Annotated in this window: 51 protein-coding genes, 1 tRNA gene and 1 riboswitch (2 of these 53 running past the window's edge); of the genes, 36 read left to right on the top strand and 16 right to left on the bottom strand. The window is 68.4% G+C overall.

Translation table 11 applies throughout. The annotated features are described in order from the left end of the window. Window positions 1–76 carry the final stretch of a cysteine--1-D-myo-inosityl 2-amino-2-deoxy-alpha-D-glucopyranoside ligase gene (gene mshC / locus EV648_RS27675; protein ID WP_132297923.1) on the top strand. The gene continues 1,145 nt to the left of window position 1, outside the view, so the window shows 76 of its 1,221 coding nt (coding positions 1,146–1,221); its start codon lies off the left edge, out of view; the stop codon is at window positions 74–76. A 1,281-nt stretch (window positions 77–1,357) separates the two neighbouring features. Here the strand turns inward: mshC and EV648_RS27680 are convergent. Continuing rightward, window positions 1,358–2,203 (bottom strand): PAC2 family protein, encoded by an 846-nt coding sequence (locus tag EV648_RS27680; protein WP_132297925.1) that lies wholly within the window; start codon window positions 2,201–2,203, stop codon window positions 1,358–1,360. 248 nt (window positions 2,204–2,451) lie between these two features. On the opposite strand from EV648_RS27680, the gene metH reads away from it, so the two are divergent. From metH to EV648_RS27720, 8 genes are all read left to right on the top strand, one after another. Then, window positions 2,452–5,955 (top strand): methionine synthase, encoded by a 3,504-nt coding sequence (metH, locus tag EV648_RS27685; RefSeq protein WP_255512877.1) that lies wholly within the window; start codon window positions 2,452–2,454, stop codon window positions 5,953–5,955. After that, window positions 5,952–6,602, top strand: coding sequence for an HAD family phosphatase (locus EV648_RS27690; RefSeq protein WP_132297927.1), 651 nt, complete (start codon window positions 5,952–5,954; stop codon window positions 6,600–6,602). Before metH ends, EV648_RS27690 begins: the two co-directional genes overlap by 4 nt. Before the next feature lie 50 nt (window positions 6,603–6,652). Beyond that, window positions 6,653–8,221 (top strand): ABC transporter substrate-binding protein, encoded by a 1,569-nt coding sequence (locus tag EV648_RS27695; RefSeq protein WP_132297929.1) that lies wholly within the window; start codon window positions 6,653–6,655, stop codon window positions 8,219–8,221. 247 nt (window positions 8,222–8,468) lie between these two features. Further along, window positions 8,469–9,461, top strand: a complete 993-nt coding sequence (locus tag EV648_RS27700) for an ABC transporter permease (protein WP_132297931.1) — start codon at window positions 8,469–8,471, stop codon at window positions 9,459–9,461. Window positions 9,462–9,516: 55 nt separating this feature from the next. Next, window positions 9,517–11,298: an ABC transporter substrate-binding protein gene (locus EV648_RS27705; RefSeq protein ID WP_132297933.1), complete on the top strand. Its 1,782-nt coding sequence runs from the start codon at window positions 9,517–9,519 to the stop codon at window positions 11,296–11,298. Between the two features lie 96 nt (window positions 11,299–11,394). Then, a complete protein-coding gene (locus tag EV648_RS27710) occupies window positions 11,395–12,408 on the top strand; it encodes an ABC transporter permease (RefSeq protein WP_132297935.1) in 1,014 nt (337 codons plus the stop codon). Window positions 12,409–12,452: 44 nt separating this feature from the next. After that, a complete protein-coding gene (locus EV648_RS27715; protein WP_132298289.1) occupies window positions 12,453–13,481 on the top strand; it encodes an ABC transporter ATP-binding protein in 1,029 nt (342 codons plus the stop codon). A 26-nt stretch (window positions 13,482–13,507) separates the two neighbouring features. Continuing rightward, window positions 13,508–14,566: an ABC transporter ATP-binding protein gene (locus tag EV648_RS27720; protein WP_132297937.1), complete on the top strand. Its 1,059-nt coding sequence runs from the start codon at window positions 13,508–13,510 to the stop codon at window positions 14,564–14,566. 55 nt (window positions 14,567–14,621) lie between these two features. Here the strand turns inward: EV648_RS27720 and EV648_RS27725 are convergent, their stop codons facing one another. Next, window positions 14,622–14,900: a hypothetical protein gene (locus EV648_RS27725; RefSeq protein ID WP_132297939.1), complete on the bottom strand. Its 279-nt coding sequence runs from the start codon at window positions 14,898–14,900 to the stop codon at window positions 14,622–14,624. After that, on the bottom strand, window positions 14,840–15,355 hold the full coding sequence (locus tag EV648_RS27730; RefSeq protein ID WP_132297941.1) for a sigma factor: 516 nt from the start codon (window positions 15,353–15,355) through the stop codon (window positions 14,840–14,842). Before EV648_RS27730 ends, EV648_RS27725 begins: the two co-directional genes overlap by 61 nt. A gap of 229 nt (window positions 15,356–15,584) precedes the next feature. On the opposite strand from EV648_RS27730, the gene EV648_RS27735 reads away from it, so the two are divergent. The 5 genes from EV648_RS27735 (at window position 15,585) to EV648_RS27755 (ending at window position 22,815) form a co-directional block, all read left to right on the top strand. Further along, window positions 15,585–16,424: an MIP/aquaporin family protein gene (locus EV648_RS27735; protein ID WP_132297943.1), complete on the top strand. Its 840-nt coding sequence runs from the start codon at window positions 15,585–15,587 to the stop codon at window positions 16,422–16,424. 39 nt (window positions 16,425–16,463) lie between these two features. After that, entirely contained in the window at window positions 16,464–17,981 is a 1,518-nt protein-coding gene (gene glpK / locus EV648_RS27740; RefSeq protein WP_132297945.1) for a glycerol kinase GlpK, read from the top strand. A gap of 74 nt (window positions 17,982–18,055) precedes the next feature. Further along, window positions 18,056–19,768, top strand: coding sequence for a glycerol-3-phosphate dehydrogenase/oxidase (locus EV648_RS27745; protein ID WP_241995643.1), 1,713 nt, complete (start codon window positions 18,056–18,058; stop codon window positions 19,766–19,768). 1,124 nt (window positions 19,769–20,892) lie between these two features. Further along, window positions 20,893–21,705 (top strand): GNAT family N-acetyltransferase, encoded by an 813-nt coding sequence (locus EV648_RS27750; RefSeq protein WP_132297947.1) that lies wholly within the window; start codon window positions 20,893–20,895, stop codon window positions 21,703–21,705. Window positions 21,706–21,999: 294 nt separating this feature from the next. After that, entirely contained in the window at window positions 22,000–22,815 is an 816-nt protein-coding gene (locus EV648_RS27755; RefSeq protein ID WP_132297949.1) for a GNAT family N-acetyltransferase, read from the top strand. A gap of 6 nt (window positions 22,816–22,821) precedes the next feature. Here the strand turns inward: EV648_RS27755 and glpK (EV648_RS27760) are convergent, their stop codons facing one another. The 6 genes from glpK (EV648_RS27760) to EV648_RS27785 form a co-directional block, all read right to left on the bottom strand. After that, entirely contained in the window at window positions 22,822–24,345 is a 1,524-nt protein-coding gene (gene glpK, locus EV648_RS27760; RefSeq protein ID WP_132297951.1) for a glycerol kinase GlpK, read from the bottom strand. A 105-nt stretch (window positions 24,346–24,450) separates the two neighbouring features. Continuing rightward, complete coding sequence (locus EV648_RS27765) at window positions 24,451–25,209, bottom strand: IclR family transcriptional regulator (RefSeq protein ID WP_132297953.1); 759 nt, start codon at window positions 25,207–25,209, stop codon at window positions 24,451–24,453. An 80-nt stretch (window positions 25,210–25,289) separates the two neighbouring features. After that, a complete protein-coding gene (locus tag EV648_RS27770) occupies window positions 25,290–27,821 on the bottom strand; it encodes an ABC transporter permease (protein WP_132297955.1) in 2,532 nt (843 codons plus the stop codon). Next, window positions 27,821–28,579 (bottom strand): ABC transporter ATP-binding protein, encoded by a 759-nt coding sequence (locus EV648_RS27775; RefSeq protein ID WP_132297957.1) that lies wholly within the window; start codon window positions 28,577–28,579, stop codon window positions 27,821–27,823. Before EV648_RS27775 ends, EV648_RS27770 begins: the two co-directional genes overlap by 1 nt. A gap of 987 nt (window positions 28,580–29,566) precedes the next feature. Beyond that, window positions 29,567–31,252, bottom strand: a complete 1,686-nt coding sequence (locus EV648_RS27780) for a ribonuclease J (RefSeq protein WP_132297959.1) — start codon at window positions 31,250–31,252, stop codon at window positions 29,567–29,569. 94 nt (window positions 31,253–31,346) lie between these two features. Continuing rightward, a complete protein-coding gene (locus EV648_RS27785) occupies window positions 31,347–32,234 on the bottom strand; it encodes a PD-(D/E)XK nuclease family protein (RefSeq protein WP_132297961.1) in 888 nt (295 codons plus the stop codon). Window positions 32,235–32,427: 193 nt separating this feature from the next. Here EV648_RS27785 and EV648_RS27790 point away from each other — a divergent pair, with 193 nt between their 5' ends. The 5 genes from EV648_RS27790 (at window position 32,428) to EV648_RS27810 (ending at window position 38,846) form a co-directional block, all read left to right on the top strand. Further along, entirely contained in the window at window positions 32,428–33,276 is an 849-nt protein-coding gene (locus EV648_RS27790; protein WP_132297963.1) for an intradiol ring-cleavage dioxygenase, read from the top strand. Between the two features lie 35 nt (window positions 33,277–33,311). Continuing rightward, window positions 33,312–34,463 (top strand): site-2 protease family protein, encoded by a 1,152-nt coding sequence (locus EV648_RS27795; protein ID WP_241995644.1) that lies wholly within the window; start codon window positions 33,312–33,314, stop codon window positions 34,461–34,463. Between the two features lie 1,090 nt (window positions 34,464–35,553). Beyond that, complete coding sequence (locus EV648_RS27800) at window positions 35,554–36,510, top strand: tRNA (adenine-N1)-methyltransferase (protein ID WP_132297965.1); 957 nt, start codon at window positions 35,554–35,556, stop codon at window positions 36,508–36,510. Between the two features lie 69 nt (window positions 36,511–36,579). After that, the gene (arc, locus tag EV648_RS27805) at window positions 36,580–38,322 is read left to right on the top strand and encodes a proteasome ATPase (RefSeq protein WP_132191298.1); all 1,743 of its coding nucleotides are present in this window, start codon (window positions 36,580–36,582) and stop codon (window positions 38,320–38,322) included. Window positions 38,323–38,501: 179 nt separating this feature from the next. Beyond that, entirely contained in the window at window positions 38,502–38,846 is a 345-nt protein-coding gene (locus EV648_RS27810) for a hypothetical protein (RefSeq protein ID WP_132297967.1), read from the top strand. Between the two features lie 25 nt (window positions 38,847–38,871). Here the strand turns inward: EV648_RS27810 and EV648_RS27815 are convergent, their stop codons facing one another. Both EV648_RS27815 and EV648_RS27820 read right to left on the bottom strand, forming a co-directional pair. Further along, on the bottom strand, window positions 38,872–39,615 hold the full coding sequence (locus EV648_RS27815; protein ID WP_132297969.1) for a phosphotransferase: 744 nt from the start codon (window positions 39,613–39,615) through the stop codon (window positions 38,872–38,874). Next, a complete protein-coding gene (locus tag EV648_RS27820; protein ID WP_132297971.1) occupies window positions 39,612–40,112 on the bottom strand; it encodes an NUDIX hydrolase in 501 nt (166 codons plus the stop codon). The genes EV648_RS27815 and EV648_RS27820 overlap by 4 nt, the downstream gene beginning before the upstream one ends. Window positions 40,113–40,185: 73 nt before the next feature. On the opposite strand from EV648_RS27820, the gene dop reads away from it, so the two are divergent. From dop to EV648_RS27890, 14 genes are all read left to right on the top strand, one after another. Then, entirely contained in the window at window positions 40,186–41,706 is a 1,521-nt protein-coding gene (dop, locus tag EV648_RS27825) for a depupylase/deamidase Dop (RefSeq protein ID WP_132297973.1), read from the top strand. Window positions 41,707–41,780: 74 nt separating this feature from the next. Continuing rightward, the gene (locus tag EV648_RS27830) at window positions 41,781–41,990 is read left to right on the top strand and encodes a ubiquitin-like protein Pup (protein WP_132191293.1); all 210 of its coding nucleotides are present in this window, start codon (window positions 41,781–41,783) and stop codon (window positions 41,988–41,990) included. An 8-nt stretch (window positions 41,991–41,998) separates the two neighbouring features. Continuing rightward, window positions 41,999–42,838, top strand: a complete 840-nt coding sequence (gene prcB, locus EV648_RS27835; RefSeq protein ID WP_132297975.1) for a proteasome subunit beta — start codon at window positions 41,999–42,001, stop codon at window positions 42,836–42,838. A 31-nt stretch (window positions 42,839–42,869) separates the two neighbouring features. Beyond that, window positions 42,870–43,739, top strand: coding sequence for a proteasome subunit alpha (gene prcA / locus EV648_RS27840; protein ID WP_132297977.1), 870 nt, complete (start codon window positions 42,870–42,872; stop codon window positions 43,737–43,739). Window positions 43,740–43,885: 146 nt separating this feature from the next. After that, window positions 43,886–44,419 (top strand): NUDIX hydrolase, encoded by a 534-nt coding sequence (locus EV648_RS27845; RefSeq protein ID WP_158294084.1) that lies wholly within the window; start codon window positions 43,886–43,888, stop codon window positions 44,417–44,419. A gap of 69 nt (window positions 44,420–44,488) precedes the next feature. After that, window positions 44,489–45,157, top strand: a complete 669-nt coding sequence (locus EV648_RS27850) for a GNAT family N-acetyltransferase (RefSeq protein WP_132297981.1) — start codon at window positions 44,489–44,491, stop codon at window positions 45,155–45,157. A 5-nt stretch (window positions 45,158–45,162) separates the two neighbouring features. After that, a riboswitch (ZMP/ZTP riboswitch) is annotated at window positions 45,163–45,257 on the top strand. 30 nt (window positions 45,258–45,287) lie between these two features. Further along, the gene (locus tag EV648_RS27855; protein ID WP_255512878.1) at window positions 45,288–46,202 is read left to right on the top strand and encodes a bifunctional 5,10-methylenetetrahydrofolate dehydrogenase/5,10-methenyltetrahydrofolate cyclohydrolase; all 915 of its coding nucleotides are present in this window, start codon (window positions 45,288–45,290) and stop codon (window positions 46,200–46,202) included. 89 nt (window positions 46,203–46,291) lie between these two features. Continuing rightward, the gene (aroH, locus tag EV648_RS27860) at window positions 46,292–46,660 is read left to right on the top strand and encodes a chorismate mutase (RefSeq protein ID WP_132297982.1); all 369 of its coding nucleotides are present in this window, start codon (window positions 46,292–46,294) and stop codon (window positions 46,658–46,660) included. Window positions 46,661–46,706: 46 nt separating this feature from the next. Beyond that, the gene (locus tag EV648_RS27865; RefSeq protein WP_132297984.1) at window positions 46,707–47,771 is read left to right on the top strand and encodes a prephenate dehydrogenase; all 1,065 of its coding nucleotides are present in this window, start codon (window positions 46,707–46,709) and stop codon (window positions 47,769–47,771) included. 10 nt (window positions 47,772–47,781) lie between these two features. Continuing rightward, the gene (gene cmk / locus EV648_RS27870; RefSeq protein ID WP_132297986.1) at window positions 47,782–48,465 is read left to right on the top strand and encodes a (d)CMP kinase; all 684 of its coding nucleotides are present in this window, start codon (window positions 47,782–47,784) and stop codon (window positions 48,463–48,465) included. Beyond that, window positions 48,462–49,190, top strand: a complete 729-nt coding sequence (locus EV648_RS27875) for a 1-acyl-sn-glycerol-3-phosphate acyltransferase (protein ID WP_132297988.1) — start codon at window positions 48,462–48,464, stop codon at window positions 49,188–49,190. Before cmk ends, EV648_RS27875 begins: the two co-directional genes overlap by 4 nt. Then, window positions 49,183–50,568 (top strand): ribosome biogenesis GTPase Der, encoded by a 1,386-nt coding sequence (der, locus tag EV648_RS27880; RefSeq protein ID WP_132297990.1) that lies wholly within the window; start codon window positions 49,183–49,185, stop codon window positions 50,566–50,568. The genes EV648_RS27875 and der overlap by 8 nt, the downstream gene beginning before the upstream one ends. Window positions 50,569–50,748: 180 nt before the next feature. Then, window positions 50,749–50,822, top strand: a tRNA-Pro gene (locus EV648_RS27885). A gap of 170 nt (window positions 50,823–50,992) precedes the next feature. Next, complete coding sequence (locus tag EV648_RS27890) at window positions 50,993–51,922, top strand: S1C family serine protease (protein ID WP_132297992.1); 930 nt, start codon at window positions 50,993–50,995, stop codon at window positions 51,920–51,922. Window positions 51,923–51,945: 23 nt separating this feature from the next. Here EV648_RS27890 and EV648_RS27895 read toward each other — a convergent pair whose 3' ends face one another. Both EV648_RS27895 and EV648_RS27900 read right to left on the bottom strand, forming a co-directional pair. Next, window positions 51,946–52,518 carry a GNAT family N-acetyltransferase gene (locus EV648_RS27895; RefSeq protein ID WP_132297994.1) on the bottom strand — a complete coding sequence of 191 codons (573 nt, stop codon included), beginning with the start codon at window positions 52,516–52,518 and terminating at the stop codon, window positions 51,946–51,948. A 172-nt stretch (window positions 52,519–52,690) separates the two neighbouring features. After that, window positions 52,691–53,836, bottom strand: a complete 1,146-nt coding sequence (locus tag EV648_RS27900; protein WP_132297996.1) for a LuxR C-terminal-related transcriptional regulator — start codon at window positions 53,834–53,836, stop codon at window positions 52,691–52,693. Between the two features lie 111 nt (window positions 53,837–53,947). On the opposite strand from EV648_RS27900, the gene EV648_RS27905 reads away from it, so the two are divergent. Further along, the gene (locus tag EV648_RS27905) at window positions 53,948–54,451 is read left to right on the top strand and encodes a cupin domain-containing protein (protein WP_199234865.1); all 504 of its coding nucleotides are present in this window, start codon (window positions 53,948–53,950) and stop codon (window positions 54,449–54,451) included. 41 nt (window positions 54,452–54,492) lie between these two features. Next, window positions 54,493–54,804 (top strand): nuclear transport factor 2 family protein, encoded by a 312-nt coding sequence (locus tag EV648_RS27910; RefSeq protein ID WP_132297998.1) that lies wholly within the window; start codon window positions 54,493–54,495, stop codon window positions 54,802–54,804. Between the two features lie 71 nt (window positions 54,805–54,875). On the opposite strand, the gene EV648_RS27915 is transcribed toward EV648_RS27910, so the two are convergent. From EV648_RS27915 to EV648_RS27925, 3 genes are all read right to left on the bottom strand, one after another. Then, the gene (locus tag EV648_RS27915) at window positions 54,876–55,475 is read right to left on the bottom strand and encodes a hypothetical protein (RefSeq protein ID WP_132298000.1); all 600 of its coding nucleotides are present in this window, start codon (window positions 55,473–55,475) and stop codon (window positions 54,876–54,878) included. A gap of 235 nt (window positions 55,476–55,710) precedes the next feature. After that, window positions 55,711–56,370: an MBL fold metallo-hydrolase gene (locus tag EV648_RS27920; RefSeq protein WP_132298002.1), complete on the bottom strand. Its 660-nt coding sequence runs from the start codon at window positions 56,368–56,370 to the stop codon at window positions 55,711–55,713. Window positions 56,371–56,390: 20 nt separating this feature from the next. Further along, on the bottom strand, window positions 56,391–57,098 hold the full coding sequence (locus EV648_RS27925; RefSeq protein ID WP_132298004.1) for a maleylpyruvate isomerase family mycothiol-dependent enzyme: 708 nt from the start codon (window positions 57,096–57,098) through the stop codon (window positions 56,391–56,393). Between the two features lie 183 nt (window positions 57,099–57,281). On the opposite strand from EV648_RS27925, the gene uvrA reads away from it, so the two are divergent. Next, a protein-coding gene (uvrA, locus tag EV648_RS27930; protein WP_132298006.1) for an excinuclease ABC subunit UvrA crosses the window boundary here: on the top strand, window positions 57,282–57,346 show its 5' portion. It continues 3,019 nt past the right edge of the window; 65 of the gene's 3,084 nt are visible here — the first part of the coding sequence; it begins with the start codon at window positions 57,282–57,284; its stop codon lies beyond the right edge, outside the window.

Here is a 57,346-nt window from a genome sequence, read left to right on the forward strand (position 1 = left end):
AACCAACGGCGACGACACCACCGCCCCGGCGCTGGTAGCCGAGGCCGTCGACGCCCTGCTGGGGATCAAGCTCTAATACAGTTCGCCGGTACGCCGGTACGCCGGTACGCCGGTACGCCGGACGGGTGGTACGCCGGACATCAGGCGCGGGTGGTTCGTCGGGCATGGGTGCGGGTGGTTCGCCCGGCAACGGATGCGGGTGGTTCGCGGGCTCCGCTGCGTGATGGTGCTAGTCGTGCTGGTGTGCGTCAAGAGCGCTCCGCGTCCCTTCGGGATCGAAACAAGTTTCGACTCTTGACCCACCCCATCCCGACCAGGGAAGGACGCAGCTACGCGGATCCCGCGCAGAGGTCTGAGCCGGTCCGGGGTGGTGCTTTCGGGGTGGGTGTACGGACCGACAGGTAGTACTGGGCCGGTCGCGGAGGTTCCAGGCGTGGGTGGCGCGTCGGGGTGGTATGTGTAGCGACTACTTCCGGTCCGTCGGTACGCCAGCGGCCCCCGGGGATGGGTTTTCGTCCCGGTGGGTGGTGGTTGTGCCCGATTCGGGGGCTGGTGCTGGCGGGTTGTTCGACCACTGGCAGGTCGTTCGACCACTGGCGGCTTGTAAGGCGCCAGTGGCCGGACAACCCGTCATCGGGAGGCCGATCGCAGGCCCGGGTCCGCCGGCGGCACAGGTGCCGTGCAGTTGTGGGGACCGCGGACACCTTTTCGGGGGTGTGACCGCCGGTGGCGGTGCGGTGGTGGGGACCTCGGACACCGTGTGGGGAGCTGGGACAGGTCATGTCGTGTCCGGGGTCGCGACTTGGTGTCTGAGCCCGCACTTTGTGCACCGGTTGAGTGTCCGGGTCGCCGGGATCTGCTCAGCTCGGGCTGGTGCACAAGGTGCCGGTTTCGGGAGTCCCGCTTCCCCTCCGCGCAAAGGAACACCCCGAACTTCCGGGCGAGGCAGCTCCCCGAGCTTCCAAGCAAGGCAACTCCCCGAGCGTCTGGCGGAGGAGCATCCCGGGCCTTGTCGCCACACCTCTGAGCGGCTCCGGGATAGCTGCGTTCCTTCCCTGGTCGGGGTGGTGTGGGTCCAGAGTCGGAACTTGTTCCGATCCCGAAGGGACGCCGAAGGCGCTCACTGGTGCACACCACCCCGACTAGCACGATCACGCAGCCCGGGGACGCAACCACCTCCGCCCATGCCGGTGGCAGCACCTCCGCCCATGCCGGTGGCAGCACCTCCGCCCATGCCGGTGGCAGCACCTCCGCCTATGCCGTTGGAACCGCCCGCGCCCTGTGCCGGTGACCCCACCTCCGCTCGTGGCAAGGCGGATCTCCCGGCAGCAGGCGGCCGAGGTACGGGGGTACAGCGTTAGTCGGGGCGGTCGGTGTTGCGGCGGCGGAGGTAGCGTTCGAATTCGGCGGCTATGGCGTCGCCGCTGGCTTCGGGGAGGTCGGTGGTGTCGCGTTGTTCCTCCAGGGAGGCTACGTACTCGGCGACCTCGGGGTCTTCCTCGCTGAGTTCGTCGGCGCCTCGTTGCCAGGCTCGGGCCAGTTCCGGGAGGTCGCCTTCGGGGATCGGGAGGTCGAGCAGGGCCTCGACCTTGCCGAGCAGGGCGAGGGAGGCCTTGGGGCACGGGGTGCCGGCGATGTAGTGGGGGATCGCGGACCAGATCGAGACCGACGGTACGCCGAGGGTGCTGCACAGGTCGGCGAAGACGCCGGTGATGCCGGTCGCGCCCTCGTACGTCGACGGCTCCAGGCTCCAGGACGCGGTCAGCTCCGGGTCGGACGAGGAAGCGCTGACCGGGATCGGCCGGGTGTGCGGGGAGTCGGCGAGCAGGGCGCCGAGGACGACGACCAGCTGTGCGTTCGACTCGTCCACCAGCTCGAGCAGCTCGCGGCAGAAGCCCCGCCAGCGCATGTTCGGCTCGATGCCGCGGATCAGCAGCACGTCGCGGTCGGTGTCCTCGGGACGGGCCAGGAAGACCCGGGTGGTCGGCCAGGTGAGCCGCCGGATGCCCTCGTCGTCGAAGTTGACCTGCGGCCGGTTCACCTGGAAGTCGTAGTAGTCCTCGGGGTCGATCGCGGTGACGAGCTCCGCATCCCACTCCTCGATCAGGTGGTCGACCGCTCCGGTGGCCGCCTCGGCCGCGTCGTTCCAACCCTCGAACGCGGCGATCACGACCGGATCTCTCAGGTTCGCGAGATCTACCACTCGCCACCCCCTGTCCTAGTCGTCTGTAAGTAGCCCTTCCGGCGCTGCCCGAAGCCGCCGGTGCCGGACTGCCAGCCTACGTGCATAACGAGTCCGGCGGCGGTGGTTTCACAGGCAGCGGAAAGTGTCGTGACACCGCATTACCATCTGAGACGGCTGATCAGATACCGGATCGCTGGGCTTGGCCTGGGACCGGGAAGTGGTCAACTGGTTCTTCCCAACGTCAGGCCCTATGTCTGGAGGCCCCGGTGGCTGCAGCAGTGTCCGAACGTCGTGATGACCGTCCCGACCTGCGGGAGGTGCTCGCGCAGCGGGTGGTGGTGGCCGACGGGGCGATGGGCACGATGCTGCAGTCCTACGACCTGTCGCTGGAGGAGTTCCAGGGCTACGAGGGCTGCAACGAGATCCTCAATGTGACCCGGCCGGACGTGGTCCGCGAGATCCACCGGGCGTACTTCGACGTCGGCGTCGACTGCGTCGAGACGAACACCTTCGGCGCGAACTTCGCGAACCTTGGGGAGTACGGCATCGGCGAGCGGATCTACGAGCTCAGCGAAGCCGGCGCCCGGCTGGCCCGCGAGGCCGCGGACGCCGCGTCGACCCCGGATCAACCACGCTTCGTGCTCGGCAGTGTCGGCCCCGGCACCAAGCTCCCGACGCTCGGGCACACCACCTTCGCCATCCTTCGGGACGCGTACGCCGAGAACGCGCGCGGCCTGATCGACGGGGGAGCGGACGCAATCCTGATCGAGACCACCCAGGACCTGCTCCAGACCAAGGCGAGCGTGATCGGCGCCAGGCAAGCGCTTGCGGCGAGTGGGTCGACCATCCCGGTGATCGTCTCGGTCACGGTGGAGACGACCGGCACGATGCTGCTCGGCAGCGAGATCGGCGCGGCTCTGACCGCGCTGGAGCCGCTGGGCATCGACCTGATCGGGCTGAACTGCGCGACCGGGCCGAAGGAGATGAGCGAGCACCTTCGCTACCTGAGCCGGCACTCGACCATCCCGCTCACCTGCATGCCGAATGCGGGCCTTCCGCAACTGACGGCCGACGGCGCCTTCTACCCGCTGACCCCCGAGGAGCTCGCGGACGCGCACGAGACCTTCGTCGACTCGTACGGGCTGTCCCTGGTCGGCGGCTGCTGCGGTACGACGCCGGAGCACCTGCGCCAGGTGGTTGAGCGGGTCGGTGGCCGTCCGGTGCAACCGCGTCAACCGCAGCCCGAGCCAGGCGTGTCGAGCCTGTACCAGCACGTCCCCTTCCGGCAGGACACGTCGTACCTGTCGATCGGGGAGCGGACCAACGCGAACGGGTCGAAAGCGTTCCGCGAGGCGATGCTGGCCGAGAACTGGGAGGGCTGCGTCGAGATCGCCCGGGCGCAGATCCGTGACGGAGCCCACCTGCTCGACCTCTGCGTGGACTACGTCGGCCGGGACGGCGTCGCCGACATGAAGGAGGTCGCGAGCCGATTGGCGACCGCCTCGACCTTGCCTATCGTGCTGGATTCCACCGAGCCCGCAGTACTGCAGGCCGGGCTCGACCTGCTCGGCGGGCGGTGCGCGCTGAACTCGGTGAACTTCGAGGACGGGGAGGCGTCAGAGTCCCGGTTCGCGCGGATCGCCTCGCTGGCTTCGGAGTACGGCGCTGCCGTGGTGGCGTTGACCATCGACGAGCAGGGGCAGGCGCGGACCGCCGAGCACAAGGTGGCGATCGCGGAGCGGTTGCTCGACACGTTGCAACAGGAGTACGGGATCGTGGGGCACGACGTACTGATCGACTGCCTGACGTTCACGCTGGCGACCGGGCAGGAGGAGTCGCGCCGGGACGGGATCGAGACGATCGAGGCGATCCGCGAACTGAAGCGGCGCCGCCCCGACGTGCAGACGGTGCTCGGCCTGTCGAACATCTCGTTCGGCCTCAACCCGGCCGCGCGGCACGTGCTGAACTCGGTGTTCCTGCACGAGTGCGTCCAGGCTGGGCTCGACTCGGCGATCGTGCACGCGAGCAGGATCATGCCGGTCGCGAAGATCCCGGACGACCAGCGCGAGGCCGCGCTCGACCTGATCTACGACCGGCGCCGCGAGGGGTACGACCCGCTGCAGCAGTTGCTCGAGCTGTTCGCCGATGTGAAGGCGTCCGACCTGAAGGCGAGCAAGCTGGAAGAGCTGCTCGCGCTACCGGTGAACGAGCGGCTCAAGCAGCGCATCATCGACGGTGAGCGCGCCGGCGTCGAGGCCGACCTCGACGAATCGCTTGCCAATGGCAAGAAGGCGCTCGACATCATCAACGAGGACCTGCTCGAGGGCATGAAGGTGGTCGGCGAGCTGTTCGGGTCCGGCCAGATGCAGCTGCCGTTCGTGCTGCAGTCGGCCGAGGTGATGAAGACCTGCGTCGCGCATCTCGAGCCGCACATCGAAAAGACTGACGATGAAGGCAAGGGCACGATCGTGCTGGCGACGGTCAAGGGCGACGTGCACGACATCGGCAAGAACCTGGTCGACATCATCCTCACCAACAACGGCTACAGCGTGGTCAACCTCGGCATCAAGCAGCCGGTGAACGCGATCCTGGAGGCCGCCGAGGAGAACAAGGCGGACGTGATCGGCATGTCCGGGCTGCTGGTGAAGTCGACCGTGGTGATGAAGGAGAACCTCGAGGAGCTCAACCAGCGCGGACTGGCGCAGCGCTGGCCCGTCCTGCTCGGTGGTGCAGCATTGACCCGCGCGTACGTCGAGCAGGACCTCGGCAATCTCTTCGAGGGCGAGGTCCGCTACGCCCGGGACGCCTTCGAGGGACTCCGGCTGATGGACGCCGCGATGGCCGTGAAGCGAGGTGTGCCGGGCGCGGCGCTGCCCGAGCGGAGGCAACGCCGGGTCAGGTCCGCCACGAGGACGCTCGACCGGCCGCTCGACGAGATCCCCGCGCGGTCCGACGTCGCGCTGGACAACCCGGTACCGAAGCCGCCGTTCTGGGGTGAGCGGATCGTCAAGGGGATCCCGCTCGCCGACTACGCGGGGTACCTGGACGAGCGAGCGACGTTCCTGGGCCAGTGGGGTCTGCGGGCCACCCGCGGCGCCGACGGTCCGTCGTACGACGAGCTGGTCGAGAGCGAGGGCCGGCCGCGGCTGCGGATGTGGATGGACCGGGTGCACACCGAGGGCATCCTCGAGGCGGCGGTGGTCTACGGGTACTGGCCCTGCTACTCCAAGGGCAACAGCCTCGTGGTGCTGGATCCCGGCTCTCACACGGAGCTGCACCGGTTCGAGTTCCCGAGGCAGCGCCGGGACCGGTTCCTCTGCCTGGCGGACTTCTTCCGGCCGAAGGATTCCGGCGAGCTCGACGTGGTCGGGTTCCACCTGGTCACGATGGGCCCGAAGGTGGCCGAGGTGACGGGGGAGCTGTTCGCGCGGAACGCCTACCGGGACTACCTGGAACTGCACGGGTTGTCCGTGCAGCTGACGGAGGCGCTCGCGGAGTACTGGCATTCCCGGGTGCGCGACGAGCTGGGGTTCGGCGGCGAGGACGGCGACCTGGACGGGATGCTGCGGGACCAGGCGTACCGCGGCTCGAGGTACTCGTTCGGGTACCCGGCGTGCCCGGATTTGGAGGACCGGGCGAAACTGGTGGGGTTGTTGAGGCCGGAACGGATCGGCGTCCACCTATCTGAGGAGCTGCAGTTGCACCCGGAACAGTCCACCGACGCCCTGGTGGTTCACCACCCCGAAGCGAAGTACTTCAACGCCTCATGACCCTTCAAGCGGTGCTCTGGGACATGGACGGCACGCTGGTGGATTCCGAACCGATCTGGGCCCGGGTGCAGATCGACCTGCTGGCCTCGCTTGGCGCGACCTGGACGATCGAGGACTGCGTCTCCCTGGTCGGCAGCGGCCTCGGTGACGCGGTGAAGGTGTGGATGTCGCGCATCCCGGCCGGGGCGATCGAGGCCGACGAGCTGGCCGGGCGGATGTACGCCGAGGTGGAACGCTCGCTGAAGGAGGAGGTCGACTTCCGCCCCGGCGCGGTCGAGCTCCTGCAGGCGCTCAAGCGCGAGGGGATCCCCTGCGCGCTGGTGTCGGCGTCGTACCGGGTGATGATCGACGCGGTGCTGTCGCACCTGCCGCCGGACCTGTTCGACGTGATCGTCGCCGGGGACGAGGTGACCAACAACAAGCCGCACCCCGAGCCCTACCTGACCGCCGCCCGCGAGCTGGACGTCGATCCGGTCGACTGTGTGGTGATCGAGGACTCACCAGGCGGTACTGCGTCCGGGACCGCGGCCGGTGCGTTCGTCGTCGTTGTGCCGCAGTGGGTGGAGATCCCGGCGGGGCCGCGACGGCAAGTGATCGAGTCGCTCGAGACCGTCACGCCGGACGCGCTGCGAGACCTGCTCCGTTGACGGGATACCTTCTTTCTGGGACCCGCGGGGGTGTTCTGGGGAAGGGTGGAATGGTGACAGTGCTGTGGCGCCGGGGCGCCTGGGTGGTCGCGGTCGGCGTGCTGGCGGGATCTCTCGCAGCCTGCGGCAAGCCCGCCCAGACCACGCACCAGGGTGGTGAGGCGCCGAAGGACATGGTCCTCAAGGTCGTCACCGCAGACACCGTCACCTCGCTCGACCCGGCCGGTCCCGCCGAGGTCGGGTCCCGCACCCTGCAGGCGAACCTCTACCAGACCCTGCTGACGATGACCCCGGACAAGCCGACCCCGGTGCCGGACGCCGCCGACTGCCAGTACGACGCGCCCACGACGTACACGTGCAGCCTGAAGAACGGGCTGACCTTCCCGAATGGGCACAAGCTGACCTCGTCGGACGTGAAGTTCAGCTTCGACCGGATGCTGCGGCTGAAGACCCCGGGCGGTCCGGCGGCGTTGTTCGGGTCGGTCGCCTCGGTGAGCACGCCGGACGAGCTGACCGCGGTGTTCACCCTGAAGAAGCCGGACGCGCGGCTGCCGTACCTGCTGACCATCACCGGCGCCTCGATCGTGGACGAGGAGTCCTACCCGGCGTCGAAGCTGGTGAACGACAAGGCGATCGGCAGCGGGCCGTACCAACTCACGTCGTACAAGCCGGGCGTGCGGGCAGTGCTCGCCAAGTTCAGGAAGTACAAGGGCGCGCGCGGGGCGCTGAACGACGGCGTCGAGGTGAGTTTCGTCTCAGACGCGACGTCGCTGACCAACGTGATGACCCAGGGCAAGGCCGACCTCGGAGTGCACGGGTTCGGGCCCGGCGCGCTGGACCGGCTGCGTACGGCGAACCAGGTGCAGGTGGTCCAGGCGCCGTCCGCGGAGATCCGTTTCTTCGCCTTCAGCATGAAGTCTCTCGTCGCCCGCAGGCCCGCCGTACGACGGGCCGTGGCGCAGCTGATCGATCGCCAGGCCATCGCGAAGAAGGCGTACGGCGATCGCGCCACCCCGCTGTACTCCGTGGTTCCGCCGGGATTCGGCGGTCAGGTGGACGCGTTCCGCTCGCAATACCAGGAGCCGAGCAAGACCGCAGCTGCCGCGATCCTGCGTGACGGGGGCATCACCACGCCAGTGACGCTCACGGTCGGCTGGACGCCCGCGCAGTACGGCGCGGGCGCCAAGGCGGAGGTGCTCGAGCTGAAGCGGCAACTGGAGGTGTCGGGGTTGTTCAAGGTGGTCCTGCGCAGCGTCGAGGGGCCGCGGTACCAGCAGCTGGCCCGGGCCGGGGCGTTCGACCTGTACCACGCCGGCTGGCTGCCCGACTACCCCGACAGCGATGACTACCTGGCGCCGTTCCTCCGCGATGGGGGGCTCTACCAGAACGGCTATCGGAGCGCGGCGGCGACCAAGCTGCTGGATCAGGAGATCGCCGAGCAGAACCAGCTCGATCGCGAAGAGTCACTGAAGAGCCTGCAGTTGCTGATCGCTCAGGAAGCACCCGTCATCCCGACCTGGCAGGGGCAGTTGCCGGTGGTCGCGGCCAAGGGTTTGCAGAACGTGGCGGAGGCGGCGAACCCACTGTCATTCGTCTACTTTTCAGGCTTGCGGAAGTAATGAGGCGGGTGCGGCGACCTGCTACTGCCTGGACTTCTCCCATCACGCACAGCGAGGCGATCGCAACCCCGGGTAGGGGCATGCTTTACTGCGAGTTGTCCCACGATACGGGACGATTTCCTGCGCATCACGATCGGGCAACGCAGCACTTTCCGCGTTTGACTCCGGGCAGTAATGGCGGCAGGTTAAGGCGGCAGCTACACCGGTTTCCGCCGGTCCGACGACTTGAGGCAGGGGTACCCATCGCGTGACTACACCACTCGAGGTCGAGCCGGGATCGGCGTCGGCACAGCCGGAAGCCGTGGTCCAGGGCGTCGGCAAGATCGAGGGTCGGTCGCTCTGGCAGATCTCGTGGATCCGGCTCAAGCGGGACAAGGTCGCGCTCGCCGGTGGTGCTGTCGTCCTGCTGCTGATCCTGGTGGCGACCTTCGCTCCGCTGATCTGCAAGATCATCGGCGTCACGCCGAACGACTTCCACCAGGACCTGATCGATCCGTCGCTGCAGACCCCGATCGGCAAGTGGAACGGCATCAGTGCGGACCACCCGTTCGGGATCGAGCCCGTGAACGGCCGCGACATCTTCGCCCGGATCGTCTACGGAGCCCGGATCTCGCTGCTGATCGCCTTCCTGGCGACGCTGCTCTCGGTGGGCATCGGCACGGTGGCGGGGGTCGTGGCCGGATACTTCGGCGGCTGGGTCGACTCCCTGATCAGCCGGCTGATGGACATCTTCCTGGCCTTCCCGCTGGTGCTGTTCGCGCTGGCGCTGGTCGGCGCCGTGCCGGACCAGCTGCTCGGACTGAAGGGCGACTCCCTGCGGGTGGCGCTGATCGTGTTCATCATCGGTTTCTTCAGCTGGCCCTACATCGGCCGGATCATCCGCGGCCAGACGCTGTCGCTGCGGGAGCGGGAGTTCGTCGACGCGGCCCGGAGCCTCGGCGCCCGCCGTCCGTACATCCTGTTCACCGAGCTGCTGCCGAACCTGATCGCCCCGATCCTGGTGTACGCCACGCTGCTGATCCCGACCAACGTGCTGTTCGAGGCGGGTCTGTCGTACCTCGGCGTGGGTGTCCGGCCGCCGACGGCCAGCTGGGGCGACATGCTGTCCATCGCGGCGAACTGGTACCAGGTCGCGCCGCTCTACATGGTTCCGCCCGGCCTGGCCATCTTCATCACGGTGCTGGCCTTCAATCTCTTCGGCGACGGGCTGCGAGACGCCCTCGACCCGCGGTCGCGATAGGACTTCTCTCCAACCAGGGAGCCTGGCTCTCACGAAAAAAGGGGTGCAACAACAGATGAGATGGAATCGCATCACGACGGCCACCGCCGTCAGTGCGGCCGTCGCCTTGAGCCTGGCGGCTTGCGGGGGCAATGACAACTCGGGCAGCGGCTCCGGCAGCGGCAGCGGCGACACTGCCAAGGCCGAGTACAACTCGGCCGTCACCGGGACATACAACCCGAGCGACAAAAAGGGTGGCACGCTCCGTATGGCCATCACCGAGAAGTGGGACTCCACGGACCCCGGTGACACCTACTACGGCCTGTCCTGGAACCTGGTGCGCAACTACGTCCGGCCGCTGATGGTCTTCAAGTCGGCTCCGGGCAAGCAGGGCGCTGAGGTCGTTCCGGACCTCGCCGAGGCCGCCGGTGTGCCGAGTGACGACGCCAAGACCTGGACCTACAAGATCCGCAAGGGCGTCAAGTACGAGGACGGCACCGAGGTCACCTCGAAGGACGTCAAGTACGCCGTTGCCCGCTCGCTGGACAAGGCGACGCTACCGAACGGCCCGACGTACTTCAACGACTTCCTGCTGGACGTGCCGAAGGGCTACAGCGTCTACAAAGACAAGTCGCTGGCCGGTGTCGCCAAGGCGATCGAGACCCCGGACGACCAGACCATCGTCTTCCACCTGAACAAGTCGTTCTCCGGCTTCGACTACTTCGCCCAACTGCCGGCCACCGCACCGGTCCCGCAGGCCAAGGACACCGGGTCGAAGTACCAGCTGCACCCGATCGCGACCGGTCCGTACAAGTTCGAGAGCCACGACCCGAACAAGGGCCTGACGCTGATCCGCAACGACCAGTACGACCCGGCCTCCGACCCGAACTCGGGCCGCAAGGCGCTGCCGGACAAGATCACGGTCGCCTACAACGTGAACGGTGCCGACATCGACAACCGCCTGCAGGCCGGTGACCTCGACGTCGACATCGCCGGTACCGGTGTGCTGGCGGAGACCCAGGCGAAGATCCTGGGGAACCCGCAGCTGAAGGCGAACGCCGACAACGTCCCGGCGCCGCGGCTGAACTTCACCGTGTTCAACGGCGAGGTCAAGCCGCTGGACAACATCAACTGCCGCAAGGCGATCCTCTACGCGGCCGACCATGAGGGCTACCAGCGTGCATACGGCGGTCCGGTCGGTGGCGACATCGCCACCAACATGATGCCGCCGCTGGTGACCGGCGCGGTGAAGTTCGACGACTACGGCTTCGAGGCCGACAAGAACGGCAACGTGGACAAGGCGAAGGAGGCGCTGACGGCGTGCGGCATGCCGACCGGCTTCAGCACCAACATCGCGTACCGGGCGGACCGACCCAAGGAGAAGGCGGTCGCGGAGTCGCTGCAGCAGTCGCTGAAGCGGGTCGGCATCAACCTGACCCCGAAGGGTTTCCCGACCGGTGACTACACCAAGCTGTACGCCGGCAAGCCGGACTACGCGAAGGCCAACAGCCTCGGCCTGATCGTCTACAGCTGGGGTGCTGACTGGCCGGACGGCTTCGGCTTCCTGAGCCAGATCGTCGACAGCCGGGTCATCCGCGCCACCGGTGGTAACACCAACCTCGGCGTCCGGATCCCCGAGGTCGACACTTTGATCGACCAGGCGCTGAAGGAGACTGACAAGGCGGCCCGCGAGAAGATCTGGGTCGACGTCGACAAGAAGGTCATGGAGCAGGCCGCGGTACTGCCGGGCATCTGGGCCAAGGGCCTGCTGTACCGGCCGACCACCTTGTCGAACGTGTTCGTGAGCGACAGCCAGAACATGTACGACTACGCCAGCATCGGTGTGGCCCAGAAGTAGTAGCGGGCTGCTCTGACCATTATTCGCAGCAGAGGTAGGTGAAGGCTGACGGTGGCCGGTGATCACGTGTGATCACCGGCCACCACGCCGAGCACGGTGTTCGCATATCTGGTCCGCCGGGTGATCGGAGCAGTGGTCCTGCTCTTCATCGTCACGGCTGTCACGTTCTCGATCTTCTTCATGGTCCCCAAGCTCGGCGGCGCGACCGCCGACGACCTGGCCTCGCGCTACGTCGGCAAGAGTGCGGGCGTGGAGCAGATCCACGAGACCGCAGTCAGGCTCGGCTTCACCGACCCTCTCTACGTGCAGTACGGCCGCTTCGTGAAGGGCCTGTTCGTCGGTCAGGAGTACAACTACGGTCCGGCGACGGAGCACTGCCCGGCGCCGTGCTTCGGCTACTCGTTCCTCACCCAGCAACCGGTCTGGCCGGACCTGGTCGACCGAATACCCGTTACTGCCTCGCTGGCCCTCGGGGCCGCCGTGATCTGGCTGCTGGCCGGAGTCGGCACCGGTGTGGTGTCCGCGCTGAAACGTGGGTCGTTCCTGGACCGGTCGCTGATGTCGGTCGCGCTGGCCGGTGTCTCGCTGCCGATCTTCTTCACCGGTCTGCTGTCACTGTCGATCTTCAGTTACGGCCTCGGCTGGACGGCCCAGGGCGGTACCAACCCGATGGACGCGTCCAGCCCGTGGGAGTGGGCGTACGACCTGCTCCTTCCCTGGATCACGCTCGCGTTCCTGTACGCCGCGGCGTACGCCCGGCTCACCCGGGCAGGCATGCTCGAGACCATGAACGAGGACTTCGTCCGGACCGCGCGGGCCAAGGGCCTGACCGAGCGGACCGTGGTCGTGGAACACGGCCTGCGCTCCGCGCTGACGCCGATCCTGACCATCTTCGGTCTGGACCTCGGCCTGCTGCTGGGCGGCGCGATCCTGACCGAGACGACCTTCTCACTGCCCGGCATCGGGCAGTACGCCGTCATCGCGCTGCGGGCCAACGACCTGCCCAAGGTGCTCGGCGTGACCCTGGTCGCCGCCTTCTTCATCGTGGTGGCCAACCTGGTCGTCGATCTCCTGTACGCCGTCGTCGACCCGAGGGTGCGAATCTCGTGACCGAACCTCAAGACCTCGTGACCCCTCAAGACACCGTCCAGCGGATCGAGCGCGGCGAGGCCTTCCTCGACGTCCGCGACCTCAAGGTGCATTTCCCGACTGACGACGGAGTGGTGAAGTCGGTCGACGGGATCTCGTTCCGGCTAGAGCGCGGCAAGACGCTCGGCATCGTGGGCGAGTCCGGCTCCGGCAAGAGCGTCACCAGCCTGTCGATCATGGGCCTGCACAAGGCCGGTACGGCGAGGATCAGCGGCGAGGTGTTCCTCGACGGGCAGGACCTGATCTCGGCCAGCCGCGAGGAGGTCCGCAAGCTCCGCGGCAAGCGGATGGCGATGATCTTCCAGGACCCGCTGTCGGCGATGCACCCGTTCTACACCGTCGGCCACCAGATCATCGAGGCCTACCAGGTGCACAATGACGTGAGCAAGCAGGTCGCGCGCAAACATGCGGTCGCGATGCTCGATCGGGTCGGCATCCCACAGCCGGACAAGCGGGTGGACGCCTACCCGCACCAGTTCTCCGGCGGCATGCGGCAGCGCGCGATGATCGCGATGGCGCTGTCCTGCGACCCCGACCTGCTGATCGCGGACGAGCCGACCACCGCGCTCGACGTGACCGTCCAGGCGCAGATCCTGGACCTGATCAGGGACCTGCAGCGCGAGTTCAACTCGGCCGTCATCATCATCACGCACGACCTCGGTGTGGTCGCCGAACTGGCCGACGACATCCAGGTGATGTACGCCGGCCGGGCGATCGAGTACAGCACGGCCGAGGACATCTTCGACCGGCCGCAGCACCCCTACACCTGGGGGCTGCTCGGCTCGATGCCGCGGATCGACCGGGAGCGCAGCGACCGGCTGATCCCGATCAAGGGCACGCCGCCCAGCCTGATCAACGTGCCGCCGGGCTGCCCCTTCAACCCGCGCTGCAACTACGCGCACCTGAACGGCGGCTTGAGCGAGACCGAGCGGCCGGAACTGTTGGACATCGGTAACGGACACCAGGTGGCGTGCCACCTCACCCCGGAGCTGCGCAAGCAGAGCTGGGAAACCGACATCAAGCCGAAGCTGTGAGCACACAGGGGACTGACGGAGCAACCGTGACGACGACTGACACCGACTCGACCGCAGCGAAGTCGCCGACCGGCGAGGAGCTGCTGTCGGTGACGGGCCTGGTGAAGCACTTCCCGATCCGCAGGGGCGTGCTACAGCGCCAGACCGGCGCCGTGCAGGCAGTGGACGGCCTGGACTTCACCGTCACCAAGGGCGAGACGTTCTCGCTGGTGGGCGAGTCCGGTTGCGGCAAGACCACGACCGGGCGGCTGCTGACCCGGCTGCTCGAACCGACCGCGGGCAAGATCGTCTTCGAGGGCCGGGACATCACCCACATGTCCGAGGGCAAGATCCGGCCGCTGCGCAAAGACGTCCAGATGATCTTCCAGGACCCGTACGGCTCGCTGAACCCGCGCCACACCGTCGGCAAGATCGTCGGCGCGCCGTACAAGCTGCAGCACGTGAAGACCGAGGGCGGCACCAAGAAGGCCGTCCAGGAACTGCTCGAGCTGGTCGGCCTCAGCCCCGAGCACTACAACCGCTACCCGCACGAGTTCTCCGGCGGCCAGCGGCAACGGATCGGGATCGCCCGCACGCTCGCGCTGCGGCCGAAGCTGATCGTCGCCGACGAGCCGGTCTCCGCGCTCGATGTGTCGATCCAGGCCCAGGTGGTCAACCTGCTGGAGGACCTGCAGAACGAGTTCGACCTGACCTACGTGATGATCGCGCACGACCTGTCCGTGGTCCGGCACGTGTCGGACCGGGTCGCGGTGATGTACCTGGGCAAGATCGTCGAGATCGCCGACCGGGTCGACCTCTACGAGACGCCGATGCACCCGTACACGCTCGCGCTGCTGTCCGCAGTACCGATCCCGGACACCAAGCGCAGGGCCAGGCAGGAGCGCATCCGCCTGCAGGGCGACGTCCCCAGCCCGATCAACCCACCCCCGGCCTGCCGGTTCCACACCCGCTGCTGGAAGGCCCAGGACATCTGCAAGACGGTCGAACCGCCCCTGCTCCAGCTGGCGCCCGGCCACCAGACCGCGTGCCACTTCCCGGAGAACCAGCCAGGCGGCGACGCCCCCAAGACCGGCACCGCCGGCTGACCTCTGCACCACTCACAACGTCCGCAGAACCGGTGAGGTTCTGCGGACGTTGGTGCTATCCGAAGTCCTGGACGATCTCGGTGCCGAGGGGGAGGGCGAACGCGGTGGTGCGTGGCGGGGTCCGGTCGAAGGTGTAGGTGGAGAAGGCCGGAGTGGTGACCTGGCAGGTCAGGGTGGTGGTGGAGCAGGTGAGGAGGTCCACCGGGGGAGCGGGGGCGTCGGCGCGGAGGCCGACGGCGGTGAAGGTGGTGTCGTTCAGCCACTGGCTGAAGATCAGCCGGGGGTGGCCGGGGTGGCGCCGGGCGAGCTTCTGGCCGGTCGAGACGGAGAACAAGTCCAGGGCGGCCGCGGCCGGGTCGCCTGGCCAGTTGTCGGCCGGCCCTGCCACCAGGTAGTCGGCGCCGGGGGAGAGGTACCCCTTACCTCGGTCAGGTCCTCGTAGTACCGCAGGACCAGCGCCGCCCGCTGCCGGAGCTCGTGCCACAGCCAGATCCGGGCGGTGGCATCGTGGGATTCCATCGGCCTATCCGGTACGTCGTTCCGCGGCCGCTCGGCACGCCAGGCCTTCCGGCGCCACCAGCTGATCGCGATGGTGGTGATCGCCTTCCGGGTGTACGCCTCGGCGTTGCCCGGATCGCGCAGCCGTCCCCACGCGACGTACGTCTTGGTGAGGCCCTCCTGCACCAGATCCTCCGCCAGCCCCCGCTCACCGGCCAGCAGATAGGCGTACCGGTACAACGCCCCGTGCCGACTGCTCGCGAACTCCGCGAACCCCGCTCCAGCTGCCATCTGGTCCCCTCGGCTCCACGACGCCCTGAGGCGTCTCCTGCCCGCCCTGACGCGATCGGGAGCACAAAGGGTTGGGCCGGCCGGACGAAGTCCTGGTCCGGTCGAGTGTCGCAGCTGGGAGGGCCGGACGGGCCGTTCGACAATGTCGAACGAGCAGCGTTGTGCCTCCTCGCTAACACTCCTACATTCCAGTTCTCCGTGGTCGTCACGGGGTGGAAGGGAGGTCAGCATGGCAACGACCGAGGTAGTCAAGTCGAGGACCCTTCTGGGGGAGTGTTCGGCCGAGTTCGCCGGAACATTCATCCTGATCCTGTTCGGTGTCGGTGTGGTCGCCCAAGTGGTGGCCGGCGGGATCGGGAATCACGACTCGATCGCGTGGGCCTGGGGCATCGGAGTGACCATGGGTGTGTACGTGTCGGCCCGCGTCAGCGGCGCCCACATCAATCCCGCGGTGACGATCGCACTGGCGGCCTTCCGCGGGTTCGCCTGGCGGAAGGTGCTGCCGTACATCGCTGCACAGTTCCTCGGCGCGTTCGCGGCGGCGATGGTGGTCCGCTGGAACTACTCCGAGGTCCTGCAGAAGTTCGACCCCGGCCTGACCATCAAGAGTCAGGGCGTGTTCTCCACCCTGCCGGGCAACGGCAACGTGGAACTCGGGGTCGGCATGTGGGGCGGTTTCCTCGACCAGATCATCGGTACCGCGATCCTCATGTTGGTCATCCTGGCCATCGTCGACCTCCGCAACACCGCCCCCGCAGCGAACCTCGGCCCGTTCATGATCGGTCTGCTCGTCGTCGGTATCGGGATGGCCTGGGGCACGCTGGCGGGCTACGCGATCAACCCGGCACGTGACTTCGGCCCGCGGCTCGCGTCCGCACTGACGGGATACGGGGGAGACGCTTTCAAGGACCAGTTCGGGGATCCCTACTTCTGGGTCCCGATCGTGGGACCGATCATCGGGGCGCTCATCGGCGCGTTCCTCTACGACCTGCTGGTCGGCCGGAACCTGCCGGTCGGCGACGCGGACGAGGAGCCGGGCCGGGTCCCCGAGGAGGAGACGACAGCATGATCCACGGGACCACAGCGCAGTGTGAGGAGAGGACTATCCATGGCTGACTTCGTAGGTGCAGTCGACCAGGGCACCACGAGCACCCGGTTCATGATCTTCGACCATTCCGGCAACGAGGTGGGCATCCACCAGCTGGAGCACGACCAGATCCTGCCGCAGGCCGGCTGGGTCGAGCACAACCCGGTGGAGATCTGGGAGCGCACCAGTTCGGTGATCCGGACCGCGATGAACGCGAACAACCTGCAGTCGAGCGACCTGGCGGCGCTCGGCATCACCAACCAGCGCGAGACGGCCGTGGTGTGGAACCGCAAGACGGGGCGGCCCTACTACAACGCGATCGTCTGGCAGGACACCCGGACCGACCGGATCGCGTCCGCGCTCGAGCGGGAGGGCAAAGGCGACGTGATCCGGCAGAAGGCCGGCCTGCCGCCCGCGACCTACTTCTCGGCTGGCAAGGTCCAGTGGATCCTGGAGAACGTCGACGGGGTCCGTGCGGCTGCCGAGGCCGGTGACGCCGTCTTCGGCAACACCGACACCTGGGTGCTGTGGAACCTCACCGGCGGCACCGAAGGCGGCGTACACATCACCGATGTCACCAACGCCAGCCGCACGATGTTGATGAACCTGGAGACGCTCGACTGGGACGACGAGCTGATCTCGTTCTTCAACATCCCCCGCCAGATGCTGCCGGAGATCCGGCCGTCGTCCGACCCGAACAAGTACGGCGAGACGCTGGTGAACGGCCCGCTCGGCGGCGTGGTGCCGCTGACGGGTGACCTCGGGGACCAGCAGGCGGCCACGGTCGGCCAGGTCTGCTTCAACCCGGGCGAGGCCAAGAACACCTACGGCACCGGCAACTTCATGCTGCTGAACACCGGGACCGAGCTGGTCCGTTCGAAGGCCGGACTGCTCTCCACGATGTGCTACAAGTTCGGCGACGACGCTCCTGTCTACGCGCTGGAGGGATCGATCGCCGTCACCGGGTCGGCCGTCCAGTGGCTGCGGGACCAGCTCGGCATCATCTCTGGCGCGAGTGAGACCGAGACGCTCGCTCGGCAGGTCCCGGACAACGGCGGCGTGTACTTCGTGCCGGCGTTCTCCGGGCTGTTCGCGCCGTACTGGCGGTCCGACGCTCGCGGCGCGATCGTCGGGTTGTCGCGGTTCAACACGAACGCTCACCTGGCCCGCGCAACACTGGAAGCGATCTGCTACCAGAGCAAGGACGTCGCCGACGCGATGGAGAAGGACTCGGGCGTCAAGCTCGAGGTCCTCAAGGTCGACGGCGGAGTCACGGCGAACGAGCTCTGCATGCAGATGCAGGCAGACATCCTCGGCGTCCCGGTGAGCAAGCCGGTCGTCGCGGAGACCACCGCGCTCGGCGCGGCGTACGCGGCCGGCCTGGCGGTGGGCTTCTGGAACAACACCGACGAGCTGGTCCAGAACTGGAACGAGGACAAGCGTTGGAACCCGGAGTGGGACGACGACCAGCGTGCGGCTGGGTACAAGGGCTGGGAGAAGGCCGTCCAGCGCACGCTCGACTGGGTGGACGTCGACTGACGCCGGCCCAGGCCAAGCGATAACACAGAGTAACAATAGGCAACAAGAAGTAAGACGAGGGAAGGAACAGCACAGTGGGCGCAGTGGCACTGTCACCGCAGGCGAGGACCGAGGCCATCGAGGCGATGGCGGACGGCCGGGAGCTCGACGTCCTGGTGGTCGGTGGCGGGGTGGTCGGCAGCGGGTCTGCACTCGACGCCGCAACTCGGGGCCTGACCACCGGGCTGCTGGAGGCTCGCGACTTCGCGAGCGGCACCTCCAGCCGGTCGAGCAAGTTGGTGCACGGTGGCCTGCGCTACCTGGAGATGCTGGACTTCCGGCTGGTGCACGAGGCGCTGCAGGAGCGCGGTCTGCTCCTGCAGCGCCTGGCACCGCACCTGGTCAAGCCGGTGCCGTTCCTCTACCCCCTGCAGCACCGGTGGTGGGAGCGGTTCTACGCCGGCGCCGGCGTCGCGCTGTACGACGCGATGGCCTTCAGCTCGGGCCACGGCGGCGGCATGCCCATCCACAAACACCTGACCCGCCGCGGAGCGATGCGGCTGGCCCCGAGCCTCAAGAAGTCCGCCCTGGTCGGAGCACTGCAGTACTACGACGCCCAGGTCGACGACGCCCGCCACACGATGGAACTCGCCCGTACTGCGGCGTCGTACGGCGCGCACGTCGCGAACCGGGTCAAGGTGACCGGATTCCTGCGCCAGGGTGAGCGGGTCACCGGGGTGCAGGCGAAGGACCTGGAGAGCGGGCGCGAGTTCGAAGTACGGGCCAAGCAGGTCGTCAACGCGACCGGGGTCTGGACCGACGACACCCAGGGGATGGTCGGCGAGCGCGGGCAGTACCACGTGCGTGCCAGCAAGGGCATCCACCTGGTCGTGCCGAAGGACCGGATCCAGTCCAGCACGGGGATGATCCTGCGGACCGAGAAGTCCGTGCTGTTCATCATCCCGTGGGGCCGGCACTGGCTGATCGGCACCACCGACACCGACTGGAACCTAGACAAGGCGCACCCGGCCGCGACCAGTAAGGACATCGAGTACCTGCTCGACCACGTGAACGCCGTGCTCACCACCCCGCTGACCCGCGAGGACGTGGAGGGTGTGTACGCCGGGCTCCGGCCGTTGCTGGCGGGGGAGTCGGAGAGCACGTCGAAGCTGTCCCGCGAGCACGTCGTCGCGCACGCGGCCCCCGGTCTGGTGGTTGTTGCCGGCGGCAAGTACACGACGTACCGGGTGATGGCCAAGGACGCGATCGACGCGGCCGCGAACGCGCTGGACGGGCGGGTGCCGAAGTCCGTCACCAAGAACACCCCGCTGGTCGGCGCCGACGGGTACCACGCGATGTGGAACCAGCGGCACCTGATCGCGCAGCGCTCCGGGCTGCACGTGGCCCGGATCGAGCACCTGCTCAACCGGTACGGCGCGCTGATCGACGAGGTGCTCGCCCTGGTCGAGGCGGACCCGTCGCTGGGGGAGCAGTTGCCCGGCACGCAGGACTACCTCAAGGCGGAGATCGTGTACGGCGCCACGAACGAGGGCGCCCGGCACCTGGACGACGTACTGGCCCGGCGTACCCGGATCTCGATCGAGGCCTGGGACCGCGGAGTCGAGGCGGCGGGGGCGGCGGCACGCCTGCTGGCGCCGGTGCTCGGCTGGGACGAGGAGACGATCGAGCGCGAGGTCTCCTTCTACCAGCAGCGAGTCCAGTCCGAACGCGACTCCCAGGAACAACCCGACGACGAGTCGGCCGACAAGGTCCGCCTGGGCGCCCCAGACATCGTCTCGCCCGCCTGAGTACGGCGCCGCGTCTCACCGGCCTGAGTACGGCGCCGCCTTCCCGCGCGGCGAGGTGTCCGGCCGTCGGAGCCAGGCGGGCATGCTCCTAGCAACCGCTGAGCCGAGCACCCACCCCGGCCGCCAACTACCCCAGTGCCCGAGGCAACCTGCCGCCGGCTCGACCCCTGCCTCGTGGTGCGCGTGCCGGTGTTGCGCTGGGGATGCTGGGCGGGGTGGTTCCGCCGGGCATGGGTGCGGGTTGTTCCGCCGGGCATGGGTGCGGGTGGTTCGCCCGGCAACGGATGCGGGTGGTTGGCGGTCTCCGCTGCGTGATGGTGCTAGTCGTGCTGGTGTGCGTCAAGAGCGCCTTTGGCGTCCCTTCGGGATCGAAACAAGTTTCAACTCTTGACCCACCCCATCCCGACCAGGGAAGGACGCAGCTACGCGGATCCCGCGGAGGAGTCTGAGCCGCATCGGGGTGGTGCTTTCGGGGTGGGGTGTACCGGGCGACGGAGGTTTGAGCCGGTCCGGGGTGGTGTTTTCGGGGGTGGGTGTACGGACCGACAGGTAGTACTGGGGGTGGTCGCGGAGGTTGCAGGCGTGGGGTGCCTGCCGGGGTGGTGTGTGCGGCGACTACTTCCTGTTCTTCGGTACGCCGGCGGGCCCCGGGGGTGGGTTTCCGCTGCGGTGGGTGGTGGTTGTGCCGATTCGGGGGCTGGTGCTGACGGGTTGTTCGACCGCTGGCGGGTTGTTCGTCCACTGGCATGTTGTTAGCCGGCTGGCCGGTTGTTCGGCCACCTGTGGCTATTTGCGGGTCCGCTGGCGGGTCGTTCGCCGGCTGGCGGCTTGTAAGGCGCCAGTGGCCGAGCAGCCCGTCATCGGGAGGCCGATCGCCGGGCTGGGCACGAACGGCGTGCGGTGGTGGGGACCGCGGAGGGCGGTGGGTTGTCGGGACCGGGGACACAGTGTCGGGACCTGGGGGACAGGTCAGGTCGTGTCCGAGGTCCCGACTTGGTGTCCGAGGGCCCTCCTTGTGCACCAGATGAGCGTCTTTGAGCGGGCCGGGGCGGTTTGGGGCTGCGGGGCAGCCGGGTGACCTTCGCTGGGTTGTTGTACTTTCAACCACTAGTACTCTGGCGAGTATGACGATGGCTGAGCGGGTGGAGCGTCTCGAGGCCGAGTTGATCTTCCGGTTGTCGGGGCTGAACGAGCGGGTGCGGGACCGGATGGGGATCACCGCCGAGCGGATCGGCGGCGGCATCGCGGTGTCGATGTTGAACGATCCGTCCGGGTTCTGGTCGAAGGCGCAGGGCTTCGGGTTCACCGAGCTGGTGACCAAGGGCCTGATCGGTGAGGTGCTGGACTTCTACCGGGCGGCGGGCACACCGGTGGCGAACTTCCATCTTGCCCCAGAGGTGCTGCCGGCGAACTGGGCCGAGATCTGCGAGGTGCAGGGCTTGGTGGAGGGACAGCCGACGGTGCACAAACTGGTGCGCGACGCGCGGCCGGTGCAGCAGGTCGAGACCTCTCTGCGGGTCGGCCCGATCGGGCCGGAGGACGGGGAAGCCTGGGCCGCGGTCCAGGTCGAGGCCTTCCAGATGCCGGACCCGGACGGCCGGATGGTGGAGATGCTTGCCTCGGTCAACGACCTCCCGGGCCTCACCGGTTACGCCGCCTGGGACGGCGACAAACTCGTCGCCACCGGCGCCCTGTACGTCGACGGTGAACTGGGCGAGTTCGTCAGCGCCGCGACCTTGCCGGAGTACCGCGGGCGCGGCGCGCAGTCGGCCTTGCTCGCCCGCCGCGTGCAGGACGCCCTCGCCGCCGGCTGCACCACCCTCGCAGTCGAGGTCGTGAAACCCGCACCGGGCGAGGCCAACCCGTCGCTGAACAACGTCCGCCGCGCCGGCTTCGAAATCGCATACGACCGCCCCGTCTGGACCTGGAAGGGTTAACACCTGGTCCGTTGGGTCTGCTTGATAAGGCCACAGAGAACAAGTGCTGTTAAGTGGTCAGGTGGATTTGAGCAGCCTCGCGTGGCGCCGTGCGGACCCCATCGTTCATGACCTCAGGCGGAGTAGTGCTGTCCCAGTGGGCCTTCTTGGTCGGGGGAACGTTGGATGTTCAGGTGGCAGCCGTGCAGTGGTCGTTGTTACGGCGGTCTTTCGGGTGGTTGGAGTTCACTTGTTTGTTCACACTGGCGGCCTAGAGTCGAGGATGTAGTTCACCCCTGTTTAGGAGGATGTTCGATGTCGTGGGACCGGATCGCTGAGCTGCTTGAGCTTGCTGAGGCTGAGGCGGTTTGGGGGTACGAGAACGCGGCGCCTCCCTCGGCGGTGAAGTTGCTGGGGCTCGCGTCGAAGCGGCTTGGCGGTGGGGTGGTGCTGGCGGCGCGCAACGACGTGACGAACTACTGGAGCAAGGCGCTCGGTTTCGGCTTCGAGAGCCCAGTCACGGCTGACCTCGTCGCGGAGATCACCGGTTTCTACCGCGAGCAGGGGGCACCTTTCGCGACTCTGCAGTTCGCGCCGTCGGTGCTACCACCGGACTGGGACGCCATCCGCGAGAAGGAGGGCCTCACCGAGGGTGGCACCTGGATGAAGGTCGCCCGGCTGGCGGGTCTGGTGCAGTCGCCCGAGACGGAGCTGCGAATCGCCGAGGTGGGTGCCGCCGATGCCGAGCAGTGGGCGTCGGTGCTGGTGCGCGGCTTCGGGATGCCCGAGGAAGGTATCGCCGAGATGGCGGCCGGAGTGGTCGGGCGGCCCGGCTGGACGGCGTACGGGGCCTGGGACGGCGACGAGCTGGTGGCCGCCGCATCCCTGCTGATCACCGGTCAGGTAGCGGAGTTCCCGGGTGCCTCGACGTTGCCGGGTCATCGCGGCAGAGGCGCGCAGTCGGCGCTGCTCGCGGTCCGCGCTCGGCAGGCTGCCGCGGTCGGCGCGAAATGGCTGAGCGCCGAGACAGGCAAGCCGGAGGTCGAAGGCGCCAACGCATCCCTGAACAACATGCTCCGCACCGGCTTCGAGATCCGCTACGAACGCCAGAACTGGATCTGGCGCCCCTGATCCGGGTTATTGATCCGAGCGCGCCTGGTCGGGCCGGATCCAGCCGAAGGTGCGCTGGACGGCGGCCTGCCAGTTCGCGTACTCCGTGGCCCGGCGATCCGGATCCATGTTGGGGAGCCACTGGCCGGCGCGGTGCCAGTTGCTCCGGAGTCCCTCGAGATCGGGCCAGTAGCCGACCGCCAGCCCAGCGGCGTACGCGGCGCCGAGTGAGACCGTCTCCGTCACCATCGGCCGGACCACCGGTACGTCGAGCAGGTCGGCCAGGAACTGCATCAGCAGGTTGTTCGCCGTCATCCCGCCGTCGACCTTCAACGCGGTCAGCGCGATCCCGGAGTCCGCGTTCATCGCGTTGACCACTTCGAGGGTCTGGAACCCGGTCGCCTCGAGCACCGCCCGGGCCAGGTGTCCCTTGGTGATGTAGCCGGTCAGCCCCGCGATCACGCCCCGCGCCTCGCTGCGCCAGTGCGGCGCGAACAGCCCGGAGAACGCGGGCACGATGTAGGCGCCGCCGTTGTCCTCGACGGTCCGCGCGAGCGTCTCGATCTCCGCCGCGGTGTGGATCAGCCCGAGCCCGTCCCGGAACCACTGCACCAGCGAGCCGGTGACCGCCATCGACCCTTCCAGCGCGTACGCCGCGGGCTCGGAGCCGATTTGGTATGCGACGGTGGTGAGCATTCCGTGGGTCGATCGGACGATCTCCTTACCGGTGTGAAGCAGCAGGAACGACCCGGTGCCATACGTGCACTTGGCCTCGCCGGGACTGAAACACGTCTGCCCGAACAGCGCGGCCTGCTGATCCCCGAGCGCCGCACCGATCCGTACTCCGGGCAGCACCTCGGTGGCGGTCGCGAAAACCCCTGACGACGGGCGGATCTCCGGCAGCACCGACCGCGGTACGTCGAACGCGGCGAGCAGGCGGTCGTCCCATTCCAGGGTCTCGATGTTCATCAGCATCGTCCGGCTGGCGTTCGTCACGTCCGTCACGTGCAGGCCGCCCTGCGGACCACCGGTGAAGTTCCAGATCAGCCAGCTCTCCATCGTGCCGAACAGCACCTCGCCCCGTTCCGCGCGAGCGCGCAACCCGGGCGTGTGGTCGAGCATCCAGCGCAGCCGCGGCGCGGAGAAGTACGTCGTCAGCGGCAGCCCGCAGAGATCCGCGAACCGGTCCGGGCCCTCGTCGCCGGCCAGTTCGGTGATCAGCCGGTCGGTCCGGGTGTCCTGCCAGACCACGGCGTGGCCGACCGGCTGACCCGTCCGGCGGTCCCAGAGCAGGCTGGTCTCCCGCTGGTTGGTGATGCCGATGGCAACGATCTGGGACGGCTCGGCGGCGATCTGGCGGATCGCCGCGGGCACCACCCGGGTGACGTTGCGCCAGATCTCGGCGGCGTCGTGCTCGACCCAGCCGGGCCGCGGGAAGAGTTGCCGGTGCTCGCGCTGCGCGACCGACACCAGCCGCCCGCGCCGGTCGAAGAGGATGCACCGGGTCGAGTTCGTCCCCTGGTCCACCGCCGCGACGTACTGTTCAGCCATCCGAACCCCCCTTGCCCGACAGCACCCGAGGTACCGGCAGTACCTCGAACCGTAGGCCCCAGACGGCCGTTCGCGCACCCACCGAGGCACGGACGCGCCGCGGCATCAGCGCTCTTCCCGCAGATCGCGGCCGATGGCCTCGGCGGTGGCGCGGACCATGGTGATCAGGTCGCTGCGGTGCCGCAGCCGGCTGTCGCAGATGCGCTCGATCCGGCCGGTCAGCCCGACCGCCCCGACCACCAGGCCGCCGAGACCGCGGATCGGCGCGGCGATCCCGGCCAGTTCCACGGTGTGCTCCTCGAACTCGCCGGCCCAACCCTTCGCCCGGACCGCCATCAGTTCCTCGGCCAGCCGGGCCGGGTCGACGATCGTCCGGGTCGTGTACGCGTCGAGCCTGCCGGGCCGTGCGGCTCCGCTCGCGTCGAAGGCGAGCACGGCCTTGCCGAGGGCGCACGCGTGCGGCGGCAGCGTCGTACCGACGTCGAGGTCCTGGTCGCTGTCGTCGGGGCGGAAGACGTGGTGCACGACGACGACCTTGCCCTCGACCAGGCGGCCGACGCGGACCACCTCGCCGCTGCGGGAGGCCAGGGAGTCGGCCCAGTTGATCGCGCGGCTGCGAAGCTCGTTCGGGTCCAGGTAGGTCTCGCCGAGGCGGCCGAAGGCGTCACTGAGCCGGTAGTGCGCGCCGGTGTGGTCCTGCTCGACGAACCCGACCTGGTGCAGGGTCTTGAGGATGCCGTGCACGGTCGGCTTGGCCAGGCCGAGCGCGTTGCCCAGATCGGCCACACCGAGCCCGTTCGGCGCCGCCGCGAGCAGTCGCAGCACAGCGGCCGCCCGCTCGATGGACTGCACGCTCCCCGGCACACCGGCAGGCTACCTGCGAATTCCTGTCCTGGCTGCGGTTCACGTCCTGGCCGGTCTTGGCGTCCATCACGACCGGCTGGTCACTCGGTGGCGATCGCCCGCAGTACGTCGAGCCTTGCTGCACGGCGTGACGGCCACACTGCAGCCAGTACGCCGACCGCGGCCGCGACCAGCACGGCGATCACCAGTTGCAGCACCGGGATGTCCAGGACGGCGAGTCCGTCGTCCGCCATCACCTGCTGGATCGAGGCGCCGAAGAGCACGCCGATCACCAGGCCCAGCAGGGCGCCGAGGAGCGCGATCGCGATCGACTCGACCTGGAGCATCCGCCGCAGCTGCGGGCGATCCATCCCGATCGCGCGGAGCAGGCCGATCTCCCGGGTCCGCTCGACCACGCCGAGCGCGAGGGTGTTCACGATGCCGAGCACGGCAATCAGGATCGCCAGCGCCAGCAGCATGCCGACCACGCCGAGGATCGCGTTGATCGGTCCGCGCTCACCCTTCGCGTACGCCTGCTGGTCGCGGACCTGGACGGCGGGGTAGTCCTGCAGCTTGGCGACCACCGTCGGCAGCACGGTGGCAATACTGGTGCCGTCGGCAACTTCGACGTACAGGGTCGAGTCGCTCGCTGCGCCGCCGATCGCGGTGTAGCCGGGCAGGGAGAGCGCGATCGCGTTGAGCTGCCTGTTCGGCGCGATCACGCCGGCCACGGTCAGCCGGTGGGTGCCGGTCGTGGTGATCAGTTGGAAGGCTTTGCCGACGGAGAGGTCGAGCGTCCTGGCCAGATTGCGTGGGACGATCGCCTGGCCGGGTTGCAGGCCGCTGACCGTGCCCGCCTCGACCTGCGCGGTGATCGGCCCGTCGAGCGTGCCTTCGTCGACTCCGGCCACCCGCACCGACGTGTCGCCGACCTTGCCGGCCATCTGACGGACCCGGTGCACCGAGGTGATGCCGGGCACCTCGGCGATCCGGTCGCGGACCTGCCCGCTGAACGGGTTGCCGCCGTCCCTGGTGACCACCAGGTCCGAAGTACCGATGGCGTCGGTGATGCCCTTGTCGACGGACGCCTTCGCGGACGACGCGATCACCACCAGGCCGCTGACCAGGGCGAGCGAGATCATCAGCGCTGACGCGGTAGCCGACGTACGCCGCGGATTGCGCTCCGCGTTCCGCCGCCCGAGGGTCACTGGCGCCTTGCGCCCGAACGGCGACATCAGCCCGCGTACGGCGTACCGGCTGATCAGCGGGCTCGTCATCACGACGCCGAGCAGGGTGATCGCAGCACCGAGGCCGAGCAGTACTGCGGCCGGCAGGCCTTTGAGGTTGACCGCGATCGCATAGACGGTGGCTGCCATCAGCAGCATGAACGCACCGATGATGACGCGGACCAGGATCGAGCGCTCGGGCAGCATCGCGTCGTCGCGCATGGCGGCGACGGGTGGGAGCTTCCCGGCACGGCGGGCGGCCGGGTACGCGGCGGCCAGCGTGATGCCGATGCCGAGGAGATAGCAGGTGATGATCGTCTCCGGGCTGATCTGCAGCACCGCGGTGGGGATTGCCAGGTCGAGTCGCTGGTAGAAGAACTGGAGCCCCGCGGCGACGCCTCCGCCGAGCAGTAGGCCGAGGGTGGAACCGATGGCGCCGATCACGAGGCCCTCGGCGAGGACGGTCCCGGTGACCTGGCCGCGGGATGCGCCGATCGCGCGGAGCATCGCGAGCTCGCGGGAACGCTGGGCGACCAGCATCGCGAAGGTGTTGACGATCAGGAACGCGCCGACGAAGAGCGCCAGGCCGGCGAACATCAGCAGCACCGTGCTGAAGCCGCCGAAGGTGTCGTCCAGCGCGTTCTTGCCGTCGGCCGAGACCTGCGCGGCGGTACGTACGGTCGCGTCCTTGCCGGCGACAGCCTCGATCGCCTTCGTGACGGCAGCCGAGTCCTGTCCGGGCTGAATCGCGACGCCGATGGAGGTCCAGCCTGGTCCGCCGAGCAGCAGTCGTTGGCCGGTGGCCGGGTCGAAGGTGACGAGCGGGGCGCCTGCCGCAGCGCCGGCGAGTACTGGGGTGGTTATCGCGGTGAGCGTGCCGGTCACGGCCTGGGCGGGGGTGACCACCTTGACCTTGTCGCCGAGCTCGTACCCCTCGCGCTGTGCGGTGGACTGGTCGAGGCCGAGCTGGCCCTCGCCCCACGGCGCCTTGCCGTCGATCAGTTTGAAGGGGGCGGTGCGCGGGTCGTGCGGCCAGCCGGCGCCGTACGTCGGGAGGCCGTACGTGTCGCTGGGTTTGCCGTCGGAGCCGAGGATCTGCGGGCCGGTGGTGAGGAGCTGCGGGTCGGTTCCGGCGACGCCCGGAACCGCGGCGATCTGGTGCGCGAGGTCCGACGAGAGGGTCGCCGGGCGGGCGCTCGAAGTACCGGTGTCGTCCGACAGCGCCGAGACCGGCGTGACGGTGATGTCGGCGGTGCTGCCCGCGAAGTTCTTCTTCAGCGCGGTCGAGAGGGTGTCGGTGAAGATCATCGCGCCGGAGACGAACCCGATGCCCAGCATCACGGCCACCGTGCACAGGACGAAGCGGAGCCTGTGCGCGAGCACCGACCGCAGGCCGAGCTTGAGCATCAGCCCGCCTCGTGCGCGTCGAGCTGCTTCATCATGTCGAGGACCGACTCCGCGGTCGGGTCGGGCAGCTCGGACTCCAGGCGGCCGTCGGCGAGGAAGAGCACCCGGTCGGCGTACGCCGCGGCCGTGGGATCGTGGGTCACCATCACCACGGTCTGCCCGAACTCGCGCACCGAGCGGTGCAGGAAACCGAGCACGTCCGCCGACGAACGCGAATCGAGATTGCCGGTCGGCTCGTCCGCGAACACCACGTCGGGCCGGGATACGAGCGCCCGAGCACAGGCAACCCGCTGCTGCTGACCGCCGGAGAGCTCGGCCGGCTTGTGGTTGAGCCGATCCCCGAGGCCGATGGTGGTGATCACCTTGTCGAGCCATTCCCGGTCGGGCTTCCGGTTGGCGAGGTCGAGCGGGAGCGTGATGTTCTCCAGCGCGCTGAGCGTCGGCACCAGGTTGAACGCCTGGAACACGAACCCGATCCGATCCCTGCGCAGATGCGTCAGCGCCTTCTCGTCCAGCCGGGTCAGCTCGACATCCCCCAACCAGACCTGCCCAGCCGACGGCCGATCAAGCCCCGCCAGACAATGCAACAAGGTCGACTTCCCAGACCCCGAAGGCCCCATGATCGCGGTGAACCGCCCCCGCCCGAAGTCCACACTCACATCATCCAGCGCATCAATCCGGGTCTCGCCGCCCCCGTACCGCTTCCCCACCCCCACAGTCCGAACCGCCACCACCCTCTCAACAACCTCCACACTCATACCCGAACGCTAACCGCCCCCAGGCCCACCCAGCCCCCCAACCCATCCGCGCCTGGCGCGCCGACCCAAACCCACGACTGCGAGCTCGCTCGCGCGCCCAGCGGGGCAGTCCCGGGTGAGCTTGTACGGCGTGCTGGGTCCGGGCGGGTTCTGCGTGTGCAGGTTCGGGTGGTTTCGCCAGCGCAGGTTCCGGGGGGGGGCGTCCCCGGGCTGCGTGATGGTACTGGTCGGGGTGCACCAGTGAGCGCCTTCGGCGTCCCTTCGGGATCGGAACAAGTTCCGAGTCTTGACCCACACCACCCCGACCAGGGAAGGAACGCAGCTGTCCCGGAGCCACTGGGAGGTGTGGCGACAACGCCCGGGAAGATCGAGACGTTCGAGCTCGCCCACGAAGGACTCGAGCGAGGCTGCTCCTCTGCATGGGAGCTCGGGGAGTTGCCGCTGCCCGAAGAGGGCGGCGGGCTCCCCGAAACCGGCACCTTGTGCACCATCCGAGCAAATCCCGGCGTTCCGGACACTCAGGCCGGGCGGTGCACAAAGTGCGGGCTCGGACACCAAGTCGGGACCTTGAACACCACATGAGCTGTCCCCGGTCCCGACCAGGTGTCCGAGGTCCCCACAACCACACCGGCCACCGGCCCCCCGCGAGGTGTCCCCGGTCCCCACAGCCCGCCGCCACCGGCTCCACCGCGGTCAGCGGGGTTTTCCGATGGCTGGTTGTTCGACGGCTGGCGCCTTGTGCAAGCCGCCGGCAGTCGGACAAGACGCCAGCGGGGCCGCTGGATCGACGAAACCGCCACTCGTGGCCGGAACGACGATCTGGATGCCGCCGGCGTACCACCGGAAAGGAAGTAGTTGAGCTGGTCTTAGTACCTGCAGCAGGGTGCCTGGCTGGGCATTCGAGCGAGCTCGCAGCAGTGGTTGGGGTGGTCGAATGACCGCGCGCGGTGGGTGCGTGGGGCTGTCTGGTTTCAGCGGGGTGGTGGGTCAGGCGTCGATGACGACCGGGATTACTACTGGGCGGCGGCGCCAGTGGCGGTAGGTCCAGTTGCCGACGGAGCGGCCTACCAGTTCTTCCAGGGCGTTGGCCTCGCCGATGCCTTCGGAGGCTGCCTTCGCGAGGGTTTCCTCGATGACGGGGATGACCTCTTTGAAGGTGGTGTCGTCGTGGACGAAGCCGCGGGCCAGGAAGTCCGGCGGCTCGGCCAGGCGGCCCGTGTTCGCATCGACGAGCAGGACGACGGTGACGACGCCCTCCTCAGCCAGCGCACGGCGGTCCTTCAGCGACGCCTCGGTGACCCCGCCGACGGTCATCGCGTCGACGTACACGTAGCCCGCCTCGACCTTGCCGACGATCCTCGCGCGGCCGCGGTCCAGGTCGACCACCACTCCGTCCTCGGCGATGATCACCCGATCGGCCGGTACTCCGGTCCGGGTGGCGAGCTCGGCGTTCGCCTTCAGGTGCCGGAACTCGCCGTGGATCGGCATCACGTTGCGCGGCTTGACCAGGTTGTAGCAGTAGACCAGCTCGCCCGCGCTCGCGTGCCCGGAGACGTGCACCTTCGCGTTGCCCTTGTGGACGACGTTCGCGCCCCAGCGGATCAGGCCGTTGATCACCGCGTAGATCGCGTTCTCGTTGCCGGGGATCAGCGAACTGGCCATCAGTACGGTGTCGCCCTCGCCGATCCGGATCATGTGGTCGCGGTTCGCCATCCGGGACAGCGCGGCCATCGGCTCGCCCTGGGAGCCGGTGCAGATCAGCGTGACCTTGCGGTCCGGCAGCTTCTCCAGCTCCTTCAGGTCGACGATCAGACCCTTCGGAATCTTCAGATACCCGAGATCGCCGGCGATGCCCATGTTGCGGACCATCGAGCGCCCCACGAACGCGACCTTGCGGCCACCCGCCTTCGCGGCATCCAGAACCTGCTGGATCCGGTGCACATGGCTGGCGAAGCTGGACACGATGATCCGGCCGGGCGCCGTCCGGAAAACGGTGTCGATCGCCGGACCGAGGTCCTTCTCGGCGGTGGTGAAGCCCGGTACGTCGGCGTTGGTGGAGTCCGTCATGAACAGATCCACGCCTTCCTCGCCGAGCTTGGCGAAGCCGCGCAGGTCGGTGAGGCGGCGGTCCAGCGGGAACTGGTCCATCTTGAAGTCGCCGGTGTGCAGTACTACGCCGGCCTTCGTCCGGATCGCGACCGCGAGGCCGTCCGGGATGGAGTGGTTGACGGCGAGGAAGTCGCACTCGAACGGGCCGAGCTTGCGCCGGTCGCCCTCCTTGACCTCCACGGTCACGGGCTTGATCCGGTGCTCCTTGAGCTTCGCGGTCAGGAACGCCAGGGTGAGCCTGGAGCCGACCACTGGGATGTCGGCGCGCTCCTTCAGCAGGTACGGCACGCCGCCGATGTGGTCCTCGTGGCCGTGCGTGAGGACGATGGCGTCGATCTTGTCCAGCCGGTCCCGGATCCAGCCGAAGTCGGGCAGGATCACGTCGACGCCGGGCTGGTGCTCCTCGGGGAACAGCACGCCGCAGTCCACCACGAGCAACCGGCCGCGATGTTCGAACACGGTCATGTTGCGGCCGATCTCGCCGAGGCCGCCGAGAGCGACCACGCGGAGTGCGTTGTCGGGGAGTCTGGGCGGTTGGCCGAGGTCGGGATGCGGATGGCTCATAGTGTGGACGGTATCCGAGTCCGGTGACACACCCGGGCATCGACCGGGTGTGAGCAGCACCTCAGCCAACTGCTAACGGCCCTCATATCGCCCCTCAGCCGTCCACTCCGACGAGGTCTACGCCGGCGGATTCCTGGGCGACCTCCTCGACCGAGCGCACCGGCAGCGGCGGGGGAGTGCCACCCCAGGCCGGGCAGATCGCCTTGTGGTCGCACCAGTCGCACAGCGGCCCCGGGCTCGGCCGCCAGTCGCCCGACTCCAGCGCCCGGGTGATCGCGTTCCACAGTGCGCCGACCTTGCGCTCGCAGGCGAGCAGGTCGGCCTCGTCCGGGACATAGCGGACTATCTCGCCATTGCCGAGGTAGACCAGCTGGAGCATCGCCGGGACCACCCCGCGCAGCCGCCACAGCACGAGCGCGTAGAACTTCATCTGGAACAGCGCCTTCGCCTCGAAGAACTCCGACGGCGACCGGCCGGTCTTGTAGTCCACCACCCGGATCTCGCCCGTCGGAGCCACGTCCAGGCGATCGACGTACCCCCGGAGCGTGAGACCCGACTCGAGCTCGGTCTCGACGTACAGCTCGCGCTCGGCGGGCTCCAGCGCGTTCGGGTCTTCCAGGGTGAAGTACTTGCCGAGCAGCTGATGGGCCTCAGCCAGCCACTTGGCCAGCTCGGCACCGTCCGCGTCCTCGGCGAACAACTCGGCGACCTCAGGCTCGGCAGCCAGTACCTGCTGCCACTGCGGCTCGAGCATCTCGGCCGCGTGCTCGAGGGTTCGCTGGCCGGCCGGCAGGTCGAAGAGGCGCTCGAGGACGCCGTGCACCACCGTGCCCCGCACGGCGGCGGAGGACGGTTTCTCCGGCAGCCGGTCGATCACCCGGAACCGGTACTTGAGCGGGCAGGACATGAAATCCGCCGCCCGGGACGGGGACAAGGCTCCGCGCGGGTGGCCGTGCACATCGACTGCTGCTGCAACGCTCATGCCCGAAAGGCTAGGCGAGACCACCGACACTGCGCGCGCACGCCGCACCAGGCTGTGGACAACCACCTCACAAACGGTTCAGAACCGCCCGACCACCGGTTGAATCGGCTCACAGGGAACTCCCAGCGGACTTTCGGCAAACCATCGGCCTCGGTCGGCACTCTGGAATCACAGCCGACCAAGGAGACCGACCATGACACCCCCGCACGAACACGACCTGGGCCTCGTACACGACCTGGGCACGCTCCGCCGGCGGAACGTGCTGCGACTGTTGGCAGGCGTCGGCTTCGCGGCGATGGCCGGCTGTGCGACCGACGACTCCACTTCCGGCGGCTCCACGAGCCCTTCCAGCAGCAGCCCGTCCAGCAGCGGTACGACGTCGGCCACTACGCCGAGCCCCAGCGCATCGACCGCAGACGTCGACGAGATCCCCTCCGAAACAGCCGGCCCGTTCCCAGGAGACGGGTCGAACGGCCCGAATGTGCTGACCGAGTCCGGCATCGTCCGCAGCGACATCACCAAGAGCTTCGGATCCTCCTCAGGCGTTGCCGAAGGAGTCCCGCTCACGGTTGAGCTCGTAGTACTGGATGCGGACAAGGACACCGCGCTGGCGGGTGCTGCCGTCTACCTGTGGCACTGCGACGCCCAGGGCCGGTACTCGCTCTACGACACGGAGATCACCGACGAGAACTACCTGCGCGGCGTCCAGGCGGCCGATGCCAACGGCAAGGTCACCTTCACCACGATCTTCCCCGCGGCGTACTCCGGCAGGTGGCCCCACATCCACTTCGAGGTCTACGCGTCGCTGTCGGAGGCCACGGCCGCAGGGAAGATCAGTGCGACCTCCCAGCTGGCTCTGCCCGAAGAGGCCTGCAAGGCGGTCTACGCGACCTCCGGGTACGACGGGAGCACCCAGAACCTGTCCAGGACGTCGCTGCAGAGTGACAACGTCTTCGGCGACGACGGCGGCGTACACCAGCTGGCGAGCATGAGCGGCAGCGTGCAGGAAGGCTATGCAGCTCGCCTCACCGTGGGTGTGTAGCACGGCGTTACCTAGGGACCAGTAGCGTTACCTCGATGTCCGAGCCGCGTGATCCCCAGAGTCCCGCCCAGCCTGCCGGCGCACCACCCGGCACCTGGGTGCTCGGCCGTGTCAAGGGGATCCGGCTCACCATGCGGTACACCTGGCTTCCGGTCGCAGTACTGCTGGCTCTGGGCTTCTCCAGCATCATCGGGCAGCAGTTCCCCGACCTTGGCAACTGGCGCTACGTGGCGTCGTTCGCCTTCGTGATCGCGTTCACCGTGTCGATCCTGCTGCACGAGCTCGCACACGCGCTGGCGGCGCTGAAGTTCAACATCCAGGTGTCGGAGATCAACCTCGGCTTCTTCGCGGCCGGCACGCACATCGAGGGGGAGCGCAAGAGCCCTTTCGAGGAGTTCGTCGTCTCGGTGGTCGGCCCGCTGGCCTCCCTGCTCGTCGGCGGCCTCGCGTACCTCGGTGCGCGCGCGGCTGACGAAGGCGTCGCGTACGTCGCGCTGTTCGAACTCGCCGTGGCCAACCTGATCGTTGGCGTCACCAACCTGCTCCCGGGGCTGCCGCTGGACGGTGGCTGGGTACTGCGAGCGTTCGTCTGGAAGCTGACGGGCAACATGCACACCGGGACGATCGCGGCCGCGTGGGCGGGCCGCCTGATCGCCATCGCGGTACTGGCCGCGCCTGTGATCCTGCAAGAGTTGTTCGACCGGCCGCCGACCATCATCGACTTCGTGATCGCCCTTGCGGTCGGCTTCTTCCTCTGGATGGGCTCGACGGCCTCGCTCATGCAGGCCCGGCTCCGCCGCAAGCTCCCCGCCCTCCAGGTCCGCACCCTCGCCCGCCGCGCGATCGCCGTACACGCCAGTACTCCGGTGTCGGAAGCGGTCCGCCTAGCCGCCGGGGCGCAAGCGGGCGCCGTAGTGGTCATCGACGGCGACGACAAGCCCCACGCGCTCGTCTCGGAGTCCGCAGTCAACGCGATCGCCCCGAACCAGCGCCCCTGGACCACGGTCGGCGAGGTAGCCACCCGCATCGGCGCCGGCCACATCATCGGCGTCAACGACACCGGCGAAGAAATCCTCGCCACCCTCCGCAAGAACCCCGCCACCGAATACCTCGTCCTCGACGCCAACGGCGCCGTCTACGGCGTCCTCGCCACCGCCGACGTAGAAGAGGCCTTCCGCGCCCGCTGACCCGGCACGCCGGCATGGCGGTATGGCGGGCGAGGTGGTGGGCGAACATCAGGCGCGGTGGTTCGTCCGGAAAGGGCGCGAGTGGTGCGCCCGGCAACGGATGCGAGTGGTGCGCCCGGCATGGGTGCGGGTGGTTCGGCCGGGCATAGGCCGAGGTGGTTGGCGGTCTCCGCTGCGTGATGGTGCTGGTCGGGCTGGTGTGCGTCAAGAGAAGCGCCTTTGGCGTCCCTTCGGGATCGAAACAAGTTTCGACTCTTGACCCACCCCATCCCGACCAGGGAAGGACGCAGCTACGCGGATCCCGCGCAGAGGTCTGAGCCGGGTCGGGGTGGTGCTTTCGGGATGGGGTGCACCGGGCGACGGAGGTTTGAGCCGGGTCGGGGTGGTGTTTTCGGGGGTGGGGTGTACGGACCGACAGGTAGTACTGGGGTGGTCGCGGAGGTTCCAGGCGTGGGGTGCCTGCCGGGGTGGTGTGTGCGGCGACTACTTCCTGTTCTTCGGTACGCCGGCGGCTCCCGGGGGTGGGTGTTTGCCCCGAGGAGTGGTGGTTGCGGTCATTCGAGGGTTGGCGTTGGTCGGGTTGTTCGTCCACTGGCAGGTTGTTCGGTCAGTGGCGGGTTGGTTGGCGGCGTGTGGCTCGTTGCGGGGTCCGCTGGCGGGTCGTTCGCCGGCTGGCGGCTTGTAGAGCGCCAGTGGCCGAGCAACCCGCCAGCGACGGCCTGCCGGTGGCCCGGAGCGCACCTTGCGCACCAGACGTGCTCCCTGGGCCTTGTCGCCATACCTCTCAGCGGCTCCGGGATAGCTGCGTCCTTCCCTGGTCGGGCTGGTGGGTGTCAAGAGTCGGAACTTGTTCCGATCCCGAAGGGACGCGAAGCGCTCACTTGACGCACACCAGCCCGACTAGCACGATCACGCAGCCCGGGGACGCAACCACCTCCGCCTATGCCGGTGGAACCACCCGAGCCTTTGCCGTTGGAGCCGCCCGAGCCTGTGCCGGTGGACTGTCCAGAACCTGCGCCGACCGGGTCAGCCGGGGGCGGCGTACCGGCGTACCGGGGTGCGGGTGGTGGGCGGTTAAGGTGAGCGCCTTATGTCTGATCTTCGTGACTTTCCTGATGTGTCGTACTCCGGGGTCCACCACGGGCCGCTCCAGGCGGGGGAGTGGATCACCCTGTCGGACCCGAAGGGGCGGCGGCACTCGGTGTTCCTGGAGCGGGGGAGGATCTTCCACACGACCAAGGGCGGGATCGCCCACGACGACCTGATCGACGGGCCGGACGCGGTGGTGATCCGGTCGGCGGGGAACGTCGAGTATCTGGCGCTGCGGCCGTTGATGGCCGACTACTCGGTGTCGATGCCGCGGGGGGCCGCGGTGATCTACCCGAAGGACACCGCGCAGATCGTCACGATGGCCGACATCTTCCCGGGCGCGAAGGTGGTCGAGGCGGGTGCCGGGTCGGGCGCGCTGACCACCGCGCTGCTTCGGGCCGTCGGCATCCATGGGGAGGTCATCTCCTACGAACGGCGCGAGGACTTCGCCGAGGTGGCCCGCAAGAACGTGACCGGGTTCTTCGGCGGGGAGCACCCGGCCTGGCGGCTCGAGGTCGGGGACCTGGTGGAGTCGCTGGACGAGACGGACGTGGATCGCGTCGTACTGGACATGCTGGCCCCCTGGGAGTGCGTTGACGCCGCCGCGGGTGCGCTGGTGCCGGGTGGGGTGTTCTGCGCTTACGTCGCCACCACGACCCAGTTGAGCCGGGTCGTCGAAACGTTGCGGGCGCACGGTGAGTTCACCGAGCCGCGGGCCTGGGAGTCGCTGGTCCGGGACTGGCACGTCGAGGGGCTCGCCGTCCGGCCCGGCCACCGGATGCAGGGGCACACCGCGTTCCTGGTCACCGCCCGGCGGATGGCGCCGGGGGTGAAGGCGCCCCGGAAGAAGCGGCGTCCGGCCCCCGGAGCGTACGGCGACGACTATTCCGGGCCGCGCCGGTCCGAATCGGTCGGGGACACGCCGACGGCAACCGATTCATCCGCAACCGACACGTGATGGGATTCAGCTTGCTCAGTGAGGTTTTCTGGGTAAGGTCCATAGGGTCGAGCCCCACATGGTGAGGTGATGATCGTGGCTGGAGACGAGAGTCCTACCGCGGCAGAGCTGCGTAATCAGGTCCGGTACCTGGAAGCCGAGGTCGCAGCGTTGCGGCGTCGGCTGTTGGAGCACCCGGCGGACAGCCGGTCGCTCGAGAGCAGACTGTCGGAAACCCAAGCGTCCTTGGCGAGCGTGACCGCGCAGAACGAGCGGTTGGCGGAAACGCTGCGCGAGGCCCGAGAGAAGATCATCGCCCTCAAGGAGGAAGTCGACCGGCTGGCGCAACCGCCGTCCGGTTTCGGTACCTTCCTGGGCCGCAACGACGACGACACGCTGGACGTGTTCACCGGGGGACGCAAGCTCCGGGTCGCGGCGAGCCCCTCAGTCGACCTGGACGCGCTCAAGCTCGGCCAGGAACTGATGCTGAACGAGGCGTTGAACGTGGTCGAAGCCTGCGACTTCGAGGTCGTCGGCGACGTAGTCATGCTGAAAGAGCTGCTGGCCGACGGCGAGCGGGCACTGGTCATCGCGCAGGCCGACGAGGAACGGGTCGTCCGACTCGCGTCACCGCTGCTCGACCAGCCGCTGCGGGCCGGCGACTCGCTGCTGCTGGAGCCCCGCTCCGGCTATGTGTACGAACGGATCCCGAAGTCCGAGGTCGAGGAGCTGATCCTCGAAGAGGTGCCGGACATCGACTACACCCAGATCGGCGGCCTCTTCGGCCAGATCGAGCAGATCCGGGACGCGGTCGAGCTGCCGTACCTGCACAAGGACCTGTTCCTGGAGCACGAGCTCAAGCCGCCGAAGGGCGTCCTGCTGTACGGCCCGCCGGGCTGTGGCAAGACGCTGATCGCCAAGGCGGTGGCGAACTCGCTGGCCAAGAAGGTCGCCGAGAAGACCGGTGTCGAGGGCAGGTCGTTCTTCCTCAACATCAAGGGTCCCGAGCTGCTGAACAAGTACGTCGGCGAGACCGAGCGGCACATCCGGCTGGTCTTCCAGCGGGCCCGGGAGAAGGCCTCCGAGGGTATGCCGGTGATCGTGTTCTTCGACGAGATGGACTCGCTGTTCCGCACCCGCGGCTCCGGTGTCTCCTCCGACGTCGAGAACACCATCGTCCCGCAGTTGCTGAGCGAGATCGACGGCGTCGAGGGCCTGGAGAACGTGATCGTCATCGGTGCCTCGAACCGTGAGGACATGATCGACCCGGCGATCCTGCGGCCGGGCCGGCTGGACGTGAAGATCAAGATCGAGCGGCCGGACGCCGAGGGCGCCCGCGACATCTTCTCGAAGTACCTGACCACCACGCTGCCGTTGCACGCCGACGACCTGGGGGAGTTCTCCGGGGACAAGTCGGAGACCGTGAACGGGATGATCCAGCGGGTCGTCGAGCGGATGTACACCGAGACCGACGAGAACCGCTTCCTGGAGGTCACCTACGCCAACGGTGACAAGGAGGTCCTGTACTTCAAGGACTTCAACTCCGGCGCGATGATCCAGAACATCGTCGACCGGGCCAAGAAGATGGCGATCAAGGCCTACCTGGACGAGAACCAGAAGGGTCTGCGGGTGCAGCACCTGCTGCAGGCGTGCGTCGACGAGTTCAAGGAGAACGAGGACCTGCCGAACACGACCAACCCGGACGACTGGGCCCGGATCTCCGGCAAGAAGGGCGAGCGGATCGTCTTCATCCGTACGCTCGTCTCCGGCAAGCAGGGCACCGAGCCCGGCCGCTCCATCGACACGGCAACCAACACCGGGCAGTACCTGTAACACCTGCCCACCACGCGACACCCCAGCCGCCCCGGTCCCCACGGACCGGGGCGGCTGTGCGTTGTCAGCTCAGGCGGAGTACGCCGCGGCGGGCGGCTGCTGGAGGGTGCCTACTCAGGGGGTCGGACCGGGGTCTTCCCTGATCCGTCAGGTGGTGAAGCTGTCGTAGCTTCCTGGGTATGGCGACGGACGAGATTCGCAAGGACCTGCGCGCCGCGGTGGCCGCGCGGCAGGAGCTGGGCCCGGACTACGAGCCCGAGATCATCGACGCGTTCCTGGAGAAGATCGACGCCCGGATCGCCCAACGCCCTGTCGCTCCGGAGCCGGTCCGGACCGGGCCGCCGAGCAAGGAGAACGACCCCGGCGGCCTCGCCCTCGCGATCGTCTCCGTCGTGGCCGGTATCCCGATCACCGCGATCGCCGGCGAGATGGAAGGCACCTTCGCCGTCATCATCTGCTGGGGAGGCCTGGTCGGCATCAACCTGGCCCGCTCCATCTCCCGCTTCATCGCCCGCCAGCCGTAACCCGCCAGCAGGTCGCCAGAGCGGCTCACAGGCGCGCCAGGATGCCCTCCAGGCCGCTCTGCACGTCTTCCGGTTGGTCGAGCAGCAGCCCGCGATGTACTTCGTACCAAGGCCCGAGCTGGTGCCAGTCGTGCGCGCGGCTGCGGAGCTCCGGGGTGACGCCGTAGGTCTCGCTGACGCCCTCGGCGATGCCTGCTGGGGCGCCGTTCAACAACCAGCACAAGTCCAGCGCCGGATCGCCGATCTGAGCATCAGTCCAGTCGATGATCCCGGTGATCCGCCCGTCAGCGACGAGCAGGTGATCCGGCCCGAGATCCGCGTGAACCAGTGCCGTCCGGACTCCACCGAGCCGCTCCAGCAGCGCCAGGCCGGCAGCCTGCGCCGAATGCGGTAGCAGAGGCACAACCTTCGCCCGGGCCTCGTCGAGGAACACCGTCTTCTCCGCGGCCGCCGTCTCCGCGTCCACCGCGCCATGGGCGACGGCCTCGGCCGGATCCACCGCGTGGAGCGTTCTGAGGAATGACCCGAGCTCCCGGCCCAGCGCAGTACTGCCTGCTTCTAGTGGGTCTCCGACCAGGAGACGATGGCGTACGCCGTACTCAGTGGGCTCGGGGACTGGCACGGGCAGCGGGACTTGTGGGGCGAGCCAGGGGAGGAGGCGGGTCTCGGCGAGTAGGCGCGGGCGGACTTCCTCGCGACGTGGTTCGCGGTGCAGCCAGTCGCCGTTCAGCCAGGCGCGGCTGTCCCAGCCGTTGTCCTCGATCCTCATGCGAGGCTGCGGACGAGTGGACCGAGCAGGGCAGCGGTGTCAGGCATGAAGGGCCACTGGGGGTCGTCCAGCCGCGCTACGAGCTCCGCGGGGGACATCCAGTCGCCCCACTCGACCTCCTCCGGCTGGTGCTTCACCGGGCCGTCCCAGACGCACGTGTAGAGGTAGGCGTGGTAGCTGGTGACCTCGTCCGCGTAGTCGCCCTCCGGCAGTTGCGTGAGCTCGACGCCGGTGATCCCCAGCTCCTCGGCCAGCTCGCGCACGACCGCGTCGTACGGGTCCTCACCGGCCGCTACGACGCCGCCGGCCGCGAAGTCGTACCGGCCCGGGTAGACGTCCTTGGTGGGCGTCCGGCGGTGCACGTAGATGTCGCCGGCCGTGTTCCGGACCAGTACTCCGGTCGCGCCGTGGCGCAGGTTGTCGCGCCGCATGACGGAACGTGGCGCGGATCCGCACACCCGGCCGTCGCTGTCCAGCAGTGCCACTTGTTCGTCCATCTGGGCAGTCTCACAGGTAACCCTGTGGACACAGCAACACCTTTAGTCGGCCCGACCGCGTAGGCTCGATCGCATGAGTGTTCGGCGGATTATGGGGACCGAGACCGAGTTCGGCATCTCGGTTCCAGGGCAGCCCGGGGCCAACCCGATGCTGACCTCCAGCCAGGTGGTGAACGGTTACGCCCAGACGCAGCCGCTGGCGCGCAAGACGAGGTGGGACTTCGACGAGGAGCACCCGCTGCGGGACGCGCGCGGCTTCGACCTGAGCCGGGAGGTGGCGGACTCGAGCCAGCTCACGGACGAGGAGACCGGGCTGGCGAACGTGATCCTCACCAACGGCGCCCGGCTGTACGTCGACCACGCCCACCCGGAGTACTCCGCACCCGAGTGCACGAATCCGCGCGACGTCGTGGTCTGGGACAAGGCCGGCGAGCTGGTGATCATGGAGGGCGCGCGCCAGGCCCGGCAGATCCCCGGCGCCCCGCCGCTGAACCTCTACAAGAACAACACCGACAACAAGGGCGCGTCGTACGGGTCGCACGAGAACTACCTGATGCGCCGGTCCACGCCGTTCGCGTCGATCGTGCGACACCTGACCCCGTTCTTCGTCAGCCGCCAGGTGGTCACCGGCGCCGGCCGGGTCGGCATCGGCCAGGACGGCAACGCGCACGGCTTTCAGATCAGCCAGCGGGCGGACTACTTCGAGGTCGAGGTCGGCCTGGAGACGACGCTGAAGCGCCCGATCATCAACACCCGCGACGAGCCGCACGCGAACCCGGACCGGTACCGTCGGCTGCACGTCATCATCGGCGACGCGAACCTGGCCGAGATCTCGACGTACCTGAAGGTCGGTACGACGTCGCTGGTGCTGGCGATGATCGAGGACGGCTGGCTGACCGACGACCTGAGCGTCGACCGCCCGGTCACCGCGCTGCACGAGGTCAGCCACGACCCGACCTGCACGCACCTGATGACGTTGAAGGACGGCCGCAAGCTGACCGCGGTCCAGTTGCAGACGGAGTACCTCGAGCAGGCCCGCAAGTACGTCGAGGACAAGTACGGCGACGACGCGGACCGGCAGACCAAGGACATCCTGTACCGCTGGGAGCAGGTGCTCGACCAGCTGGCCACCGACCCGATGAAGCTGGCCGACCAGCTCGACTGGGTCGCGAAGCTGAAGTTGCTGCAGTCCTACCGAGACCGCGACGGGCTGGAGTGGGACGACCCGAAGCTGCACCTGGTCGACCTGCAGTACGCCGATCTCCGTCCGGACAAAGGGCTGTACTACAAGCTGGTCAAGGCCGGCCGGATGCAGCGCCTGGTCAGCGACGAGGAGATCCGGATGGCCGTCTCGCACCCGCCGACGGACACCCGCGCGTACTTCCGCGGTCGCTGCATGCAGCAGTACGCCGGGCAGGTGGCGGCGGCCTCGTGGGACTCGGTGATCTTCGACCTGCCGGGCCGGGAGTCGCTCCAGCGAATCCCCACGTTGGACCCGCTGCGCGGTACGAAAGCACATGTCGGAGCGCTGCTGGACCAGTGCGACACCGCGAGTGACCTGGTTCGCACCATTACTGGGGGCGCCGCCGGGTAGGGTCGCCATATAGATGTCACAGTGAGGGTCGGTTGGGCGGCCCTCCTGGGCGGCGGTTCTAGGAGGTGTGTGCCATGGCGAAGGACGGCGGACAGCAGCACAAGCAGACGAAGCGCTCGTCGACCGAGGAAGAGGTCACCGAGGCCAAGTCGAGCGAGGACGTCGCTGAGCGCAAGGAACGGCTCGACGACGACGTCGACTCGATCCTCGACGAGATCGACGAGGTGCTCGAGGAGAACGCGGAAGAGTTCGTCCGCGGCTTCGTGCAAAAGGGTGGGGAGTGAACCGCTAGATGACATTCGATGCCTCCGGCCGGTTGCCGGAAGCCTTCCTGACCCCAGGTGGCTCGTCCTTCATGGACTTCCTGGCCGGGCATGCGCCCGACCTGTTGCCCGGACGACGCTCCCTGGGGACAGGTGACCTGTCCAAGGACGTCCCGCACGGCACCACGATCGTCGCCGCCACCTTCGAGGGCGGCGTCGTGATGGCCGGCGACCGGCGCGCGACGATGGGCAACATCATCGCCCAGCGCGACATCGAGAAGGTGTTCCCCGCCGACGAGTACTCGTGCGTCGGGATCGCCGGCAGCGCCGGGCTCGCGGTGGAGATGGTGCGGCTGTTCCAGGTCGAGCTGGAGCACTACGAGAAGCTCGAGGGCACCACGCTCAGCCTGGACGGCAAGTCCAACCGGCTGAGCGCGCTGATCCGCGGCAATCTCGCGTTGGCGATGCAGGGCCTGGCCGTGGTGCCGCTGTTCGCGGGCTACGACCAAGACCTGAAGGGCGGCCGGATCTTCTCCTACGACCCGACCGGCGGACGGTACGAGGAGACCTCCTTCCACAGCGTCGGCTCGGGCTCGCTGTTCGCCCGCGGCGCGCTGAAGAAGCTGTACCGGGAGGGCATGTCGGCCACCGACTGCGTGACGGCGACGATCCAGGCGCTGTACGACGCGGCCGACGACGACTCCGCTACCGGTGGGCCGGACATGGCCCGGCGGATCTTCCCAGTGATCGGCGTGGTCACCTCGGACGGCTACCAGCGGATGCCCGAGGAGGAGGTCGGCGCGATCGTCGACTCCATCGTCGCGGCCCGGCTGCAGCGTCCGGACGGCCCGGCCGCACCGCTGACCTGAGCCCTCCCGCGCCTCGATAAGAAGGATTTCCATGAGCGTTCCGTTCTACGTCTCACCCGAACAGCTGATGCGGGACCGGGCCGACTTCGCCCGCAAGGGCATCGCCAAGGGCCGCAGCGCGATCGCCCTGCAGTACGCCGACGGCATCCTGTTCGTCGCGGAGAACCGGTCTCCCGCGCTGCACAAGGTGGCCGAGATCTACGACCGGATGGCCTTCGCCGCCGTCGGCCGGTACAACGAGTTCGAGAACCTGCGGATCGCCGGCGTGCGGCTGGCGGACATGCGCGGGTACTCCTACGATCGCCGTGACGTCACCGGCCGGGCGCTGGCGAACGCCTACGCCCAGACGCTCGGCGCGATCTTCTCCTCCGGCGGCGAGAAGCCGCTCGAGGTAGAGATCCTGGTCGCCGAGATCGGCTCCACCGCCGCCGAGGACCAGATCTACCGCCTCACGTACGACGGTTCGATCGCCGACGTCCGGGGATACGCCGTGATGGGTGGCCCGGCCGAGCAGGTGGCGGACTACGTGGGCGAGCACTACTCGGAGGGCATCTCGCTCGCGGGCGCGCTCCGGCTTGCGGTGGACGCCCTCGGCCACGACGGCACCGAGACCCGGCAGCTCGAGCCAGACCAGATCGAGGTCGCCGTCCTGGACCGGACCCGCACCCAGGTGCGCAAGTTCAAGCGGATCTCGGAGGAGACGCTGGCCCGGATCCTGTCCGAGTCCAGGCCCGACACCTCCCCGTCCGAGCCGACCACGCACGCGGAGACGGCAGAGACGGTGAACGGCGGCACCTACGAGAGCGACTCCTCGTCCGCCGGAGACGCCGCGGTGGCGCCGCCCGAGGACGACGCTCCCATCGCGCCGCCCGAGGACCCGGACACCGACCGCCCTCTGTGAGCGACCAAGAATCGTCCGCCGCGGGAGCACCTCCCGCGGCGGACGACGCTCTTTCGCGACCCCGGGCTGACGAGCGCTCCCGGGCTGACGGCCGGCGTCCGGACAAGCAAGCTGATGGTTCGCGGCCGGGAGATCCGGAGCCCTGGGTGCTGCTGGATGAGAAGCCCGGGTTCGAAGGGTTCCTGACCGTCCGGCTGCGGCGCTACCGGCTGCCGGACGGCCGGGAGGTGGACTGGGATGTCTTTGGCCCGAAGCTCTCTGCCGGGATCACCGCGGGCATCACCGTGCTGCCGCTGACCCCTGAAGGCCGCATCGTCACCGTGCGGATGTTCCGCGCCGGCCCCGACCAGATCGTCACCAACCTCCCAGGTGGTCTGATCGACCCGGGAGAGGACCCGGACGCGGCCGGTCGGCGGGAGCTGGAAGAGGAGACCGGCTACACCTGCGAGTCCATCGAGGTGGTCGGCTGGCACTGGTCGTCGGCCTCGTCGGTCTACCGCAAGTACGTGGCGATCGCCCGCGGCTGCCGACCGGACGGCGTGCAGCACCTGGACGAGACCGAGGACTGCGTTCCGGTAGAACTCACCGTCGAGGAGTTCCGCCGCGAACTCCGCACGCCCGGCGCGATGACCGGCACCGACGCGGCGTACCTGACCCTCGACCATGCCGGCCTCCTCTGACCAGCCGCCTGCACGTCGGTGCGGCTTAATCCGTTTGCCGGGAGCGATCCAGAGCCCGAGGATGTCCGCGTGCTGATTGATCACTGGCCGCTCCGAGGCCTCCGGCTGACCACCGACCGGCTCGTACTCCGCCTCCCCGACGAGCAGGAGTTGTCGGCGCTGGCCGATCTCGCCGCCGGTGGTGTCCACAAGGCCGGCGAACGCCCGTTCCTGACCCCATGGACCGATCTACCTCCCGCCGAGCGAGCGCGGTACGTCGTCCAGGGGTACTGGAGCTGCCTCGGCAGCTGGACTCCGGACGACTGGGCCCTCGACCTAGGCGTGTTCCAAGGCGACCAGCCGATCGGTTTCGTGATACTCAGAGCCCGAGAGTTCGCCACCCTCCGCGAGGTGAAGACCTCGTCATGGCTCGGCCTGGCTCACCACGGCCAAGGCCTCGGCACCGAAGCCCGTACTGCGCTGCTGCACCTCGCGTTCGAGGGACTCGGCGCTGAGGCGGCGCTCTCGGAGGTCTTCCAGGACAACGTCGGGTCCCAGGGCGTGTCCCGCAAGCTCGGCTACCGCCCGGACGGCATCTCCCGCGACGTCCTGCACGGCGAGGTGGTGATCTCGGACCGCCTCCGGCTGACCCGCGAGAACTGGCAGCAGGTCGACCGCCGACCGGTCGAGATCTCCGGACTCGACAGCTGCCGCGAGTTCTTCCTCGCCCCGGACGGGACCGGGGGAGCGGCGCGGTAAACTCCACTACGGACCGCTACTGGCGTTGAGGTGGTGTACCACCGGGGAACGGTCCGTCGGCGGATCCGTCGACCAGCAGCCGCGCGCCTGGGCCACCCGACCTGTTCGTCGACGCCCGAAGGAGCGCACCATGACCTCTCCCAGCAACCACACCCTCACGTTCTCGAACCCGGACGACCCCAAAGCCGCACCCCGCGAAGCCGCTCGGCTGATGGTGGGGACGGGTCTCGCCGCGGAGATGGTGGCGAAGGCCGCCGAGCGCGCGAAGGCGTTGAAGGACGCGACCGGGGTCGAGGCCTGCCTGGCGACCGTGCTGGTGGGGGATGACCCGGCGTCGGCGACGTACGTCCGGATGAAGCAGAACCGCAGCAAGAAGGCGGGCATCGGCTCGCTCAGCGTGGTCCTGCCCACTGAGACCACCACCGAGGAACTCGTCGCCGAACTGCGCAAGCTCTCCGAAGACCCGAAGGTGCACGGAATCCTGCTGCAGCACCCGGTACCGGATCACATCGACGAGCGTGCCGCGTTCGAGGCGATCGACCCGGCCAAGGATGTCGACGGGGTCACCATGCACGCGTTCGCCGCGATGGCCTTCGGTGAGCCCGGGTTCCGCTCGTGCACGCCGGGTGGAATCATCCGCCTGCTCGAGGCGTACGACGTACCGCTGGTCGGCGCGCACGCGGTCGTCATCGGCCGCAGCCCGATCCTCGGCAAGCCGGTCGGGATGTTGCTCCTGGCATCGAACGCGACGGTCACCTACACCCACTCGAAGACCCGCGACCTGGCGGACATCGTGAAGACCGCCGACATCGTGGTCGCCGCGGTCGGCAAGGCGAACTTCGTCCGCGGCAGTTGGCTGAAGCCCGGCGCGGTCGTCATCGACGCCGGCTACAACGAGAACAACACCGGCGACGTCCACTTCGAAGAAGCCACCCAGGTAGCCGGCCTCATCACCCCCGTCCCCGGCGGCGTAGGCCCCATGACCATCGCCCTCCTCCTGGAGCAAACCGTCGCCGCCGCCGAGGCACAGACCACCACCGCCTGAGGAGCAGAATCCGAGACGGCTGTCCGTCTGTTGGCTGGGCTGTCCTAGGGTTGAGGTAGGCAGGGACGACGAACTAGGAGGCAGGCGCTGTGGCGGTACGGGCGATCCGGGGTGCCACCCAGCTCGAGGTGGATGAGCGCGAGCATCTGCTCGAGCGGTCCGCGGAGCTGGTCCGGGCGGTACTCGAGGCGAACGACCTCGACTCCGCGGACCTGATCAGCATCCTGTTCACCGTCACGCCGGACCTGCACTCGGAGTTCCCGGCGGTGGCCGGGCGGCAGATCGGGCTGACGGACGTCCCGCTGATGTGCATGCAGGAGATCGACGTACCGCACGCGCTGCCGCGGGTGGTCCGGATGATGGTGCACGTGGAGACGTCGCGCTCGCGGGAGAAGATCCAGCACGTCTACCTGCACGGCGCCGTCAGCCTGCGCCCGGACCTGACCGGCGCCCAGTGAACGCCCCCCTGTACGCCGCAGTCAGCACCGCAACGGTGGTCGGGCGATGACCGAGCTCCGCGGTCCGGTCCGGATCGTCGGCACCGGCCTGATCGGTACGTCGATCGGCCTGGCGCTCGGGCGGCTCGGCGTGGTGGTCGAGCTGGTGGACGCCGACCCGGACAACGCGCTGATGGCGGAGCGGATCGGCGCCGGTTCGCGGCTGGTCCAGATCGAGCCGCAGCTGGTCGTCGTCGCGGTACCGCCGGACCACGTCGGCGCGGTGATCGCCGAGCAGCTGCGCCAGACCGACGCGGTGATCACGGACGCGGCGAGCGTGAAGTCGAAGCCGCTCACCGATGCGTCCGCCCTCACCGACGACCTCAGCCGCTACGTCGGCAGTCACCCGATGGCCGGTTCCGAGCGATCCGGCCCGCTCGCCGGCCGCGCCGATCTCTTCGACGGCGCGACCTGGGCGATCACCCCGCACGAGACCAGCGACCCCAAGGCCGTCGACCTGGTACGTCGTCTCGCCGAGGCGGCCGGGGCTCGTACGGTCGAGTTGTCCGTGCAGGACCACGACCTCGCCGTCGCCAGGGTGTCCCACCTGCCGCACCTGATGTCCGCGTTGGCCGCCGGCACCCTCGTCGACGCACCGAACTCCCACCTCGAGCTTTCCGGGCAGGGCGTCCGCGACGTCACCCGGATCGCGGCCGGTGATCCCCGGCTGTGGACCCAGATCGTGTCCGCGAACTCGACCGCGCTGACCGGCCTGCTGGAGCGGATCCGCGACGAGCTCGACCGGGTTCTCGTTGCCCTGGGCAAGGAAGAGGCGGGGGAGGAGCTCGCCTCGATCCTCGGCCAGGGCGTGTCCGGCGCGGTTCGGGTTCCCGGCAAGCACGGCGCCCCGCACATCGAGCTGGTCCCGGTGCTCGTCACCATTCCCGACCGGCCCGGTCAGCTGGCCCGGCTGTTCGCGGACGCGGCCGAGTCCGGCGCCAACGTCGAGGACCTGCGGATCGACCACAGCCCGGGCCGACCGGTCGGTGAGGTCGAGCTGGCGGTCAAACCGGCCTCGGTGGATCAGCTGGTCCGGGTACTGACCGAACGTGGCTGGTCCGTTCACCGGTAACCTTCGGCCCATGATCATCGCTGTTGACGGCCCGAGCGGTTCCGGCAAGTCGAGTACCGCCCGCGGTGTCGCGACCAAGCTGGGGCTGCGCTACCTCGACACCGGAGCGATGTACCGGGCGGTGACCTGGTCGGCGCTGGACCACGGCCTCGACCTGGACGACACCGCGGCGGTCGCCGAGCGAGCCCGCGCACTGGTCCTGTCGGTCAGCACGGATCCGCAGCGGGCCCAGTTCGCCGCCGACGGCACCGACGTGACGGAGGCGATCCGGGACCCGCGGATCAGCGCCAGCGTCAGCAAGATCGCGACCAACCTGGACGTGCGCAAGGAGCTGATCCGCCGCCAGCGCGAGATCATCGAGCAGTCCCAGCCGACCGGCGGGGCGGTGGTCGAGGGCCGCGACATCGCGACCGTGGTCGCTCCGCGGGCCGAGCTGAAGGTGCTGCTGACCGCCGACCAGGACGCCCGGATGGCCCGCCGCAAGGCCGAACTGGCCGACGCGGTCACCGCGGAGCAGTTGCGCGACCAGATCGTCCGCCGCGACGCCGACGACGCCACTGTGTCGCAGTTCCTGGTGGCCTCCGACGGCGCCGTCGAGATCGATTCGACTCATTTGTCCCTGGAGGAGGTCGTCGACGTGATCTGCCGGCTCGCGAAGGAGGCTGAGGCCGCGCCGCGCGACCAGGAGTCATGACCGCCGAACTGACCGGGCACCAGGACCTGCCCCGCACAAACGACCTTCCCGCGCTGCCGCACCGGCTCGGCAGCGTGATGCGCCATTTGGTCGGGCCGTACTTCCGCCGCCGCTACGACGTGACCGTGCACCACGAAGGCAACTTCCCCCGGACCGGCCCGGTCCTGCTCGCCCCCAACCACCTCGGCCTGCTGGACGGACCGCTGCTGGGTTCCACTGCCCCGAGGATGCTCCATCAACTCGGCAAGATCGAGGCCTTCGGCGGTCTCCAGGGGTTCCTCCTGCAGCGTGCCGGGCAGATTCCCGTCGACCGTTCGACGTACGACGTAGGGGCCATCCGCCGCTCGATCCAGGTACTGCGGGACGGCCGCGTGCTGAGCATCTACCCCGAGGGCACCAGGGGGCCGGGGGACTTCCGCCGGGTCCGGACCGGGATCGCCTACCTGGCCATGGTGACCGGGGCGCCGATTCTGCCCGTGGCGCTGCTAGGGACCCGGCTGCCGGGTGGGAACGTGGAGCATTTTCCGCCCTGGGGGAGCCGGGTGGACGTGGTATATGGCGAGACCTTCGCCGTGGACCGCGTACCCTTTCCCCGGAGGCACTCCGACGTACGCGCGGTTGCCGACCAGATCGGCGAGGTGTTGCGGGCGCATGTCCGGGCGGCCGTCGAAGCCACCGGCCACCCGCTTCCGGGTAAGCCAGACCAGAAGGATCCTGATGAGTGACCTGCCCACCGGCTACGGCGATGCCTTCGCCGAGACGACCCACGACCGCGAAGACCGGGGCCCTGTTCCCGTGCTGGCGATCGTCGGCCGGCCGAACGTCGGCAAGTCCACGTTGGTGAACCGGATCATCGGCCGCCGCGAGGCTGTGGTCGAAGACACACCCGGCGTCACCCGCGACCGGGTCCCGTACGACGCGAACTGGTCCGGACGCGAGTTCACCGTGGTCGACACGGGCGGCTGGGACCCCGACGCCGTCGGCATGGCCGCACTGGTCGCCGCCCAGGCGGAAGTGGCGATCAACGCCGCGGACGCCGTCCTGTTCGTCGTGGACGCCACCGTCGGGATCACCGACGCCGACGAGGCCGTAGTACGGGTGCTGCGCAAGTCCGGCAAGCCGGTCGTGCTGGCCGCCAACAAGGTCGACGACCAGCGCGTCGAGGCCGAGGCGATGAACCTGTGGAGCCTGGGCATCGGGGAGCCGTTCCCGGTGTCGGCGATGCACGGCCGCGGTACCGGCGACATGCTGGACGCCGTCCTGGCCGCCCTGCCGGAGGCACCCCGCGAGCGGGACGCCGAGACCGGGGGACCGCGCCGGGTGGCGATCGTCGGCAAGCCGAACGTGGGCAAGTCCTCGCTGCTGAACAAGGTCGCCAAGGAGGATCGCGTCGTCGTCAGCGACGTCTCCGGGACGACGGTCGATCCGGTGGACGAGTTGATCACCCTGGGCGGTAAGCCCTGGCGGTTCATCGACACCGCCGGCATCCGCCGCAAGGTGAAGAACGCCCAGGGCCACGAGTACTACGCGAGCCTGCGCACCAACAGCGCGATCGAGCGTGCCGAGGTGGTCGTGGTGGTGATCGACGCCTCCGAGCCGATGAGCGAGCAGGATCTGCGGATCATGAACTCGGTCGAGGAGGCCGGCAAGGCGCTGGTGATCGCCTACAACAAGTGGGACATGGTCGACGAGGACCGGCGCTACTACCTGGAGCGCGAGATCGACCGCGACCTGGTCCAGTTCCGCTGGGCGCCGCGGGTGAACATCAGCGCGCTGACCGGCCGGCACATGGAGAAGCTCGTGCCCGCCATCGAGGCCGCTCTGGACGGCTGGCAGACCCGCGTCCCGACCGGCCAGCTGAACGCGTTCCTCGGCCGCCTGGTCGCGGCGCACCCGCACCCGGTGCGCAGCGGCAAGCAGCCGAAGATCCTGTTCGGCACCCAGGCGACCACGATGCCCCCGACCTTCGCGATCTTCACCTCCGGCGCGTTCGAGCCGTCGTACCAGCGCTTCATCGAACGCCGGCTGCGCGAGGACTTCGGCTTCGTCGGCAGCCCGGTGCATGTCCAGATCCGCCCGCGGAAGAAGAAAGAGAAGCGCTGACCGGCTTCTCGTTGCCATAAGCAACGGTGTGGCCGCGGCCCTGCTCACCAGGCCGCGGCCCGCTCCGGCAGAGCCCCGGGGCAGGGGTCCGGACGTCCATCGAGACACCCGCGACCCGTGGTGAGAAACGCCCCGGGAATGGGGTAAGGTTTACCCGCTCGCTCCTGAGGAGCAAGTGTTCGGGCTGTGGCGTAGTTTGGTAACGCGTTCGGCTGGGGGCCGAAAGATCGCAGGTTCAAATCCTGTCAGCCCGACCCCTACAAGGGCACCGACCAGGTCGGTGCCCTTCGTGTTTTCCGGGGTTCTGCTGCCCTCCCCGCCGGGGTCGAGGGAGCGGGCGTCACCAGCTGCCGGTAGGAAGTTTGGCGCCAGAGTGCTGCCAGCGCTTGATTGCGGAGTAATGATGTAATCAGGAGGCAGCGAGATGATGGATGACGACGTACTGGACGCCTACTCCCGGGTGGTCTCGGGAGTGGCGGAGCATTTGATCCCGCGGGTGGCGAGCCTGCGGGTGCAGGGGCGGCGCGGTGACTCGTCCGGGTCGGCCGTGGTACTCACGGGAGACGGGCACCTGCTCACAAACGCACATGTGGTCGGCGACGGCAGCAGTGCATCTGCTGAGTTCGCTGACGGTACGACGGCGCAGGCGCGCGTGGCCGGGGTGGACCGGCTGTCGGACCTGGCGGTACTGCGAGCCGATCGGGAGATCCCGGATCCACCGGAGTACGGCGACGCGGATCGGCTGAAGGTCGGGAACCTGGTGGTTGCCGTGGGCAATCCGCTCGGCCTGGCGGGCAGTGTCACAGCAGGCGTGGTGAGCGCTCTCGGGCGTTCTCTGCCGGTCCGCCTCGGCACGGCGAGCAGGATCATCGAGGACGTGATCCAGACCGACGCTGCGCTGAACCCGGGCAACTCGGGCGGAGCACTTGCCGACGGCAATGGCCGGGTGATCGGCATCAACACGGCGGTCGCGGGCATCGGCCTCGGTCTCGCGGTGCCGATGAACCCGACGACGCGACGCATCATCTACTCGCTGCTGCACGACGGCCGCGTCCGTCGCGCCTACCTCGGCCTGGTGACGACCCCAGCACCGCTTCGCCCACAACTCGCCGAGCGCTTCAGCCAGCGATCCGCCCTGCGAGTGGTCGAGGTGATCTCCGGCAGCCCCGCCGCCCTGGCCGGCCTACGCCAGGGAGACCTGGTCCTGGCAGTCGACGGCACCCCACTTCGAGACGCCCAATCCCTCCAACGCCAACTCTTCGCCGACGCCATCGGTCGCCGTACGGAAATCACCGCAGTCCGCAACGGCGCCCTGGTGGACGTAGTAGCCCACCCTGCAGAACTAACCGACTGAACCCCTAACCCTCAACCAAACCCTCACCCGAGCAATTGCTTCCACTGCCCGACGAGGGGCGCCCGCAGGAGCACGCAGGTACCGGGCTGCAGGGGAGCGCCCGGAAAGGTGAAGTCACGGGTCACCTCCTCGAAGCCGAACCTCTCGTGGAGGTCGAGGATCGCGCCGTTGGCGAGGTTCGCGAAGTACCAGATGGAGTCGGCGCGCTCGGCCGTCCACCGCATCCGCTCGAGCGTGAGCAACTCGCCGATCCCGTGCCGCCGCCACCCGGGTGCGACGATCAGCCCGATCAGGAAATACCCACTCGGCGCCGTGTCGGCTGGATGCTCAGGCAACCGCTCATGTCGAATCACCCCGCCATAACCGACCACCTGCTCGTCCGCCCCGGACCCCGCGCAGGCGACCGCGACGTACCGCTCCGGATCCTCGAGATCACCCCGCAGTCGCTCGACGCGCTCATCGGCCGGCCCCCCGGTCCGCGACACGATCAACTCCGCGCAGACGGCGAGATCAGCAGCCCGCCCACCCCGCACCGAGATCACGTCATTCGCAGGGCGGCGAGAAGCCTCAGGGTGATAAGCGGCGAATCCATTCACATCCGAAGCCTAGTGTCCCGTAAGCGAAGTAGCTTGACGCTGGAGGCGCCCAGGCACGCACCTCGCGGCGTTGGAGAAACGTCCACGATGCTAGAGCATCGAGGACGCTTCTCCGCCTTGCGATGCACGCACCTGGACACCTCCAGCGTCAAGCTACTTCGCTTACGGGACACTAGAGCTCCGGCCGAGCCACAACAGGACCGCCACGTAGTGGGGCGCCATCGGCCGCGCGGCGCTCGTTGTCCCGTACGCGCGGCTCGTAGTGGGCGAAGAAGATCTTCCCGACCAGATCGCGCCGGCTGCGGACGCCGGTCTTGTCGAACACGCTCTTCAGGTGCTGCTGCACCGTGTTCCCCGAGACGACCAGGCGCTCGGCGATGTCGGTGGTCGAGTTGCCCTGCAGGACCAGCCGGGTGACCTCCTGCTCCCGATCGGTCAGCCCGTACGCCGCCATCAGCAGGGGAGCGATGCGCCCGGGATGAGCCGGTTCGACGATGACCGCTACCCGGCGGGAGCTGGAGGAGACCAGTGACGTCCCGTGCAGCACGATCCAGCGACCAGAGCGGGACATCACCCGGGAGACCGCGACCTCCCCGGCATCCGGATACGTCGCCGTACGCAGGGCACGGCCCGCGACCGCGAGCACGGACGAGGGCAATCGGCCGGCCGCCCAATCGCCGTCCGGTAGGTTGGACAGCCAGCGCTCGACGCCAGGTGTCGCGGACTCGATCTCCCAGCTTTCGTTGATCACGATCAGGCCCGGTGCGTCAGCGTCTTCCGGGTCGGTAGCCTCACCGAGGAGCAGTGAGTTGCGAGCCCCGGTGGCGAGCACTGGTGCGACAGCGCGGATGAAGGCCAGGTCCTCGTCGTCGAAGATCGGCTGCCCGGGTTCGCGGTACAGGCCGAGCGCTCCCCACGCCTCGCCGCTCCTGGTCCGCAGGCACGCGATCAGCTCCTGATCCCCGCCCAGCATCATGTTCTGGTGCCATCGCGGGCTGCTGGCCGGGTCGCCACCCGTGGCCTCGTGAAGGGTCGAGATGCCTCGCTCGGAGCGGGCCACGTCGGCAAGTTGGTTGACGTCGTCCGCGTAGTACTCCTGGGCGAGCCATTCGGGCGGGAGTTCGGGCATCCCTTCGTTGAAATGACTGGTCACCAGCAGCGAGGCCGGATCAAGCGTGTACCAGCAGGGCGCCTGGTAGTACGGGACCGCGCTGCTGATGGCCTCGGACGACTCCTGCCAGAGCGTGACGAGATCGAGGCCCTGTCGCGTCAGTGTCGCGATCCGGTCGCTCGCCCGCTGCTTGGCGTACCCGCTCACCTCATCACCGTACGGCGGTCCGGGTCGTTTTGCGGATACCACATTTCTGGAATGGGCAGCGGTGGTTCCCGGTCCTAACTTCAGCGGTATCGACGAACCAGGGGAGGACCGATGAACCAGCAAGCAACCACTGGGGTACGGGTGGTAGGCCCGGCCGACGGCGTGGTCAGGTCGGATCCGGAGGGATCCAGGAGCGACCGGTTCCTGATCGACAGGGAGGACTCCGGCGGCGGGTTCTCGCTGGTGGAGCACACCTTGGCTCCGCACGTCCTGGCTGCTCCGCTGCATCTGCACACGCTGGAGGACGAGTACAGCTTCATCCTCGAGGGCAGGCTGGGCGCCCTGCTCGGCGACGAGGAGGTCTTCGCGGAAGCCGGCACGCTGGTCTTCAAACCGCGTGGCCAGTGGCACACCTTCTGGAACGCCGGTGACGTGCCGGTCCGGCTGCTCGAGATCATCTCTCCTGGTGGCCTGGAGCAACTGTTCCGCAAACTCGGCGAGCCCGGCGGCGAGTACGACCCCGAGACGCTGCCGGCGCTGGCGGCGAAGTACGGCTGCGAGGTCGACTTCGCGCGGACGATGCCGATCGTCGAGCGCCACCGGCTGGCGTTCTAGGGGTTCCGGTGGGCGGTCCGCGAACACCGGAGGAGCTCGAGATGATGCTCGAGGACGTGTTCGTCCTGCGCGACCACGACGCAATCGGACCGCTCTTCGAGCCGGACGCCGTACTCCACACGACGGAGTCGCCGGGCCCGGCCCGCGGTCGGGAGCAGATCAGGCGATTCGTCCAGGACCTCTGGGGCCACCAGACGACGTATCTCGCCGATCCGCGAACGGTCCTCCAGGCGCAGGCCACCGCGCTGATCATCAGCGGGCGCTCGATCAGCGTCGCACACCGCTGCGGTAGCGGAACCTGGCGCTACGCCGTCGTCCTACTCGTCCCGGGCGGCATCAAAGTCGGCGGCTGACGCAGGGAAGGCGACGCCGATGATGACCCGGCACCGGCGTCGCACTCATCGTTGCGCGTTCTGAGGTTGCCTCAGGTCGTGATGGGCGGTGAGACCTGAGCGCCGTTCGTCTGCTCCTCTGCCGCGGCCCGGCGGGCGTGGCGCATGCCGAGCAGGCTGAGAATCAGCAGGATGATCGCTCCGATGTACGCGCCGATCGCCGCGATGCCGGCGATGGTGCCCATCGTGGCGAACGCGTAGCCGTAGAGCAGCAGGCCGCGCAGCGTGTTGCCTTGGAACAAGGTCTCGCGCAGTCCGGCGAGCGCCTGACCCTGTGGGGAGGCCTTCTCTGCGAGGCTCATGGCCTGGTACTCGCCGCTTACCTCCTGGTAGGTGCGGCCGTCGGAGGCGGCGTTCATGTGCACGAGGATGTAGTGGTCGGCGTAGGCCTTGGCCTCGGGGCCGGTGTCCAAGGGGCTACCGGCGTACTGTTCGAGCGCGTCACGGTCCTCCTGGGGCAGCGACTCCAGTGCCTGACCCTCAGGCATCGTGATGCCCTGGATGGATAGCTGGCTCTCGACCTCGTTGCCGATGAAGACGTAGGCCCAGGTCAGCAGAGCGCCCGCCAACAGGAGAAACGCGGCGAGCAACAAGCCGGTCCACGAGATGAGTTTGTCGAACGAGGAACGCATCGGAGGCTCCCTTCGCTGCGCGACGATCGCGCCGTTGCTTCGACGATAGGGAGCCTCCGGACCGGCTCGCATGGCCCGCTAGGGGTGATAGCCGACCGCGACGCGCCGTCAGGCAGGATCGTCAGTGCCGAACCGACCGACGAACTCGGCGCACTCGGGTCCCGATGACGTGAGCCTGGCGACGAGAGCAGATTTCGCGTGATCATGAGCGGCCGCCTGGAGGTCGGACCACGCGCTACCAACCGCGGGCGCGCCACTCCGGGAGGCTGGGGCGTTCGGCGCCGAGGCTGGTGTCGGCGCCGTGGCCGGGGTAGACCCAGGTCTCGTCCGGGAGCCGGTCGAAGAGCTTGGTCTCCACATCGTTCAGCAGCGACTGGAAGTTCTCGGCGTCACCGCGGGTGTTGCCGACGCCACCCGGGAACAGGGAGTCGCCGGTGAACACATGCGGCGGCCCGGTCGGGTCGTCGTACAGCAGGGCGATCGAGCCGGGTGTGTGACCGGCGAGGTGGATCACCTCGAGTCCGATCCGGCCGAAGTGGATGCGGTCGCCGTCCTCGACGGGCTCGTCGGTCGGCACCTCGATGCCCTCGGCGTCGTACTGCCCCGCGATGGTCCGGGCGCTGGTCCGTGCGACGACCTCGGCGAGTGCCTGCCAGTGGTCGCCGTGCCGGTGCGTGGTGATCACATTGCTGATGCCCTCGGCGCCGATCACGTTCAGCAGAGTGTCCGCGTCGTTGGCGGCGTCGATCAGAACCTGCTCGTCGGTGAGCCGGCAGCGCAGCAGGTACGCGTTGTTGTCCATCGGGCCCACGGCGACCTTGGTGATCATCAGTTGCGCCAGCTCGTGCGTCTGCGCGGGGCCACCGACATGGACGTTGCCGTGATACTCCGTCATGCGTTCTCCCATAGCTCGAGTCATCCCCAGGGCGGCGGCTCCGGCAACGTGCCCTCGAGCGTGAGGGTGCTCCCGTCGGTCCGGCCGAGCGCCCAGCCCAGCAGCGCCGCGGTGTCGCCAGTGATGATCCTTGCACCGGCTGGCCGCTCAGGCGACGACCAGGTCGAGTCCGAGCTCCGCAGTACTGCGTTGAAGTCGTCGGGCCACCTGGTGGTCACGTAGGTGAGCAGCGCCTCGCGGGACTCGGCCGGTACGTCATCGAAGGTGTAGCCGAGGCCCAGGTCGACGTGGTGCACCTCCAGTTCGTTGAGGCGAGCGGCCACGATCTGGTCCGCGGTACGGGTCGTTCCACTGGGCCAGGTGACCTCCGCGGCCCAGGCCTCCGCCGGGAGATCCTCGAACCGCTCCAGCAGCCGGGCTTCGGCCGCCTGGATATCCTGGAGCTGTACTGCGATCGGCCGCGCGGCGCCTGCCTCGATGTCGGACTCGCGGGCCTCCACGGACACGTACATCGGCTTGCGCACGCCGGTGAGAGCCCAGTCACACAGATTCACCAGGGCGTCGGCGTTGCGGGCGACATGGCTGAGCACGTGCCCGAGGGTCCAGCGGGGCAGCAGCGACGGGCGCAGTACGTCGGCGTCCGTCAGCCGGGCGGCGGTGGCCAGCAGTCTCCGGTTAGCGGACGGTAACTCCGCCAGCAGCCGGCTCGTTTGCGGGGGTACGACCATGGTCGAAGACTATCGAATATGCTTTCGAAGAGGCTGCATCCTGGCCGTCGGAGACTTCGCGGAAGTTTTTGTCGGAGGGCCTCGTTAGCATGATCGGGCATGTCCCCGGAGCGTGTCGGGAAGCCTGCTGCTGGGCACCCGGAGCGTCCCACGAAACCCTCGAGAACGGCTGAGAGTGAGCTTGTGTCTGATCGTCTGATCGTGCGTGGAGCGCGTGAGCACAACCTGAAGGACGTCTCGCTCGACCT

It is taken from the genome of Kribbella sp. VKM Ac-2568, assembly GCF_004345365.1.
Taxonomy (GTDB): Bacteria; Actinomycetota; Actinomycetes; order Propionibacteriales; family Kribbellaceae; genus Kribbella; species Kribbella orskensis.

Coding starts and splice junctions, on each gene's coding strand:
- arc (WP_132191298.1), top strand. CDS start 36,580: ATGATCGTGGCTGGAGACGAGAGTCCTACCGCGGCAGAGCTGCGTAAT.
- dop (WP_132297973.1), top strand. CDS start 40,186: ATGAGTGTTCGGCGGATTATGGGGACCGAGACCGAGTTCGGCATCTCG.
- EV648_RS27780 (WP_132297959.1), bottom strand. CDS start 31,252: ATGAGCCATCCGCATCCCGACCTCGGCCAACCGCCCAGACTCCCCGAC.
- prcB (WP_132297975.1), top strand. CDS start 41,999: ATGACATTCGATGCCTCCGGCCGGTTGCCGGAAGCCTTCCTGACCCCA.
- EV648_RS27820 (WP_132297971.1), bottom strand. CDS start 40,112: ATGGACGAACAAGTGGCACTGCTGGACAGCGACGGCCGGGTGTGCGGA.
- EV648_RS27705 (WP_132297933.1), top strand. CDS start 9,517: ATGAGATGGAATCGCATCACGACGGCCACCGCCGTCAGTGCGGCCGTC.
- EV648_RS27735 (WP_132297943.1), top strand. CDS start 15,585: ATGGCAACGACCGAGGTAGTCAAGTCGAGGACCCTTCTGGGGGAGTGT.
- EV648_RS27695 (WP_132297929.1), top strand. CDS start 6,653: ATGGTGACAGTGCTGTGGCGCCGGGGCGCCTGGGTGGTCGCGGTCGGC.
- EV648_RS27910 (WP_132297998.1), top strand. CDS start 54,493: ATGATGCTCGAGGACGTGTTCGTCCTGCGCGACCACGACGCAATCGGA.
- EV648_RS27810 (WP_132297967.1), top strand. CDS start 38,502: ATGGCGACGGACGAGATTCGCAAGGACCTGCGCGCCGCGGTGGCCGCG.
- EV648_RS27830 (WP_132191293.1), top strand. CDS start 41,781: ATGGCGAAGGACGGCGGACAGCAGCACAAGCAGACGAAGCGCTCGTCG.
- EV648_RS27865 (WP_132297984.1), top strand. CDS start 46,707: ATGACCGAGCTCCGCGGTCCGGTCCGGATCGTCGGCACCGGCCTGATC.
- cmk (WP_132297986.1), top strand. CDS start 47,782: ATGATCATCGCTGTTGACGGCCCGAGCGGTTCCGGCAAGTCGAGTACC.
- EV648_RS27795 (WP_241995644.1), top strand. CDS start 33,312: ATGTCCGAGCCGCGTGATCCCCAGAGTCCCGCCCAGCCTGCCGGCGCA.
- der (WP_132297990.1), top strand. CDS start 49,183: ATGAGTGACCTGCCCACCGGCTACGGCGATGCCTTCGCCGAGACGACC.
- EV648_RS27755 (WP_132297949.1), top strand. CDS start 22,000: ATGTCGTGGGACCGGATCGCTGAGCTGCTTGAGCTTGCTGAGGCTGAG.
- EV648_RS27690 (WP_132297927.1), top strand. CDS start 5,952: ATGACCCTTCAAGCGGTGCTCTGGGACATGGACGGCACGCTGGTGGAT.
- EV648_RS27925 (WP_132298004.1), bottom strand. CDS start 57,098: ATGGTCGTACCCCCGCAAACGAGCCGGCTGCTGGCGGAGTTACCGTCC.
- EV648_RS27770 (WP_132297955.1), bottom strand. CDS start 27,821: ATGCTCAAGCTCGGCCTGCGGTCGGTGCTCGCGCACAGGCTCCGCTTC.
- prcA (WP_132297977.1), top strand. CDS start 42,870: ATGAGCGTTCCGTTCTACGTCTCACCCGAACAGCTGATGCGGGACCGG.
- EV648_RS27915 (WP_132298000.1), bottom strand. CDS start 55,475: ATGCGTTCCTCGTTCGACAAACTCATCTCGTGGACCGGCTTGTTGCTC.
- glpK (WP_132297945.1), top strand. CDS start 16,464: ATGGCTGACTTCGTAGGTGCAGTCGACCAGGGCACCACGAGCACCCGG.
- EV648_RS27815 (WP_132297969.1), bottom strand. CDS start 39,615: ATGAGGATCGAGGACAACGGCTGGGACAGCCGCGCCTGGCTGAACGGC.
- EV648_RS27730 (WP_132297941.1), bottom strand. CDS start 15,355: ATGGCAGCTGGAGCGGGGTTCGCGGAGTTCGCGAGCAGTCGGCACGGG.
- EV648_RS27855 (WP_255512878.1), top strand. CDS start 45,288: ATGACCTCTCCCAGCAACCACACCCTCACGTTCTCGAACCCGGACGAC.
- EV648_RS27875 (WP_132297988.1), top strand. CDS start 48,462: ATGACCGCCGAACTGACCGGGCACCAGGACCTGCCCCGCACAAACGAC.
- EV648_RS27750 (WP_132297947.1), top strand. CDS start 20,893: ATGACGATGGCTGAGCGGGTGGAGCGTCTCGAGGCCGAGTTGATCTTC.
- EV648_RS27920 (WP_132298002.1), bottom strand. CDS start 56,370: ATGACGGAGTATCACGGCAACGTCCATGTCGGTGGCCCCGCGCAGACG.
- EV648_RS27785 (WP_132297961.1), bottom strand. CDS start 32,234: ATGAGCGTTGCAGCAGCAGTCGATGTGCACGGCCACCCGCGCGGAGCC.
- EV648_RS27800 (WP_132297965.1), top strand. CDS start 35,554: ATGTCTGATCTTCGTGACTTTCCTGATGTGTCGTACTCCGGGGTCCAC.
- EV648_RS27790 (WP_132297963.1), top strand. CDS start 32,428: ATGACACCCCCGCACGAACACGACCTGGGCCTCGTACACGACCTGGGC.
- EV648_RS27775 (WP_132297957.1), bottom strand. CDS start 28,579: ATGAGTGTGGAGGTTGTTGAGAGGGTGGTGGCGGTTCGGACTGTGGGG.
- EV648_RS27905 (WP_199234865.1), top strand. CDS start 53,948: ATGAACCAGCAAGCAACCACTGGGGTACGGGTGGTAGGCCCGGCCGAC.
- EV648_RS27890 (WP_132297992.1), top strand. CDS start 50,993: ATGATGGATGACGACGTACTGGACGCCTACTCCCGGGTGGTCTCGGGA.
- glpK (WP_132297951.1), bottom strand. CDS start 24,345: ATGGCTGAACAGTACGTCGCGGCGGTGGACCAGGGGACGAACTCGACC.